A 56,009-nucleotide genomic window follows, 5' to 3' on the forward strand; every position below is an offset into this window, starting at 1 on the left:
GTGGCAGATCGACGGTGAGCCAACGGAATTGCGGATCCGAGATGGCCTCGCTCAGGCGCCAGAAGCTGGTCTGCAGGCCCTCGGCCAGGGCCACCACGGTGCCCGTCGGGTGTTGGCGAAGAAAGCGCAGGGCCTGCGTGTCGATGCCCAGCGCACGCAGGGGGATGTCCTGGCGGGTGGTGCCGAACTTCGCGAAGTCGAAGTCGATCGAATCCACCAGTCGCACCGCCATCGGATCGTTGAGGATCCGGTCGGGCCGGCGGGCCTCGTTCGCCCGCGCGTTCAAAGTCAGCAGCGCTGTTTCCGATACCCCGGTCAGGGTGACTTTCTGTGCCTCGCCCACCTGCGCGACCTTACCGGTCGGCGGAGTCGAGCACCTTGTGCACAGTGCGCAGGTTGCGGGTCGTGGTGGCCGATTGGTAGCGCTTGGCCCCCATCGTCTTACCCACGGGGCTGGTCAAGGTGTCGCCCTTGGGGACCTGCCAGTAGACCACCCCGTCCCCGAGGGTGATCTTCTCGTCGCCGTCGGTGAGCTCGGCCAGTTCGGCCAGCACCGCGTCGTCGGCGACGAAGGTGACATAGGACTGCAGGCCGGGATCCACGGCGTCGAACGGGTACGCGGCCACGATCTCGCGGACCGTGTCGACGTCGTAGACCAGCACCCAGGCCTGGTAGTCGAAGCGCTGCCGCAGCGCGGATTCGGCGGTGGCCCGCACCGCGGCGGCTTTGGCGGGCGAGTCCAGCAGTACGTTGCCGCTGGCGAGCAGGGTGCGGACCTCGTCGAATCCGGCGTCGCGCAGCGCCGCGGCGACGTCGGGCATCTTGAGCTTGATCCCGCCGACGTTCACGCCGCGCAGAAACAGCGCATACCGGCTCATGCGGCCTACTCCAATCCTCCGAAGAACACGGGCAACGGCCCGGCGCGTCGGTACGCTTCGATCATGGGGCGCCAGGTGTTCGACGACAAGTTGCTGGCCGTGATCAGCGGGAACTCGCTGGGAGTGCTGGCCACCCTCAAGCGCGACGGGCGCCCGCAGCTGTCCAACGTGCAGTACCACTTCGATCCGCGGGCCCTCACCGTGCAGGTGTCGGTCACCGAGCCGCGGGCCAAGACCCGCAACCTGCGCCGCGACTCCCGTGCGTCGCTCCTGGTCAGCTCCGATGACGGCTGGTCCTATGCCGTCGCCGAGGGGGATGCCCAGCTGACACCGCCGGCCGGCGCCCCCGACGACGACACCGTCGAGGCGCTGGTCGAGTTGTACCGCAGCATCGCCGGAGAGCATCCGGACTGGGACGACTACCGCCAGGCCATGGTGACCGACCGGCGGGTGCTGCTGACCCTGCCTATCCACCACCTCTACGGCATGCCCCCCGGCGTGCGCTGAGGCCAGGTTTGGCCGAGACAGGCTGCGCCGGTCCGGGGATCACCGCTAGGCTCCGGGTATGCCCGAGTCAGATTCCGCCGCAGACGAGAACAAGCGCAAGTTCCGCGAGGCGTTAGAGCGCAAGAACACCAAGGCGGCCGGCGGATCCGACCACAAGGACGCCGGAGCCAAGCAGTCGCGGTCGCACGGACCGGTGGAGAGCCGTCGGGAGTTCCGCCGCAAGAGCGGCTAGTTACTGCACGGGGCACGCGTACTTGCGGGCCACGTCCATCAAGCGCTGATCGGCGCCCGGGCCGACGACCCCTTGGGCCATCAGCTCCCAGCTGATGAACCCGGGAAGGCCGCCTTCGCACGCCTGGTGGGCGACGCGCCACGCGGTGTCGGGGTTCAAGTTGAACCCGTTGCGTTCCAGGCCCTGCATGTAGGTGTCGAACTCCGGGGTGCCCTGCTCCGGTATCGCACCGGCCGTGGCGGCCAGGGCCACAGCGGTGACCGCTGCTGCGAAGAGAACTGCCACTGCCCGTCTCATGGTCTTTCTCCTAAGGGGTGCGTTCGCCGGATGTGGTTACACGCTCGCACACTCCACCGACACAGACCACCGGAACGCTTTGGTCGGCCGGGGTGCTCATTGCCGCCGGTGGCCGACAGGTGTGGCCCTAGACTGAGCCGGTGCCCATGCTGCAGTTGGCCGGAGATCCGCCAGCCGATGCCCTGCTGAGCGCCGACCCGTTCGCGCTGCTGGTCGGGATGTTGCTTGACCAGCAGATCCCGATGGAGGTCGCCTTCGCCGGTCCGAAGAAGATCGCCGACCGGATGGGTGGGCTCGACCCGCACGACATCGCCGCGCGCGACCCGGAGGAGTTCGCCGCATTGTTCGCCGAAAAGCCTGCGGTGCACCGGTTCCCGGGTTCGATGGCGGCCCGGGTTCAGGCGCTGGCCAAGGCGGTGTGCGAGCAGTACGGGGGTGACACCGCCGCGCTGTGGACGGTCGGGGAACCCGACGGCGCCGAGGTGTTCAAACGCCTCAAGGCGCTGCCCGGCTACGGCGAGCAGAAGGCCCGGATCTTTCTGGCACTGCTCGGCAAGCAGTACGGCGTGACCCCGTCGGGATGGCGGGAGGCTGCCGGGGCCTACGGTGAAGCGGGCACACATCTGTCGATCGCCGACGTCGTGGATGCGTCGTCGTTGCAGCAGGTGCGGTCCACGAAGAAGGCCCAGAAATTGGCTGCGAAGACCGGCCGGGAGAACAAGGGAAAGGCGGCGAAGTGAAAACTCACCTGAACTGTCCGTGTGGCGAGGCCATCGTCGGCAAGGACGAAGACGATCTGGTCGACCTGACCCAGAAGCACCTTGCGGATGCGCATCCCGGTATGAGCTACGACCGGGACGCCATCCTCTTCATGGCCTACTGACGCTGTTAGCACGAGACCGACGTTTTGCAGAGGAAGTGCGAGAGCATTCCTGCAATACGTCGGTCTCGGCGTTGGCGGTTGGCCTACTGACGGCTCAGGGCACCACCGTCGAGCCGATGGTGGGCAGGAAGTTGCACTGGTGGTCCTTGGTGCTGACCTGACCGAAGATCGTCGACATGATGCTGCCCGAGCCGGTGTCGACGATCGCGGTCAGCGTCGTCGGCCCTTCGGCGTTGATGTCGCTGCGCGGCTGCAGCGTTGCGCTGCCGGACTTTCCGGTGGTCAGGTTCACCCACGTGACGTTCAGCGGTAGCTTCTGCGTCTCGGCCGGGCCGGGAGTGCCCACGGCGGTGAACACGTAGGCGGTCTGGCCGGCCTTGGGGCCCGGCGTGGGGATGGTGGCCGGGCCGGCCACCGACAGGGCGGTGGCGATGACGTTGCCGCCATCGGCGGAGCAGTTCTGGCCCAGCGACGGGTACATGAAGTCCTGGGTCGGCGGGGCATCCGGGCCGAATCCGGCATTGGCGGTCGGCACCGCGTCGGCGCCGGGCGCCACCGACGCGGCGCCGGGCGCCACCGCAGCGGCGTCGGGAGCTGCCGCGACGGCGTCCGGGGCGGCCGGAACGGCCTCGGAGGGCGAGGGCAGGGCTTCGGGGGCGCTGGGCGCCGCCTGGGCGACCGGACCCACCGACTTGGCCGGGTCGACGCCGCTGGGCAGGTGGGCCACCATGCCGGGAGCCGAGCCGGCGGTCGGAACGTGCAGGGGCGACAGGGCCTCGGGCGGTGACTGCACGAACTGTGCCACCGAGTCGGCCACCTGCCGGGAGTCGGCGGTGGCGGCGGGGTTTCCGGCGAATGCGGCGGCCGCGGCCATCAGCAGGGAGGTCGCCCCGGCGGGGTCGGCGGCGGCCTGCTGAATCACCGGGCTCAGCTGCTCGATGGCCGGCAGCCCGGGGAATCCCGCGGCGGGCAACGGCAACGCCGGCATGGCCGGGTCGGCCAGGGCCACCCCGCTGACGGCGCCGAAGACCAGCACGGCCGACGATCCGGCTGCGACGGTGGCCTTGGCGGCGGTGCGCTGCATGGTGAACTGCGGCGTGCGGAACAGCGTCTTCAGGCGCGACATGACTTCCCCAATCATCGGCGGTGGCGTCCTGGAAAACGAAGCTAGCCTGTTACTGGTGAGGCTCAAGTGACACGAGTGTGATTTATGGAACCGTTACGGACCCGAACCTCGACGGTGACCGATCGGCCGTTCGCTAAAGTCGTGCCGGTAGACACCACCCTGGACACCCCGGTTGCGCCCTCGCGCACGTCCCGCCTGATCGCGTGGGCCCCGCTGCTGCTGACCGCCAGCGTCGCGGCGCGCCTGGCCTTGACCTACCTGACCCCCCGCGGCGCCAACTTCGTCGACCTGCACGTCTACATCAGCGGCGCGGCCGCGCTGGCCCGGCCCGGCGGTCTCTACGACTACGTCTACGCCGACCAGACGCCCGACTTCCCGCTGCCCTTCACCTACCCGCCGTTCGCGGCGGTGGTGTTCTACCCGCTGCACTTCCTGCCGTTCGGCCTGGTCGCCTTCCTGTGGCAGATCGGGACGGTGGCCGCGCTGTACGGCGTGGTGCGGCTCTGCCAGCGCCTGCTGGGCCAGCCGGTCCCAGCTTCGCCTCTCCTTCGTCGAGCCTCGCTGAACCGCCGGACCGCGATGCTGTGGACGGCAGTGGGGATCTGGACCGAGCCGCTGCGCAGCACCTTCGACTACGGCCAGATCAACGTGATCCTGGTGCTGGCGGTGCTCGCCGCGGTCAACAGCCGACGATGGTGGGTCTCAGGGCTTTTGGTGGGCCTGGCCGCCGGAGTGAAACTCACCCCCGCGATCGCCGGGGTGTACCTGGCCGGGGCGCGGCGGTGGGCGGCGGCAGTGTGCTCGGCGGTCGTGTTCGCCGGCACCATCGCGGTCTCGGTGTGGGTCACCGGGGATCAGGCCCGCCGCTACTTCACCGAGCTGCTCGGCGACGCCCACCGGGTGGGCCCCATCGGCACGTCCTTCAACCAGTCGTGGCGGGGCGGGATCTCGCGCATCCTCGGCCACGACGCGGGCTACAGCACGCCGGTGCTGGTCGCGATCGGCGTCACCGCGGCGCTGGCGGTGCTGGCCTGGCGGGCGCTCAACAGCGGGCCGTCCGGACCCGATCCGCTCGGGTCGCTGCTGGTGGTCGAGCTGTTCGGGCTGTTGGCGTCGCCGATCTCCTGGACGCATCACTGGGTCTGGCTGGTGCCGCTGATGGTCTGGCTGCTGCACGGGCCCCGTGCCGGTCTTCCGGGCGCCCGCGCACTGGGCTGGCTGTGGCTGGCGCTGACCCTGACCGGGGTGCCCTGGCTGCTGAGCTTCTTCCAGCCGACGATCTGGCAGGACGGCCGGCCGTGGTACCTGGCGTGGGCCGGTCTGGTCTACATCGTCGGCGCGCTGGTAACCCTGGCCTGGATGGCGGCCTCACGGGTCAGGTCTGCAGAATCCGGTTGATCTCACCGGCCATCGCCACATCCTTGTCGGTGATCCCGCCGGCCGAGTGGGTCACCAGGACGAAAGTCACGGTGCGCCATCGTATGTCGATGTCGGGGTGGTGATCGGCCGCCTCGGCGCGCTCAGCGACCCGGCGCACCGCCTCGATGCCGGCGGGGAACGAGTCGAATTTCACCGTGCGGCGCAACGCGCCGTCGGTGTGCTCCCAGCCCGGCAGGCCGGGCAGTGCCTCGTTTATCTGGTCATCGGTCAACAACGCCATACCTGACCGTAGGACGGTATAGCCTCACACGCCATGCCCTCCCAGATCGTCGTCGCCGGAGCCGTCGTCGCGCCGTCGCCGGCGGGGCGCGCGGTGCTGATCGCGCAGCGTCGCCGCCCGCCGGAGCTGGCCGGTCGCTGGGAGCTGCCGGGCGGCAAAGTCATGCCCGGTGAGAGCGAACCGGCCGCCTTGGCGCGCGAGCTCGGTGAGGAGCTGGGCCTGGACCCCGACGCGATCACGGTCGGGGAGCGCCTGGGCGCGGATGTGGTGCTGAACCCGCAGATGATCCTGCGCGCCTACCTTGTACGGCTCAGCGCCGGCGAGCCGCAGGCCCATGACCATCAGGCCCTGCGCTGGGTGACGGCTGTGCAACTGCTCGACGTTGACTGGGTACCGGCGGACCGGGCTTGGCTGCCCGAGCTGGCTCGGGCACTCTGGTGAAAACGCTCTGTTAAATCTCGCCCTGCAAAAGGGTCGTTGAGCGATATATCCCGCTACGCTGGTGTTTCGGGCCTGAAATGGTGTGCGGCGGCTCCGGACTGCACATGACCCGTCGGAGCGCGGCGCTAAGGAGGCCCCGATGACACGTGCAGCGCGACCGCCCACCACGCATATCGGTGGGCCGTTCGAGCAACTGCTCGGACGCAGCAGCCGGTTCTTCACCCCCGGCCAGGTCTCGCCGGACGGGCGCACCGTCACCCGCCGGGGTGGGCGCGCGGCCGACACCTTCTACCGGGACCGCTGGAGTCACGACAAGGTGGTGCGCTCCACCCACGGGGTCAACTGCACCGGCTCGTGCTCGTGGAAGATCTTCGTCAAGGACGGCATCATCACCTGGGAGAACCAGGCCACCGACTATCCCTCGGTGGGCCCGGACCGCCCCGAATACGAGCCCCGCGGCTGCCCGCGCGGCGCCTCGTTCTCCTGGTACTCCTACTCGCCGACCCGGGTTCGCTACCCCTACGCCCGCGGCGTGCTGGTGGAGATGTTCCGCGAGGCCAAGGCGCGCCTGGGCGACCCGGTGGCGGCCTGGGCGGACATCCAGGCCGATCCCGAGCGCCGGCGCACCTACCAGCAGGCGCGCGGCATGGGCGGGCTGGTCCGGGTGAGCTGGGCCGAGGCCACCGAGATGGTCGCCGCGGCCCACGTGCACACCATCAAAACCCGTGGGCCGGACCGGATCGCGGGGTTCTCGCCCATTCCGGCGATGTCGATGGTGTCCTATGCCGCCGGGTCGCGCTTCATCCAGCTGCTCGGCGGGGTGATGACGTCGTTCTACGACTGGTACGCCGACCTGCCGGTCGCCTCGCCGCAGGTCTTCGGCGACCAGACCGACGTCCCGGAGTCCGGCGACTGGTGGGACGCGGCGTACCTGATGATGTGGGGCTCCAACGTCCCGATCACCCGCACCCCCGACGCGCACTGGATGGCCGAGGTGCGTTACCGGGGCACCAAGGTGGTCACCGTCAGCCCGGACTACGCCGACAACACCAAGTTCGCCGACGAGTGGATGCCGTGTGCGGCCGGCACCGACGGTGCACTGGCCATGGCGATGGGCCACGTGATCCTCACCGAGTGCTACGCCGAACGCGAAGTCCCGTTCTTCGCCGACTTCGTGCGCCGCTACACCGACCTGCCCTTCCTGATCAAGCTGGAGTCCCGCGACGGCCGCCTGGTTCCGGGCAAGAACCTGACCGCCGCCGACCTGGGCGGAGAGCTTGCGGCAACCGAGAACTCGGCGTTCAAGCCGGCCCTGCTCGACGAGGTCACCGACACCGTGGTGGTACCGCACGGCTCGCTGGGCTTCCGCTGGGGCGACGACGGCATCGGCAAGTGGAACCTCGACCTGGGCGAGCTGCGGCCGGCGTTGAGCCTCAAAAGCCCCACAGCGCGCAACGGTGATCAACCCACCGCGCTGGTCTGGCTGCCCAGCTTCGACACCGTGACCGGCCACGGCACCGCCGTCGAACGCGGGATCCCGGTGCGCCAGGTCGGTGAGCACTTGGTCTGCACGGTGTTCGACCTGATGCTGGCCAACTACTCGGTGCGCCGGCCCGGGCTGCCCGGCCAGTGGCCCACCGGATACGACGACGCCACACAGGTCAACACCCCGGCCTGGCAAGAGCCGATCACCGGTGTGGCGGCCGCCCAGGCGATCCGAGTCGCACGCGAATTCGCCCGCAACGCCGAAGAATCCGGCGGCCGCTCGATGATCATCATGGGCAGCGGCATCTGCCAGTGGTTCCACGGCGATGCCACCTACCGGGCGGTCCTGGCGTTGCTGATGCTCACCGGCGCGATGGGGCGCAACGGCGGCGGCTGGGCGCACTATGTCGGCCAGGAAAAGGTGCGCCCGCTGACCGGATGGCAGACCATGGCCACCGGCAATGACTGGTCGCGGCCGCCGCGCCAGGTGCCCGGCACCTCCTACTGGTACGCACACACCGATCAATGGCGCTACGACGCCTACGGGGCGGAAAAACTCGCAACGCCGCTGGGGCGCGGCCGATTCGACGGTCGGCACACCATGGACATCCTGGCCTCGGCCACGGCCATGGGCTGGAGCCCGTTCTATCCGCAGTTCGACCGCTCTGCGCTGGATGTGGCCGACGAGGCCGCTGCCGCCGGTCGCGACGCCGGTGACTACGTCGCCGAGAGACTCGCCTCCGGCGAACTCAGACTCGCGGTCACCGACCCCGACGACCCGGCGAACTGGCCGCGGGTGCTGACGGTGTGGCGGGCCAACCTGATCGGGGCGTCCGGCAAGGGCGGAGAGTACTTCCTCAAGCATCTGCTGGGCACTGACGCCAGCGTGATCGGAGCGCCGCCCGCCGGCGGGGTCAAACCGGCGGATGTGCGCTGGGACCGCGACATTCCCGAGGGCAAACTCGACCTGCTGATGTCGATCGACTTCCGGATGACCTCCACCACGTTGCTCTCCGACATCGTGCTGCCGGCGGCCACCTGGTACGAGAAGGCCGACCTGTCGTCGACGGACATGCATCCCTACGTGCACTCGTTCAGCGCCGCGATCGACCCGCCCTGGGAGACCCGCAGCGACTACGACGCCTTCGGGGCGATCGCCCGGACATTCAGCGCGCTCGCGGCCAAGCACCTGGGCGTCCGCAATGACGTGGTGCTCACCGCCATGGCGCACGACACCGCCGACGCGATGGCCTGCCCCGACGGTGCCGAGCGCGACTGGCTGCGCAGCGGCCAGACGCCGATTCCGGGCAAGACCATGCCGAACGTGACGGTGGTGCAGCGCGACTACACCGCGATCTTCGACAAGTGGCAGTCGTTGGGGCCGCTGGTGGACACCCTCGGAATGACCACCAAGGGTTACACGGTCTTCCCGCACGAAGAGGTCGAGGACCTGGCCGCCCGCTTCGGGGTGCTGACATCCGGGGCGGGGCAGGGGCGCCCGGCGCTGACCACCGCGACGCGGATGTGCGACACCGTGTTGGCGTTGTCGGGCACCACCAACGGCCGGCTGGCGACCGAGGGTTTCCGGGAGCTGGAGAAGCGCACCGGCCGGCGGCTGGCGCACCTGTCGGAGGGCAGTGCGGAGAAGCGGATCACCTACGCCGACACCCAGGCGCGCCCGGTGCCGGTGATCACCAGCCCGGAGTGGTCCGGCAGCGAGACCGGCGGGCGGCGTTACGCGCCCTTCACCATCAACATCGAGTGCCTCAAGCCGTTTCACACCCTGACCGGCCGGATGCACTTCTACACCGCCCACGACTGGATCGAGGAGCTCGGCGAACACCTGCCGGTATACCGCCCGCCGCTGGACATGGTGCGGCTGTTCGACGCCCCCGAGCTGGGTGCGGCCGCAGACGGCATCGGCATCACCGTGCGCTACCTGACGCCGCATTCGAAGTGGTCCTTCCACTCCACCTACCAGGACAACCTGTACATGCTGACGCTGTCGCGCGGTGGCCCGACCATGTGGATGAGCCCCGGCGATGCCGCGAAAATCGGTGTCAGGGACAACGACTGGATCGAAGCGGTCAACGTCAACGGGGTGTTCGTCGGACGTGCGATCGTCAGCTCGCGGATGCCCGACGGGGTGGTGTTCGTCTATCACGTGCAGGAGCGCACGGTCGACACCCCGCGGGCCGAGACCAACAACAAGCGGGGCGGCACCCATAACTCGCTGACCAGAATCCGGGTCAAGCCCAGCCATCTCGCCGGGGGCTACGGGCAGCACGCGTTCGGGTTCAACTATCTGGGCCCGACCGGAAACCAGCGCGACGAGGTGACCGTGGTGCGGCGGCGCAGTCAGGACGTGAGGTACTGACCATGAAGGTGATGGCGCAGTTGGCCATGGTGATGAACCTGGACAAATGTATTGGTTGCCATACCTGTTCGGTGACCTGCAAACAGGCCTGGACCAACCGCGAGGGCACCGAATACGTCTGGTTCAACAACGTCGAAACCCGCCCCGGCGGGGGCTATCCACGCACCTACGAAGACCAGAGTCGCTGGAAGGGCGGCTGGACCAAGGACCGCAAGGGCCGGCTGCGGTTGCTGGCCGGCGGCCGCGTGCACAAGCTGCTGAACATCTTCGCCAACCCCAACCTGCCGCAGCTGACCGACTACTACGAGCCGTGGACCTACGACTACGAGAACCTCACCGCGGCGCCGCTGGCCGACACCATGCCGGTCGCCGAGCCCAAGAGCTCGATCACCGGCGAGCCGCTGAAGATCCAATGGGGCCCCAACTGGGACGACAATCTGGCCGGCGCGCCCGAAAACCTGGTCAACGACCCGGTCCTGGCGAAGGTCAGCGACCGGATCACCAGCGAGCTCAAAGAGACCTTCATGTTCTACCTGCCGCGGATCTGCGAGCACTGCCTGAACCCGTCGTGCGTGGCGTCGTGCCCGACCGGGGCGATCTACAAGCGCGAAGAAGACGGCATTGTGCTCGTCGACCAGGACCGCTGCCGCGGCTGGCGGCTGTGCGTGTCGGGATGCCCCTACAAGAAGGTGTACTTCAACCACAAGACCGGCAAGGCCGAGAAGTGCCACTTCTGTTACCCGCGCATCGAAGTCGGGCTGCCGACCGTCTGCTCGGAAACCTGTGTCGGCCGGCTGCGCTACATCGGCCTGGTGCTCTACGACGCCGACAAGGTGCTCGAGGCGGCGTCGGTCGACAACGACGCGGATCTGTATCAAGCGCAGTGCGACGTGTTCCTCGACCCGACCGACCCGGCGGTGATCGCCGGAGCGCGGGCCGAGGGGATCTCCGACACCTGGATCGAGGCCGCCGCCCGTTCGCCGATCTACGCGCTGATCAACACCTTTCGAGTGGCGTTGCCGCTGCATCCGGAGTACCGCACCATGCCCATGGTCTGGTACATCCCGCCGCTGTCGCCGGTGGTCGACGCGGTCAGCCGGGACGGCCACGACGGCGAGGATCTGGGCAACCTGTTCGGAGCGCTCGAGGCGTTGCGCATCCCGATGGCCTACCTGGCCGAACTGTTCAGCGCCGGCGACACCGCGGTGGTCGAGAGCGTGCTGCGCCGGCTCGCCGCGATGCGCTCCTATATGCGCGACATCAGCCTGGGGCGGGACACCCGGCCGCACATCCCCGCCGCGGTCGGCATGACAGAAGAGCAGATGTACGACATGTATCGCTTGTTGGCGATCGCGAAATACGAAGAGCGCTATGTGATTCCCACTGCCTACAGTCAGCAGGCGCACGACCTGGAACACCTGGGATGCTCGATCACCGGCGGTCCCGACGTGCCGGATCCGTTCGTCGGCGCCGGTGTCGGAGAGGCCGCGAAATCCTCGTTCCACCTGGTCGAAAACGGGCACGCGCAACGTCCCCAGGGCCGGACCAACCTGCTCAACTGGGGCGGCGGCCAGCGGGCCGTGCCGGAGATGTTCCCGGAGCGGCACTGATGCGATTCCGACTCCCACCTCGGCGCCCGGCGGGCGGACCCGCCGACCGGGCGGTGTGGCAGGCAGCGTCGCTGCTGCTGTCCTACCCCGACGAGCACCTGCCGCAGCGGCTCGACACCGTCGAGGCGCTGCTGGTCCACGCCGGGCCGCCGGCGGCGTTGTTGCGGCGCACGGCCAGTGCGCTGCGCGCGGCGGACCCGATGGCCGCCGCCGCCGAATACGTCGAGACCTTCGACATGCGCCGGCGCGCCACGATGTTGCTGACCTACTGGACCGGCGGCGACACCCGCAACCGCGGGATGCAGATGCTGGCGTTCGCCCACGCCTACCGCGAAGCCGGCGTGCAGCCGCCGGCCGGGGAGGCGCCCGACTACCTGCCGGTGGTTCTGGAGTTCGCCGCGACGGTGGATCCCGTGGCCGGAGGCCGGCTGCTGCTGGGCCACCGTGCGCCCATCGACGTCGTGCACCGGGCGTTGACCCAGACGGGATCGCGGTACGCCTTCACCGTGGGCGCGGTCTGCCAGACGCTCCGGGAGGCAACCGATCAGGAGGTGCAGCAGGTGCGTCAGCTGATGGAGTCGGGGCCGCCGGCCGAAGCCGTGGGACTGCAGCCGTTCACGGCGGCCGTCTCGCTCGGAATGCCCACGGTGCCGGCGCGATGACCCTGATCAGCGACGCGGAGCTGTGGTGGGACATCGGTCCCTATTTCGTGCTGGCCGTCGCCGGGGTGGCCACCTGGTGGCGGTACCGCTACGACAAGTTCGGCTGGACCACGCGGTCGTCGCAGCTCTACGAGTCCAAACTGCTGCGAGTCGGCAGCCCGCTGTTCCACTTCGGAAGCTTTGTGGTGATCGCCGGTCACGTCATGGGCCTGCTGGTGCCGGAGTCGTGGACTCGCGCTGCGGGGATGAGCGATCGCCTTTACCATGTACAAGCGATGATTCTCGGGATTCCGGCCGGCCTTGCGACCCTGGTCGGTGTAGGCCTGCTGGTCTACCGCCGCCGCACCGAGCGTTCGGTGTTCAAGGCCACCAGCGTCAACGACAAACTCATGTACGCGGTGCTGGTCTGCGCTCTGGTGGCCGGCATGTGCTGCACCCTGATGGGCACCACCGCCTACGGCGAAGACCACGATTACCGGGAGACCATCTCGGTCTGGTTCCGGTCGATCTTCACGCTGCACCCGCGTGGCGACCTGATGCTGGCGGCGCCGCTGTACTTCCAGATCCACGTGATGATCGCGCTGGCCCTGTTCGCGCTCTGGCCGTTCACCCGGCTGGTGCACGCGTTCAGCGCGCCGGTCGGCTACCTGTTTCGGCCCTACATCGTCTACCGCAGCCGCGACGCAGCAAGGAGGAATCAACCCATGGGTTCACGACCGCAGAGGAGGGGCTGGTGAGGATCCGCACGGCGCTGATGACCGTAATCGGCGGGGTGTGTCTGGCGGCGCCGGCGTATGCCGAACCCGGGGACGCAGACACCGCACTGCTGACATCTCTGCAGGCGGCCGGGATCACCTACACCAATGCCGACCAGGTGATCGTCACCGCGAAACTGGTGTGCGAGCTGATCGCCGAAGGTAAGCCCAGCCCGCAGGTGCTCGAGGGTCTCAAGTCACGCAATCCCGGCCTGACAACCGAGCACGGAGCCCAGTTCGTGGGGATCGCCGCGCAGGTGTACTGCCCGGATCAGCTGGTGCGCAACGGCGTGGCGGGCACGACGTAGCGAATCCGAATAAGGTGACGGCGTGCCCCTGCCTGACGAGGTCTACTCCCGGTTGCTTGCCTTCCGCACGCGGCTGCGCCGATTCGAGCGGTGGAGTGCCGACCAGGCCCAGGCCGCTGGGCTCACCCCGGCGCAGCACCAATTGCTGCTGGCGGTGCGGGGCCACAGCGACCCGCGGGGACCGACGGTGGGCGACATCGCCGAGTACCTGTTGCTGCGGCATCACAGTGCCGGCGAGCTGATTCAGCGGGCCGAAAGCGCTGGTCTGGTCACCCGGGTACGCGACAGCGAAGATCAGCGGGTGATCCGGCTGCAGCTCACCGAAACGGCCGCCCAGTGCCTGCAGGCGCTCACCGAACTGCACCTCAAAGAGCTCGAGAGGTTTTCCGCGGAGTCCCCCCTGGGACTGTGACGTCGGTTTCACCTTTTCGCGATTGACAGGGTGCGCTGGCAGAATCGCCCGGTGAACTTTCGTAACGTCGCCATCGTCGCGCACGTAGACCACGGCAAGACGACTCTGGTCGACGCCATGCTCCGCCAGTCCGGTGCACTCGCCGCCGAGCGCGGTGAGGCCCAAGAGCGGGTGATGGACTCCGGTGACCTGGAGCGGGAAAAGGGCATCACGATCCTGGCCAAGAACACGGCCGTGCATCGTCACCATGCCGACGGGTCGGTCACCGTCATCAACGTGATCGACACCCCCGGCCACGCCGACTTCGGCGGCGAGGTGGAGCGCGGGCTGTCGATGGTCGACGGTGTGGTTCTGCTGGTCGACGCATCCGAGGGGCCGCTCCCGCAGACCCGGTTCGTGCTGCGCAAGGCCTTGGCCGCGCACCTGCCGGTCATCCTGGTGGTCAACAAGACCGACCGGCCCGACGCCCGCATCGCCGAGGTGGTCGAGGCCAGCCACGACCTGCTGCTGGATGTGGCCAGCGACCTCGACGACGAGGCGCAGGCCGCTGCCGAGCACGCCCTGGGGTTGCCGACGCTGTACGCATCCGGTCGTGCCGGGGTGGCCAGTACCACCGCGCCCGCCGACGGCTCGATCCCCGACGGCGAGAACCTCGACCCCCTGTTCGACGTGCTGCTCGAGCACGTGCCGCCACCGTCGGGCGACCCGGAGGCGCCGCTGCAGGCGCTGGTCACCAACCTCGACGCCTCGGCCTTCCTGGGCCGGCTGGCCCTGATCCGGGTGTACAACGGCCGCATCCGCAAGGGCCAGCAGGTCGCCTGGATGCGCGAAGTCGACGGCGAAGAGGTGACCACCACGGCCAAGATCACCGAGCTGCTGGTCACCGTGGGCGTCGAGCGGACCCCCACCGACGAGGCGTCCGCCGGCGACATCGTCGCCATCGCCGGGATCGGCGACATCATGATCGGCGACACCCTCGCCGACCTCGCCGCGCCCCGCGCCCTGCCGCGTATCACCGTCGACGAGCCGGCGATCTCGGTGACCATCGGCACCAACACCTCGCCGCTGGCGGGCAAGGTCTCCGGCCACAAGCTGACCGCGCGCATGGTGAAGTCCCGGCTGGACACCGAACTGATCGGCAACGTCTCGATCCGGGTCGTCGACGTGGGCCGCCCGGACGCCTGGGAGGTGCAGGGCCGTGGCGAACTGGCGCTGGCCATCCTCGTCGAGCAGATGCGCCGGGAGGGCTTCGAGCTGACCGTCGGCAAGCCGCAGGTGGTGACCCGCAAGATCGACGGCAAAGTGCACGAACCCTTCGAGCACCTGACCGTCGACTGCCCGGAGGAATACGTGGGCGCCATCACCCAGCTGGCGGCTGCCCGCAAGGGGCGGATGACCGAGATGGCCAACCACACCACCGGGTGGGTGCGGATGGAGTTCATCATCCCCAGCCGTGGCCTGATCGGCTGGCGCACCGACTTCCTCACCGAGACCCGCGGCACCGGCATCGCCAACGCGGTGTTCGAGGGCTACCAGCCGTGGGCCGGCGAAATCCGCGCCCGCCACACCGGATCCCTGGTCTCCGACCGGGCCGGGGCCATCACACCGTTCGCGCTGATCCAACTGGCCGACCGCGGGCAGTTCTTCGTCGAGCCGGGCCAGGCCACCTACCAGGGCATGGTGGTGGGCATCAACCCGCGGGCCGAAGACCTCGACATCAACGTCACCAAAGAGAAGAAGCTGACCAACATGCGCTCCTCGACGGCCGACGTGATGGAGACGCTGGCCCGGCCGATCGAACTCGACCTGGAGCAGGCGATGGAGTTCTGCGCCGCCGACGAGTGCGTGGAGGTCACCCCGGAGGTCATCCGCGTCCGCAAGGTCGAACTGGACTCGACGCTGCGGGCTCGCAGTCGCGCCCGGGCCAAGAATCTCTAGGGCCGCCGCGCCGGGCGGGCGCGCTGCCCGACGGTCTTCGCGCCGTCATCGCCGCCCGGATACCCTGATGTCCGTGCCGAGACCAGCCCGCCGCAGCCGTGTCACGGCGGGCGCCCTGGCTCTGGCGACGACGCTGGTGCTCACCCAGGCCACCTCGGCGTGCACGGTCAATCCGCCGCCCGCACCGCAGAGCACGGAGACGACGAAGAGCACGGCGCCCCCACCGCCGCGGATCAGCCAGATCATCATGGGCATCGACTCCATCGGTGCCGGCTTCAACCCCCACCTGCGTTCGGACCTGTCGGCGGTCACCGCCGCGGTCAGCGCCCTGGTGTTGCCCAGTACGTTCCGGCCGGTCCCGGACCCCGCCACGCCCACCGGGTCGCGCTGGGAGATGGACCAGAACCTGTTGGTGTCGGCCCAGGTGACCGCCGAAGCGCCGTTCACGGTGACCTACCGGATCCGCCCGGAGGCCTCCTGGACCGACAACGCGCCGATCGCCGCCGACGACTTCTGGTACCTGTGGCAGCAGATGGTCAGCCAGCCCGGCGTCGTCGACCCGGCGGGCTATGACCTGATCACCGGGGTGCACTCCGTCGAGGGCGGCAAGCAGGTGGTGGTCACCTTCTCCAAGCCCTATCCCGCCTGGCGGGAGCTGTTCAACAACATCCTGCCGGCCCACATCGTCAAAGACGTGCCCGGCGGCTTCCCGGCGGGCCTGGCCCGGGCACTGCCGGTCACCGGCGGACAGTTCCGGGTGGAGAACATCGACCCGCAGCGCGACGCGATACTGCTGGCCCGCAATGACCGCTACTGGGGCCCGCCGGCCAAGCCGGACCTGGTCCTGTTCCGCCGCGCCGGGTCGGCCGCGGCGCTGGCCGACTCCATCCGCAACGGCGACACCCAGGTCGCGCAGGTGCACGGCGGCGCGGCGGTGTTCGCGCAGCTGTCGGTGATTCCCGGCGTACAGACCACCCGACTGGTCGCCCCCCGGGTGATGCAGCTGGCGCTGCGGGCGGGGGAACCCAAGCTGGCCGACGTCCGGGTTCGCCGGGCCATTCTGGGGCTGCTCGATGTCGGCCTGCTGGCCACGGTGGGGGCCGGCAGCGACAACACCGTGACGTTGGACCAGGCCCAGATCCGGACGCCCAGCGATCCCGGCTACGTGCCCACCGCGCCACCGGCCATGTCGGAGTCGGCGGCGCTGGCGCTGCTGCAGGCCGCCGGCTACCGGGTCGAGAAGGACGCGCCGCCGTCGGCGCTGGTTCCCCCCGCCGGGGCGGCCAGCACCCTGCCGCAGGCGCCGGAGATCACCCGGGGACGCATCAGCAGGGGCGGCGAACAGCTGTCGCTGGTCATCGGGGTGGCGGCCAACGACCCGACCTCACTGGCGGTGGCGAACACCGCCGCCGACCAGTTGCGCAATGTCGGCATCGCCGCCACCGTGCTGGCGCTGGACCCGGTGAAGCTCTATCGCGAGGCGCTGGTCACCCACCAGGTGGACGCGATCGTGGGCTGGCAGCAGGCCGGTGGCGATCTGGCGACGCTGCTGGCGTCGCGTTACGGCTGCGGCGCGCTGGCCCCCACCGCGGTGCCCACCTCGGGCAGCCCGGTGCCGGCTCCGTCGGGGACGGCGGCACCGCGTTCCCCGGCGCCGGCCGCCGGACCGGCCGCGCCCAGCTCAACAACCCCGCCGCCGCGCACGCCGGCGCCGGGCGCGCTGGTGCAGGCTCCGTCCAACATCACCGGGGTGTGCGATCACGCCATCCAGGATGAGATCGACGCGGCCCTCGACGGAGGCAAACCCATCGGCGAGGTGATCGCCTCGGTCGAACCACGGCTGTGGAACATGGCGACGGTGTTGCCGATCCTGCAGGACACCACGATCGTCGCCGTCGGTCCCAGCGTGACCAACGTCAGCCTGACCGGCGCCGTACCCGTGGGAATCGTCGGCGAAGCCGGCAACTGGGTAAAACTGCCCTGAATTCCCCCGGCAGGTCCGGCGTGAGCCGTCATGCCTGCTCAGACCGGTCGTCGCCGCGCCAGCGGCATGTTTCGGCCCCGGAGAACAGGTTTTTCCAATGACTTGTGCACAGCCAATTCTTGGGTAAGATTAAGCAACCTGCGCGGGAAACGTCGGAGGGGTTTGGGTATGGAACAACTCGCTCACCGCTGCCTCTCAGTGGCGGCTGCGGCTCTGTGTGTCGGCGGCCTGGTGGGGGTGCTCACCTCCATAGCGCCGGCCCTGCCCGATCAGCAGATCCGCGACATCGACCTGGCGGCAGCGAATGTCGACGTCGGCCCGGGACTCGAGATCATCGACAACCACGTCCGCCCCGACATCGTCGGCAGCGGCGGTGGCGACGACGGCCAGTTCGTCGACCTCGGCTCGATGCTCTACGGAAGCGGCGACGACGCGTGGGGTGTCGGCACGGCGATGAGCACCGCCGACCTGGACGAAACGCTGCTGACCGAGCTGGCCGGCGGTAACTTCGACCCGCAGACTCTGCTGCTCGGGTCGCCGTTCGCCGCATACATCGGGGGTGTCGAAGTCCCGGGTACCGGAACGTTCAACGGTGTGGCCGAGCAGGACGCCACCAGCGTCGCCGCCAACATGATGGCCGGGTTCAGCATGTTCCTCAACGTCGTCCCGGAGACGCAGCAGGCGCTGAACAACCTCATCACCACGACGCAGCTGGAATTCAACCTCGCCCTTGTCGCCGCGCAGCAGGCCGCCGCCGACCGGCTGTTCGGCGACAGCCCCGAGCTCTACGAAGCCGTCAACTGGATTTTCAGCATCAACAACTCGGTGCTGGCGCAGAACCAGGAGACGTTCAACTCCATGATGGGCATCAGCTACGACACCCGCCCGATCCTGCTGGGCAACTTCGACCTGACCGAGCCGGACTGGGACGCGCTGTTTGCGATGGGTTCGGCGGAGTTCAACGAGATCATCGAGGCCCTGCAGGCCGACAACCTGGCGCTGCTGCTGGGCAGCATCGACTGGGAGGGCCTGTTCGCCGGCATGTTCTGAGCGGCCACCGGGGCCGGCGGTTCATTCGCTCGTGCGGCGGTAGGGTTTCGGCGTGTCCGATCGGATTCCCCGGCTTGTGTTCGTGCATGCCCACCCCGATGACGAAACGCTGACGACCGGCGCCACCATCGCCCACTACGCCGCCCGCGGCGCCCAGGTTCATGTGGTGACCTGCACGCTCGGGGAGGAAGGGGAGGTCATCGGGGACCGTTGGGCGCACCTGACGGTGGACCGGGCCGACCAGTTGGGCGGCTACCGCATCGGTGAGCTGACCGCGGCGCTGCGGGCGCTGGGAGTCGGTCCGCCGCAATTTCTCGGCGGCGCCGGGCGCTGGCGCGACTCGGGGATGACGGGCACCCCCGCCCGGCGTCACCAGCGGTTCATCGACGCCGACGACACCGAGACCGTCGGGGCGCTGGCGGCCCTGATCCGGAAGGTCCGCCCGCACGTGGTGGTCGGCTACGACCCGCACGGCGGCTACGGCCACCCCGACCACATCCAGGCCCATCGCGTCACCACCGCGGCGCTGAACGCAGCGCAGGCCGACGCCGGCGATCCGGGCTGGGCCACGCCGAAGTTCTATTGGACGGTGACGGCCGGCAGCGCCAGAAGGGCCGCGTTGCGCCGGCTGCAGGACGACGACCGCCTGCCGCACTGGACGCTGGGGGCCGACGATTTCTCCGACGCCGTCGGGGACTACGCCGACGACCGGATCGACGCGGTGATCGAGGCTCCCGAGTCGCGCGCCGCCAAAGTGGCGGCCATGGCCGCCCACGCCACCCAGATCACCGTCGGTCCGACTGGTCGCGCGTTCGCCCTGTCGAACAACGTGATCCAGCCGGTCCTGGACAGCGAACACTACGTGCTGGCCGCCGGCGCGGCCGGTCCGCGCGACGCCAGGGGATGGGAGACCGATCTGCTGGCGGGACTTGGGTTCGGCGGCCATCCGCACCGGGTAAGCTCCTGCTGAGCAAGTCACCCGACGCAGAGGCAGGCGTAGGCATGGATCCCGATCTGGACCCCAACTTGGAGCACTGGCAGTGGTGGCTGGACAGCTTCCAGTGGATGGTCGGTTCAATGGTCAGCCAGCTGGACAGCATCCCGACTTGAGCCGAGGCGCGTCGCTCACCGAGCCCGCGACGCCTACCGACAGCCCGGCGTTCACCTTCGTCGTGCTGGCCCTGCTGGCCCTTGACGGAGCGCTCTGCGCCGTGGCCACCGCACTGCTGCTGCCCGCCCACATCGGTTCCGTTCCCTTTCCGCTCAGCGCCGTGATCGGGGGACTGGTCAACGCCGGTCTGGTGTGGGTGGCGCTGCGGCGCACGCCCTCGCTGCGCCTGGCCGTGCTGCCGCTGTGGGCATGGTTGCTCACGATCGCGCTGATGACCCTGGGCGGACCCGGGGGTGACCTGATCTTCGCCGACCGGGGTGTGATGGCCTACGGCGTGCTGTTGATGATCGTGCTGGGCAGCGCACCGGCGGGATGGCTGCTGTGGCGTCGCCGCCAGCCCGCACCGTCGACGGCCAGGTGATCCCGGCGGACCGTCGGGCCCGGTGTGCGCTCGCCGGGACGCCGATGGCGGCGGCTACTGTGGCGGTTATGGCATGCGCGAGATTCCGGATGCGGGTGACGCGCGGATGACGAGCCCGTCGGCACTGCGCCGCGTCCTGCGACGAGCCCGCGACGGCGTGCTGCTCAACGTCGAGGAAACCGCGATAGCCCTGACCGCTCGCGGCAGCGATCTGGCGGACCTGTGCGCCAGTGCAGCCCGGGTCCGCGACGCCGGCCTGGTGTCGGGAGGCCGGCGCGGGCCGGGTGGACGGCTTCCGGTCAGCTACTCGCGCAAGGTTTTCATCCCGGTCACCCACCTGTGCCGCGACACCTGCCACTACTGCACCTTCGTCACGGTTCCCGGCGTGCTGCGGGCCCAGGGCAAGCAGATGTACCTGGGACCCGACGAGATTCTCGACATCGCCCGCCGCGGTGCCGAGTTGGGCTGCAAGGAGGCGCTGTTCACCCTGGGAGACCGGCCCGAGGACCGCTGGCCCGAAGCGCGACAGTGGCTCGACGAGCGCGGCTATGACAGCACGCTGGCCTATCTGCGGGCGATGGCCATCCTGGTGCTGGAGGAGACCGGACTGCTGCCGCACCTCAACCCCGGCGTGATGAGCTGGTCGGAGATGTCGCGGCTCAAGCCGGTGGCTCCGTCGATGGGCATGATGCTCGAGACCACCTCCCAGCGGCTGTTCGAGACCAAAGGCCTGGCGCACTACGGCAGTCCGGACAAGGATCCGGTGGTGCGCCTGCGCGCGCTGGCCGACGCGGGACGGCTCTCCATCCCGTTCACCACCGGCCTGTTGGTCGGCATCGGCGAGACGCTCGCCGAGCGGGCCGACACCCTGCACGCGATCCGCAAGGTGCACAAGGAATTCGGGCACATTCAAGAAGTCATCGTGCAGAACTTCCGGGCCAAGGAGCACACCGCGATGGCGGCGACGCCCGACGCGGGTTTCGAAGACTTCCTGGCCACCGTGGCGGCGACCCGACTGGTGCTGGGCCCCAAGATGCGGGTGCAGGCGCCACCGAACCTGGTGTCGGCCGACGAATGCCTGGCGCTGATCGGCGCCGGTGTCGACGACTGGGGCGGGGTGTCGCCCCTGACCCCCGACCACGTCAATCCGGAGCGGCCCTGGCCGGCCCTGGACGACCTGGCGCAGATCACGCAGCAGGCCGGCTATGACCTGGTGCAGCGGCTCACCGCCCAGCCCGACTACGTCCTGGCCGGTGCGGCGTGGATCGACCCGCGGGTGCGCCCGCACGTCGCTGCGCTGGCCGACCCGGACACCGGCTGGGCACGCGACGTCAACCCGGTGGGACTGGCCTGGCAGGAACCCGACGACGTGCAGTCCGCCGGCCGGGTGGATCTGCACACCGCGATCGACATCGACGGCCGGGCCACCGAGACGCGCAGTGATCTGGGCAGCGCGTTCGGGGACTGGGAGTCGATCCGCGAGCAGATCCACCAGCTGGCGGCCCGGGCGCCCGAGCGCGTCGACACCGATGTGCTGGCGGCGCTGCGGTCAGCCGAACGCGACCCCGCCGGCTGCACCGACGCCGAGTATCTGGCGCTGGCCACCGCCGACGGTCCCGCCCTGGATGCGGTTGCCGCCTTGGCCGACGCCCTGCGGCGCGACACCGTCGGCGATGACGTGACCTACGTGGTCAACCGCAACATCAACTTCACCAACATCTGCTACGTCGGCTGCCGATTCTGCGCATTCGCCCAGCGCAAAGGGGACGCCGACGCCTTTTCGCTGTCCAATGCCGAGGTCGGCGAACGCGCCTACGAGGCCTACCTGGCCGGCGCGACCGAGGTCTGTATGCAGGGCGGGATCGACCCGGAGCTGCCGGTCACCGGTTACGCCGACCTGGTCCGCGCGGTCAAAGCGCGGGTGCCGTCGATGCACGTGCACGCGTTCTCGCCGATGGAGATCACCAACGGGGTCTCCAAGAGCGGCTTGAGCGTCCGGGAATGGTTGACCAGCCTGCGCGAGGCGGGGCTGGGCAGCATTCCGGGCACCGCCGCGGAGATCCTCGACGACGAGATCCGCTGGGTGCTGACCAAGGGCAAGCTGCCGACCTCGACGTGGGTCGAGGTGGTCAGCACCGCCCACGAAGTGGGACTGCGGTCCAGCTCGACCATGATGTACGGCCACATCGATTCCCCTCGGCACTGGATCGGGCACCTGCGGGTGCTGCGCGGCATCCAGGACCGCACCGGGGGTTTCACCGAGTTCGTGCCGCTGCCGTTCGTGCATCAGAGTTCGCCGCTGTATCTGGCGGGCGGGTCGCGGCCCGGTCCCAGTCACCGCGACAACCGCGCCGTGCACGCCCTGGCGCGCATCATGCTGCACGGTCGCATCGCCAACATCCAGACCAGCTGGGTCAAGCTGGGCGTGGAGCGCACGCAGGTGATGCTCAACGGGGGAGCCAACGACCTGGGCGGCACCCTGATGGAGGAGACCATCTCCCGGATGGCCGGCTCCGAGCACGGGTCGGCCAAGACCATCGCGGAGCTGACGACCATCGCCGAGGGCATCGGTCGCCCGGCGCGGCAGCGCACCACCGATTACGCGCCGGTGCCGTCGCGGGCCGAGACCGCCTAGAGGCGCGCGGCGACTTCGGTGCCCTGCTTGATGGCCCGCTTGGCATCGAGCTCGGCGGCCAGCTTCGCCCCGCCGATCAGGTGCGGCGTCACGCCGCGCTCCCGCAAGCCGTCCTCGAGGTCGCGCACCGATTCCTGCCCGGCGCAGATCACCACGTTGTCGACGGCCAGGACCTGCGGGCGGGCCTTCTTCGGGCCGAAGCTGATGTGCAGCCCGTCATCGTCGATGCGGTGGTAGTTCACCCCGGAGAGCTGGCGGACGTTCTTGGCCTTCAGCGAGGCGCGGTGCACCCAGCCGCTGGTCTTGCCCAAGGTGCGGCCCTGGGGGCCGGCGGTGCGGGCCAGCAGGTAGACCTCGCGGGCCGGCGGGACCGGGTCCGGCGCGATCAGCGCGCCCCGGGCCTCCCAGGGGTCGGCCGCACCCCATTCGGCCTTCCACTCTTTGAGGTGCAGGCTCGCAGTGGACTCCGGTGAGTCCAGGACCAGGAATTCACTGACGTCGAAACCGATCCCGCCGGCACCCACCACCGCCACCGAACGGCCCACCGGCCTGCCCGCGATCGCCTGGGCGTAGGTCATCACCATCGGGTGCTCGATGCCCGGGATCGCCGGAACCCGCGGGGTGACCCCGGTGGCCAGCACCACCTCGTCGAAGCCGGTCAACTCCTGGGCCTGGGCGCGGCGGCCCAGGTGCACCGTCACCGCGTACTTGTCCAGCATGGTGGTGTAGTAGCGGATGGTCTCGGCGAACTCCTCTTTGCCCGGAATCCGCCTGGCCAAGTCGAATTGGCCGCCGAGGAAGGCGTTCGCCTCGAACAGCGTCACCTCGTGGCCGCGCTCGGCGGCCGACACCGCCGTCGCCAACCCGGCCGGCCCGGCGCCCACCACCGCGATGCGCCGGCGCCGCCGCGCGGGGCCGAGCACCAGCGTGGTCTCGTGACCGGCGCGGGGGTTGACCAGACAGGAGACCTTCTTGTGCACGAAGGCGTGGTCCAGGCAGGCCTGGTTGCAGGCGATGCAGGTATTGATCTCGCCGGCCCGGCCGGTGGCGGCCTTGGACACCCAATCCGGGTCGGCCAGCATCGGGCGGGCCATCGAGATCAAGCGCACCGAGGTCTGCGCGAGGATCTGTTCGGCCGCCTGCGGCATGTTGATCCGGTTGGAAGCCACCACCGGGATCGTCACGTGGTCGGCGACCGCGCTGCTGATGTCGACGAAGGCGTTGTTGGGCACCGACGTCACGATGGTCGGCACCCGCGCCTCGTGCCAGCCGAAGCCGGAGTTGATCATGGTGGCTCCGGCTGTCTCGACTTCGGTTGCCAGCGCGAGGATCTCTTCCCAGCTCTGGCCGTCCTCGACGAAGTCGGCCATCGACATCCGGTAGCAGATGATGAAGTCGTCGCCGACGGCCGCGCGGGTGCGGCGCACGATCTGCACCGGCAGGCGGCGCCGGTTGGCGGGGGTGCCGCCGTAGCCGTCGGTGCGCCGGTTGGTGCGCGGGGCCAGGAACTGGTTCAGCAGATAGCCTTCGCTGCCCATGATCTCCACACCGTCGTAGCCGGCCTCGCGGGCCAGTTCGGCGGCGCGGGCGAAGTCGGCGATGGTCGACGCGACTCCGCGGGTGGACAACGCCCGTGGCCGGAAGGGGTTGATCGGTGCCTTGATGCTCGAGGCGCTGACCGAAAACGGGTGGTAGGCATAGCGGCCCGCGTGCAGGATCTGCAGCGCGATCTTCCCGCCGGCGTCGTGCACGGCCTCGGTGATGCGGCGATGGCGCCGTGCGTCGGCCCGGGTGGTCATCGCCGAGGCGAACGGCAGCAGCCAGCCCGACCGGTTCGGGGCGTAGCCGCCGGTGATGATCAGTCCCACCCCGCCGCGGGCCCGCGCAGCGAAGTACTCGGCCAGCTTGCCGGTGTCGGCGGCGCGGTCTTCCAAGCCGGTGTGCATCGAGCCCATGACCACCCGGTTGGACAGGGTGGTGAAGCCCAGGTCCAGCGGGGTCATCAAGATCGGGTACGGATTGGTGGATTCTGTTGTCACGCTGCCCCCTTCACCTCAGTGCCTGTCTGCCCGCAGTGCCGCGCCGACTTCGTCGAGCCAGTCGATCGCGCTTTCCTCGGCCCGGATACCGCCGCGCAGAACCAGGTACTGATGCAGTGCGGTGCCGGTCAGCGAACCGGGATCCGGGAACTGCTTCTTCTCCAGCGCGCGGTAGACGTCCAAGCGCTGCGCACGTTCGGCGCGCAGGTCCGCGGCCTGCTCGCGCACCGCGGCGAGGTCACCGGCACCGGCTCCGCGGAGCTTGACCGCCAGTTCGCGCAGCCGGTTGTCGACCACCGAGCTTCCGCGCCCGGCCAGCGGCGCCGCGATCCAGCGGGCCAGTTCGGCGCGGCCGGCCTCGGCGACGGTGTAGACCTTCTTGTCCGGGCGGCCCCGTTGGGCGACCTCGGTGACCTGCACCCAGCCGTCGGCCTCCATGGCGCGCAGCGTCCGGTAGATCTGCTGGTGGGTGGCGCTCCAGAAGTAGCCGATCGAGCGGTCGAAGCGGTGCGCGAGTTCATAGCCCGAGCCCGACTGCTCGCTCAGCGACACCAGGATCGCGTGGGGAAGTGCCACGCGACCGAGCTTAGGCAGCCCGAGACCCTATATGCAACTAGTTGCAGTGCAACGGTGTGCATAGCGGCCTGCGGCGGGCCGGGGACCTGCTGGTGGCTGCCGCCCGCCGGGGGCCTCTACTATCAGAAACCGATGAATCCACCGTGCGTCGCCGCAGCCTCGTGAGCCCCGTAACCGGCGGCAGGTCGGCCGCATTGCCCACCTTCCCGTGGGACACCCTGGCCGAGGCGACCGCGCTGGCCAGATCCCACCCCGACGGCATCGTCGACCTGTCCGTCGGCACCCCGGTCGACCCGGTGGCCGACGTCATCCGCGACGCCCTGGCGGCCGCCTCGTCGGCGCCGGGCTATCCCACCACCGCCGGCACCGCGGCCCTGCGCACGGCGGCGGCCGGTGCCCTGCACCGTCGCTACGGCATCACCGGGCTCACCGAATCGGCGGTGCTGCCGGTGATCGGCACCAAAGAGCTGATCGCCTGGCTGCCGACCCTGCTCGGCCTCGGCGAGCAACAGGTGGTGGTGGTCCCCGAGCTGGCCTACCCGACCTATGAAGTGGGTGCCCGGCTGGCCGGTGCGCGGTGGGTGCGCAGCGATGCCCCCCAGCTGCGCGACGGCCCGCCGCCGGCCCTGGTGTACCTGAATTCGCCGAGCAACCCGACCGGGGCGATCCTGGGCGAAGAAGAGTTGCGAGCCGTGGTCGACTGGGCCCGCGAGCACGACGTGCTGGTGGTCTCCGACGAGTGCTACCTGGGCCTGGGGTGGGACGCCGAACCGCGGTCGGTGCTGCACCCGGCGGTCTGCGACGGCGACCACCGCGGCCTGCTGGCGGTGCATTCGCTGTCGAAGACCTCCTCGCTGGCGGGGTACCGGGCCGGATTCGTCGCCGGGGACGCCGCGGTGGTGGCCGAATTGCTGGCGGTGCGCAAACACGCCGGGATGATGGTGCCCACCCCGATCCAGGCGGCCATGGTCGCTGCGCTCGATGACGACGCACACGAACACGAGCAGCGCGAGCGCTACGCGCGCCGCCGTGCGACGCTGCTGCCGGCGATCCAGGCGGCCGGGTTCACCGTCGAGTTGTCCCAGGGCGGACTCTACTTGTGGGCGACCCGCGGCGAGCCCTGCCGCACCAGCGTCGAGTGGCTCGCCCAGCGCGGCATTCTGGTGGCGCCCGGCGAGTTCTACGGGCCGGCCGGCGCGCAGCACGTGCGGGTGGCGCTCACCGCCACCGACGAGCGGATCGCCGCCGCGGCCGCACGGCTGAGCTAGCCGGTCCCGCCGGCGCAGTCGGTGGCGAGGATCCGCTCGATGGCATCGTGTTCGGCCTGGGTGACCCACAGGCCGTAGCCGGACTTGACCGCGACGATCCGCGAGACGTACACGCACCGGTAGGACCTGTTGGGCGGCAACCAGGTCGCCGCGTCGCCGTCGCCCTTCTGTTCGTTGACCGGCCCGCTGGTGGCCTGCAGGTTCAGCGGATCATTGGCGAAGTTGCGCCGGGTGACCTCGTCCCACTGCTGGGCCCCCTTCTGCCAGGCGTCCGACAGGGCCACGACGTGGTCGACCTGCACCGCCCGGGAGGTCTCCCTGCCCCGCTGGAAGGCGACCACCGCACCGCTGTAGGGATCGGTCAAAACGCCCGCGAGCACCACACACCCGTTGGTGCCCGGCTTGATCTCGGTGTCGGTCAGATCCCGGCGCAGGATGTCGTTGCGGGTATCGCAACCGTTGTGGCCGTAGGGAACCGTCACGTCGTCGCTCCAGGCCGGCCCGAACTGTGCGCGGTGATAACCGGTCTTGGGAGCCCGCCCCTTGATCGGCAGGGCCCCGAGCAGGGTCAGCGCGGCAGGACCATCCGCGGTGTCGGCGACCGGCTCGGCGGAGGCGGCGGCCGGCCCGAGGAGCAGCACCACCCCCGCGGCTGCCAGGGCAGCCGCCCACCCCGGTCGCCGGTGTTGCCGATCGCCCACGCCACCTCCCTGGCTCTGCCGGTTGGCGGGCAGGCTACCAGCGCGCTGCGACAGGCTTGGGCGCCGAACCCCGGCGCGCAATAGGGTGGGGCAGTGCTCATCGATCCCGAAGTCGCCGAGGCGCTGGCCGCCGGGCGCGCGGTCGTGGCGCTGGAGAGCACCATCATCACCCACGGACTGCCGCGCCCGGACAACCTGCGCGTCGCCCGCGAGATCGAGAACGCGGTGCGGTCCGGCGGAGCGGTGCCGGCAACCATTGCGATGGTGGGCGGAGAGCCCCACATCGGTCTCGACGACGAAGCGCTGTACCGCATCGCCACATCCGGTACCGCGGTCAAGGTCAGCGTCCGCGAGCTGGCCATGCTTGCCGCCGCGGGCGGCGACGGGGCGACCACGGTCGCCGCGACCGCCCACCTGGCCGCCGCGGCCGGCATCACCGTGTTCGCCACCGGCGGGCTCGGCGGCGTTCATCGCGGGGCGCGGGAGAACTGGGACGAATCGGCGGACCTGACGGCGTTGTCGCGCACCCCGGTGCTGGTGGTGTGCTCGGGGGTGAAGTCGATACTGGACATCGGCGCCACCCTGGAGCGGCTGGAGACGCTGGGTGTGGGCGTGATCGGCTACCGGACCGACCGGTTTCCGGCCTTCTACCTGGCCGACTCCGGCCACCGGATCGACTGGCAGGTAGGCGATCCCGAGCAGGTGGCCGCTGTGCTGCACGCCCGCAGCCGGCTGGGCACCGAAGGCTACGGCCTGGTGCTGGCGAACCCGATCGCCCGCGAGGCCGAACTCGACTGCGCGCTACACGATCGGGTGCTGGCCGAGGGCCTGGCCGCCGCCGAGGCGCAGGGCGTCCGCGGCAAAGACGTCACGCCGTTTCTGCTCGAGCACTTTCACCAGGCAACTCAGGGCGCATCGGTGGACGCCAATGTCGCTCTGGTACTGGCCAATGCGCGCCTGGCGGGGCAGGTGGCCGTCGCCTACGCGGGCCGCTGAGCCCCGCGGCGCTCAGCGGCTCCGCACCCTGGCGATACACATCTCGGGCTCGACGAACGGCTCCAACTGCGCGCTGCCGCCGGGAGCTCCCTCGGCGTTGAGCAACCCCCGCAGCAGGCCCAGGTGCATGGCGCAGCTGACCTCGGGGTGCGACTGGGCCAAGTCGCGAACCGGGCATCCGGAGAGCAGGATCGTGCGCCGGCCCGGGTCGCCGTCAGCGCCCGGCGCCGGCGCCGCGAGTTCCGCACCGAAACCCATGCGCGCAAAGATTCCGGTGATCCGCTCGGCGCAGTCGCCGATGCCCGAGGCCGGACCCGACCCGTTCGACGTGGGGTCGTGTGAGTCCAGAATGCGGTCCGCCCAGCGGCGACCCGCCCGCTCGGCGCGTACCCGGCGCTCCTCAACGGTCTCGCCCAGCTCCATCGCGAGGATCTCGGCGAGGCTGCGGTAGTCCAGCCGGTCCCGCACCGCCACGTAACCGGTGCGGGGGCGCCCGACGCCGTCCCGTTTGATCCGGGTCCGTGCGACCGCCCCGTCGTCGCACAACGCGTCTAAGTGGAACCGAACGGTGGTGACGTGCAGATGCATGCGTTCGGCGAGCTCTGCGGCGTCGACGGCGCCGCTGGCCGCTCCCACCAACCGCAGCACTCGTTCCCGCTGCTGGTTCCGGGGTAACCGCTGACTGCGATGGGTTCCGCGCCGCTGGCCGGACTCGTCGTGCATGAATTCCCTCTCGTTGAGGAGTCGTCCACGAATTGCAGGAGCTGATTCGTTGATACCACTTGCGGCGGTCGGCCGCCTTTCGGTCCGTCGGCCGGCCCCGCGACGAGGGCGGGGGTAACGTCCCCCGAATGCTGCTGACCTCGCTGGCCGACGACGGCTCGAACGCCTCGGACATCGCCGATGCGGTGCGTATCGGCAACACCCTAGTGAGCCGCGCGGAGCTCAGCGGTGCCGGAGCCGCGGTGCTCGCAGACCTTGCCGGGGTGTCGCGGGTCGCGGTGTCGGCCACCCCGACGGCGCAGACGGTGCTGGCGGTCGCCGGATGCCTGCTCGCCGGGGTGCAGGTGGTGCCGGTTCCCGCCGACGTCGGCGCCGCCGAGCGCCAGCACATGCTGCGCGACTCGGGGGCGCAGGCCTGGCTGGGGGAGCGGCCGGAGGACCTCGCCGGTCTGCCGCACTTCGCGGCCCGTGCCGGATCGCCGCAGCGGCCGGTCGAACCGCCGGAAGACGACACCGCGCTGATCATCTACACCTCCGGCACCACGGGCCCGCCCAAAGGCGTCCAGTTGAGCCGGCGCGCGCTCGCGGCGGACCTCGACGCGCTGGCGCAGGCGTGGCAGTGGAGCCCGGATGACGTCCTGGTGCACGGCCTGCCGATGTACCACGTGCACGGACTGGTGCTGGGCCTGCTGGGATCCCTGCGGGTGGGCAACCGCTTCGTGCACACCGGCAAACCGTCGCCGCAGGCCTACGCGGCCGCGGGCGGCACACTGTATTTCGGGGTGCCCACCGTGTGGTCGCGGGTGGTGGCCGACGCCGGCGCCGCTGCGGCGCTGCGGCCGGCCCGGCTGCTGGTCTCGGGCAGTGCGGCGCTGCCGGTCCCGGTGTTCGACGCGCTGGTCGCCCGGACCGGCCACGCGCCGATCGAGCGTTACGGCGCCACCGAGTCGCTGATCACCGTGAGCACCCGGGTCGACGGTGAGCGCCGGCCCGGATGGGTCGGTCTGCCGTTGCACGGGGTGCAGACCAAGCTCGTCGCCGACGACGGCGGCCCGGTGCCGCACGACGGTGCGACGATCGGGCGGCTGTCGGTGCGCGGACCGACGCTGTTCGAGGGATACCTCAACCGGCCCGACGCGACGGCAGCGGCCTTCGACGCCGACGGGTGGTACCGCACCGGGGATGTGGCGGTGATCGACGCCGACGGCATGCACCGGATCGTGGGCCGCGAATCGGTCGACCTGATCAAGACCGGCGGCTTCCGGGTCGGGGCCGGGGAGATCGAGACCGCGTTGCTCGGTCATCCCGCGGTGTCCGAAGTGGCCGTCGTCGGCCTGCCCGACGAAGATCTGGGGCAGCGGATCGTCGCGTTCGTGGTGCCCTCGCCGGACGGTGCCGCCCCGCCCGATGAACTGATCGACTATGTGGCTCAACAACTGTCGGTGCACAAGCGGCCGCGGGAGGTGCGGATCGTCGATGCCCTGCCCCGCAATGCGATGGGGAAGGTACTCAAGAAGGCGCTGCTGACGTAGGCTGGCGCGAATCGAAACCAGAAGGGCGGTCCCGTGAACCCTTGGAAGCGCTTCAATCTCGCCGCGGTGGCCGTCCTTGCCTGCGCGACGGTCCTGCTCGGTGGCTGTTCGGCCGTGGAGAAGGCCATCAACAAAGGTGGTGACACCACCTGCGGAGAGTTCAACAGCCACAACGACGAGAAGCAGCGCTCGGCGGTGGCCAAGATGCTCGAGGACAAAAAGGGCGGCGAGCCCTCGAACCTGGAGCTTTCGGGAACGCAGGTGGCCGTCAGCGCCTACTGCAAGACCATCGGCAGAGACAGCGACAAGATCAGCAGGGCGGTGCTGTAGCCGGCGCGCCTAGTTGGCGTGCAGGTCGGCGTTGAGCGCGATGCCCTGACCGTCGCGGGCCACCACCTCGACCGCGCCGGTCTGAGAGTTGCGGCGGAACAGCAGGTTGTTCCCCCCGGCCAGCTCACGGGCCTTGGTGATGGTGCCGTCGGGCAGCGTGACCTTGGTTCCCGCGGTCACATACAGGCCGGCCTCGACCACACAGTCGTCGCCCAGCGGGATCCCCAGCCCGGCGTTGGCTCCCAGCAGGCAGCGCTTGCCGATCGAGATGACCTGCGTGCCACCGCCGGACAGCGTTCCCATGATCGAAGCGCCGCCGCCGACGTCGGAGCCGTCGCCGACCACCACGCCCGCCGAGATGCGGCCCTCCACCATCGAGGCGCCCAGCGTGCCGGCGTTGAAGTTGACGAAACCTTCGTGCATGACCGTGGTCCCCGACGCCAGGTGCGCACCCAGGCGCACCCGGTCGGCGTCGGCGATCCGCACGCCCGACGGCAGCACGTAGTCGACCATGCGGGGGAACTTGTCCACCCCGTAGACGGTCACCGGGCCGCGCCGGCGCAACCGGGCGCGGGTGGACTCGAAGCCCTCCACGGCGCACGGGCCGTAGTTGGTCCACGCCACGTTGGTCAGCACCCCGAACAGGCCGGCGGCGTTGAGCCCGTGCGGCACCACCAGTCGGTGCGACAGCAGATGCAGGCGCAGGTAGGCGTCGTAGGCGTCGACGGCGGTGTCGTCCAAGGACGCGATCACGGTGCGCACCGCGACCGTCTCGGTACCGCGGTCCTCGTCACGGCCGACCAGCCCGGCCAGGTCGGCGGGCACCTCGCCGGCGCCGAGCCGGATGGTTCCGGGCGCGCCCGAGCCGCCCAACTCCGGTGCGGGGAACCAGGTGTCGAGCACCGATCCGTCTGCGGCCAGCGTTGCGATTCCGACACCCGAAGCTCCAGTCACGCCGGTCAGGCTACCTTTTCCGCGAGCAGACGCAGAATCGCACGTTGAGGCGATTGCCCGTGCGATTCTGTGTCTGCTCGCGGGGGAAGCGCGCCCGTTAGTCTGAGTGCGTGCTGGACCTGCACTCCGACCCGATTTCCCTGACCGCGGCACTGGTGGACATTCCCAGCGAGTCGCGGCACGAAGCGCGAATCGCCGACGAGGTCGAGGTCGCCCTGCGCGAGCAGACCCCCCGCTCGGCGGGCTTCGAGATCATCCGGGACGGCAACGCGGTGCTGGCCCGTACCCAGCTGGGGCGGCCGACACGCGTGCTGCTGGCCGGGCATCTGGACACCGTCCCAGTGGCCGGCAACCTGCCCAGCCGGCGGACCACCACCGACGACGAGGGGGACGTGCTGCACGGTTGCGGCACTGTCGACATGAAGGGCGGTGTCGCCGTCTTCCTGCACCTGGCCGCCACCATCACCGCACCCGCGCATGATCTGACCTGCGTGTTCTACGACTGCGAGGAGATCGAGGCGGCCGCCAACGGGCTGGGCCGAATCGAACGCAACCTGCCGGACTGGCTGACCGGCGATGTCGCGATCCTCGGCGAGCCGACCGGCGGCTACATCGAAGCCGGCTGCCAGGGCACGCTGCGGGTGGTGGTCAGCGCCACGGGCACCCGGGCGCATTCGGCGCGCTCCTGGCTGGGCGACAACGCCATCCACAAACTCGGGGCGGTGCTGGACCGTCTCGCCGCCTACCAGCCGCGCAGCGTGGACATCGACGGCTGCGTCTACCGCGAGGGGCTGTCCGCGGTGCGCATCGACGGCGGGGTGGCCGGCAACGTCATTCCCGACGCGGCGGCCGTCACGGTGAACTTCCGCTTCGCGCCGGACCGCACCCCCGAACAGGCGCTGACCCATGTCCGCGAGGTGTTCGACGGCCTCGATGTCGGCGTCGAGCAGACCGATTCGGCGGCCGGCGCCCTGCCCGGGCTGACCGCGCCCGCTGCCGCGGCGCTGGTGGCCGCAGCCGGCGGGCGGGTGCGGGCCAAATACGGCTGGACCGACGTGTCCCGCTTCGCCGCCCGCGGCATTCCCGCGGTCAACTACGGTCCGGGCGACCCGAACCTGGCGCACCGGGTCGACGAGCGCGTGCCGGTGGACCAGATCAGCACCGTGGCCGCGATGCTGCGCGGCTACCTCAGCGCCTGACCCGCTCCAGCGCCCCGCGGCCGAACGCGCAGTCGACTTCGCCGCACAGCCGGGCCAGCGGATCGCCGGCCTGGGCATCGCCGAGCCGGGCGGCGACATCCCAGGCCTGCAGCGCAACCGCGGACTGCCCGGAGCGTTGCGCCATCCGGGCGCCCTCCCGCGCGGCCGCGATCGCGCCGTGCTGATCGCGCATGCCGGCCCGCTGCCAGGCGCGCGCCATGCCCAACTCCGGGGCGAACAGCGCCGATTTGGTGCCGTGCCGGGACTCTGCCCGCCGCAACGCCTTTGCGGCGCCGGCGATGTCGGACTGCCGGGCCAGCGCGGTGGCCAGCAACGTCAGCGACAGCGGTCCCCACGAATACCCGGTGCGGTCCAGGGTGGCCGCGGCCGGCGCCAGTAGCGCCGCCGCGTCCGCGAACTCCTCGGCCGCGATCAGCACGACCGCCACCAGGACCTCGCCGACGGCCCGGCCGGGCTGGGTCAGCTCGGCGAAATCGGTGAACTGCCAGGCCAGCTCACGGGCCTCGGCAAGGCGCTCGGCCATCAGCAGCGTGGTGATCTCGGCCAGTCCCACGGTGAACCGCAGCACGCCGGGATGCTCGGCGCCCAGCGCACGGGCCGCCAGCGGTCCGACGTCGTCGAATCGGCCGGCCCGCGCCGCGCACAGCGCGGCGGCGCTACCCGCCCAGGCCACCGCCATGTCGTCGGCGGCGGGATCGGCCAGGACCGTCGTGGCCAACTCGACGGCGCGGCCGATGTTTCCGGCGTTCATCGCGAAGGTGGCGCCGAGCGCATCGAGGGTGTCGCGTGGGCGCGGGCCGCTGACCCGGCCCCGCGTGGCAGCCAGAAACGCGGTCGCGCGTTCCGGTTCGCCCAGCATGAAGAACTGATTGGCGGCCCGCGGCAGCGCCCAGGCCATCAGGTCCGGTTCGTTCAGCGTGGCCGGGTCGACCGCCGCCAGCACCTCGTCGGCGTCGCGGCCGCGGCCCTGCCAGCCCAGCGCATGCGCCAGGGCCAACCGTGCCGGCAGCCCGCCCGAGTGCTCCAGTGCCACACGGGCCAATTTCTCGCCCAGCCGGGGATCGCCCAGCCGCATCGCCTGTTCGGCCGCATCCACCATCTGCGCGGCGGTCTGCGGGGTGTCACTGTCGGCGGCCAGCGCCGCCAGCCGCAGCTGCTCGCCGACGAGGCGGCAGGGCGACGTGGTCAGCACACCGACCACCTGCGTGCGCCGCGCGCGGGCGCCGGCATCGCCCAGCGCGGCGAGCGCCCGCCGGGCGAACAGCGGGTGCGCGGTGTAGACGACGGGGTCGCATCCGTGGCCCCCGCGGACGCGGGTCTCCACGGCGCCGAGTTCCTCGGCTTGGCGGACCGCGTCGGCGCTGGTGAGGTTCTCCAGGTCGACCAAGGCCAGCGGCTCGCAGACCGCCAGGTAGTCCAGCACCGCACGCGCACCGGCGGGCAGCCCCGCCACGAAGGCGTCGATATCCTGGCCGGCCGTGTCCGCATCGCCGGCCGGGATGTCGATCCGGGGCAACAGGTTGTCGCTCCACAGCGCGGTGATCGGGGCCGCGGGAGAGCCGTCGGCGCGGCCGGTGACGATCATCCGGGCCGAGCCGGTCAACGCCAGTTGGTAGACCAGCGTGGCCGACAACAGGTCGAGCTGGTGAGCGTCGTCGATCACCAGCACCAGCTCGCCTTTGCCGTCGGCCAGTGATGCACGCGCCGCGCGCAGCAGTGCGGCGGGCTTGCCGATCTCGGACACCTCGACCAGATGGCTGAACGCGCCCAGCGGTACGCCGCGCTCGGTGGGGGTGCCGATCACCCAGCGCACCCGGGTGCCGGGGTGGCGCTGCGCGTAGTCTTCGGCGGCCAATCGGGCCAGGGTCGACTTGCCGCACCCGTCCGGACCGAGCACCACCGCACCGGCCCGGGCCCCGTCGTCGTCCAGCGCGGCGATGATCTGCTGCAAGGCAGCCGAATGCTCGGGGACGTTCCAGCGGATCGGCATCGCCGGAGAGTTTACGGTCTGAGCCCAGTGCCCGATAGCCTTTCGGTTGTGCGGTCGAGGCAATGGGCGGTGTGCGTTTACTGCGCGTCCGGCCCGCGCGATCCGGCGCTGCTGGCGCTGGCCGCCGAGGTCGGTGCGGCGGTCGCCCGACGCGGCTGGACGTTGGTGTGGGGAGGCGGCAACGTCTCGGCGATGGGTGCGCTCGCCGTGGCCGCCCGCGAGCACGGGGGACGGACGGTCGGGGTGATCCCCAAGGCGCTGCTGCACCGCGAGGTGGCCGATGTCGACGCCGACGAGTTGATCGTCACCGAGACCATGCGTGAGCGCAAACAGGTGATGGACGACCGGGCGGACGTGTTCCTGACCCTGCCGGGCGGCATCGGCACGCTCGAAGAACTCTTCGAGACCTGGACCGCAGGGCAACTGGGGATGCACGACAAGGCGGTGGTGGTGCTGGATCCCGACGGGCACTACGCCGGGCTCTGGACGTGGCTGGCCGGTCTGGTCGACGCGGGGTTCGTCAACCCGCAGGCGATGCGCCGGCTGCTGGTGTTCGATGACGTAGAGGCGGCGCTCGATGCCTGTTCACCCGGTACCGCCGGTACCGATTAGGCTGCTGCTTCGTCAGTCGACCCCACCGACCGCGAATTGAGGCGATAACGTGTCCGACCACGACTCCGGCACCGTCACCCGGGTGGGGCTGTTCGACGTGGTGGCCCGCACACCGCATCTGCTGGCCGACGCGCCGACCATCCTTCGCGGGCTGTGGACCGGACTGCGGGCCCGGCCCACCTCCAAGGCGTCGATCGGCAAGGTCTTCCAGGACCGCGCGGCCCAGTGGGGCGACCGCGTGTTCATCCGATTCGGCGACCAGCGACTGACCTACCGCGAAGCCAACAAGACAGTCAACCGCTACGCCGCGGTACTGGCCGCACGCGGCGTCGGCCACGGCGATGTCGTGGGGATCATGCTGCGCAACGGCCCCGACGCGGTGCTGATGATGCTGGCCGTCGCCAAATGCGGCGGGGTCGCCGGCATGCTCAACTACCACCAGCGCGGCGATGTGCTCGCCCACAGTCTGGGGGTGCTGAAGTCCACCCTGCTGGTCGCGGAGGCCGACCTGGTCGACGCCGTCAAGGACAGCGGCGTCCCCGACGAGCCGGTGACCATCGAGGAATTCCGGCGGCTGGCCGCCACCGCACCGGACGGCAACCCCGCCTCGGTCAACGCGGTACTGGCCAAGGACACCGCGTTCTACATCTTCACCTCCGGCACCACCGGCTACCCCAAGGCCAGCGTGATGACGCACTACCGCTGGTTGCGCGCCCTGGCGACATTCGGCGCCATCGGGCTGCGGCTGCGCGGCAGCGACACCCTGTACTGCTGCCTGCCGCTCTACCACAACAACGCGCTGACCGTCGCGGTGTCCTCGGTGCTCAACGCCGGTGCCACCCTAGCCCTGGGCCGCTCGTTCTCGGCCTCGCGGTTCTGGGACGAGGTGATCGCCGTAGACGCCACCGCCTTCGTCTACATCGGCGAGCTGTGCCGGTACCTGCTCAATCAGCCCCCGAAGCCGACCGACCGTGCCCACAAGGTGCGGGTGATCGCCGGCAACGGACTGCGGCCGGAGATCTGGGACGAATTCACCCAACGTTTCGGCATCAAGCGGGTCTGCGAGTTCTACGCCGCCAGCGAGAGCAACAGCGCGTTCCTCAACGTGTTCAACGTGCCCCGCAGCACGGGCGTGTACCCACTGCGCCTGGCCTACGTGCACTATGACGCCGACACCGGGCTGCCGCTGCGCGGCGACGACGGCCGCGTGCAGCGGGTGCCGGCGGGGCAGCCCGGGCTGTTGCTGAGCCCGGTGAACCGATTCTCACCCTTCGACGGCTACACCGACCCGGAGGCCAACGAGAAGAAGCTGGTACGCGACGCCTTCCGCGACGGCGACTGCTGGTTCAACACCGGCGACCTGATGCGCCCCCAGGGGATGGGGCACGCCGCTTTCGTCGACCGGCTCGGCGACACCTTCCGGTGGAAAGGCGAGAACGTCGCCACCACCCAGGTCGAGGCGGCGCTGGGCGCCGACGAGGCGATCGAGGAGTGCGCCGTCTACGGCGTGGAGGTGCCCGGCACCGGTGGCCGCGCCGGGATGGCAGCGGTCAAACTTCGCGACGGCGCGCAGTTCGACGGACCGGGGCTGGCCGCGTCGCTCTATGACCAGCTGCCCTCCTATGCGGTGCCGCTGTTCGTGCGGGTGGTCCCGTCGCTGGCCCACACCACCACGTTCAAGAGCCGCAAGGTCGAACTGCGCGAGCAGGGCTACGGCGGCGGAGACATCGAGGACCCGCTGTACGTGCTCGCCGGGCGCAACGAGGGCTACGTCCCCTACTACGCCGACTACCCCGGCGAAGTAGCCGCCGGCAAGCGACCGCAGGGCTGACCGAGGAGGGGCCAAGCCCCACCGGGCACCATAGACAGGTGCACACCTATTTCTGCGGACGCCCGGTGGCGGCCGATCGTGCGCTCATCATGGCGATCATCAACCGCACCCCGGACTCCTTCTACGACGCGGGCGCCACGTTCACCGACGAGGCGGCCAAAGACGCGGTGCACCGCGCCGTCGCCGAGGGCGCCGATGTCATCGATGTCGGCGGAGTCAAAGCCGGACCGGGCCAGCCCGTGGACGCCGACGCCGAGACCGCCCGGGTGGTCCCGTTCATCGAGTGGCTGCGCGGCGCCTACCCCGACCAACTGATCAGCGTGGACACCTGGCGGGCGGAGGTGGCCAAACGCGCCTGTGCGGCCGGTGCCGACCTGATCAACGACACCTGGGGCGGGATCGACCCCGGCCTGCCTGCGGTGGCCGCCGAATTCGGGGCGGGGCTGGTCTGCTCCCACACCGGCGGGGCCCAACCGCGTACCCGCCCCTTCCGGGTCAGCTACGGCACGCAGGTCGACGGGGTGGTGACAGCGGTGATCGACGAGGTCACCGCGGCCGCCGAGGCAGCGGTGGCGGCCGGGGTGGCCCGCGAGCGGATTGTGATCGATCCCACCCACGATTTCGGCAAGAACACCTTTCACGGGCTAGCGTTGCTGCGACACACGGAGGACTTGGTCGGCACCGGGTGGCCGGTGCTGATGGCGCTCTCCAACAAAGATTTCATCGGGGAGACTCTTGGTGTGGGTCTCACCGAGCGTCTCGACGGAACATTGGCGGCCACCGCATGGGCGGCGGCCGCCGGAGCCCGGATGTTTCGGGTTCACGAGGTCGGGCCTACCCGGCGCGTCCTGGAGATGGTGGCATCGATCCAGGGTCTCCGGGCACCGACCCGCACAGTAAGGGGATTGGCATGACCGCCGGCGGCGACGCAGCGCGAAGCGATGCTCAGGAGTGGCGCAAATGACCGAGCTGGTCTCAGCGCCGGGCGACACCCGGATGTCCGGGCGTACCTGGACGCGGCCGCAGTGGACGGTGGCTGAGCTGCTGGCGGCCAAGGCCGAGACGGGTCGCAGCATCTCGGTGGTGCTGCCGGCCCTGAACGAGCAGGCGACCATCGAGTCGGTCATCGACAGCATCACGCCTCTGGTCGACAACCTGGTCGACGAACTGATCGTGCTGGACTCCGGTTCCACCGACGACACCGAGATCCGGTCCATCGCCGCCGGCGCTCGCGTCGTCAGCCGCGAACAGGCCGTTCCCGAAGTGCCCCCGCAGCCCGGCAAGGGGGAGGCCCTCTGGCGGTCGCTGGCCGCCACCAGCGGCGACATCGTGGTGTTCGTGGACTCCGACCTGATCGATCCCGACCCGATGTTCGTGCCGCACCTGGTCGGGCCGCTGCTCACCGCTGACGGGGTCCACCTGGTCAAGGGCTTCTACCGGCGGCCGCTGAAGGTCAACGGCACCGAGGACGCCACCGGCGGGGGCCGGGTCACCGAGCTGGTGGCCCGACCGCTGCTGACCGCGCTGCGGCCCGACCTGGGCGCGGTGCTGCAACCGTTGGGCGGGGAGTACGCGGGCACTCGCGAGCTGCTGGCATCGGTTCCGTTCGCCCCCGGCTACGGGGTGGAGATCGGCCTTTTGATCGACACCTACGATCGGCTGGGCTTGGAGGCGATCGCCCAGGTCAACCTGGGTGTGCGGGCCCATCGCAACCGCCCGTTGGCGGAATTGGCCGTGATGAGCCGCCAAGTCGTCGCCACCTTGCTGTCGCGCTGCGGCGTCCCGGACTCCGGGGTGGGACTGACCCAGTTCTTCGCCGACGGCCCGGACGGTATGGACTACCTGCCGCAGACCACGCCGCTGTCGCTGGTGGACCGGCCGCCGATGAACACCCTGCGTCAGCGTTGACCTTGACCTGAGGGGAATCGCCGGCAACGCCGGTCGCCGATGAGGCACTATCGATGCCGTGACACTGGTGTTGCTCTACCTCGTTGTGCTCGTGCTGATCGCGCTGTTGCTGTTCGGCGTCGCCAGCACGCTGTTCGGCCGGGGTGAACCGCTGCCCCCGCTGCCGCGGGCGACGACGGCCACCATGCTGCCGGCATCGGGCGTCACCGGCGCCGATGTCGAGGCGGTGAAGTTCTCCCAGGTGCTGCGGGGTTACAACACTGCCGAAGTCGACTGGGTGCTGGAACGCCTCGGCGCCGAGCTCGACCAACTGCGCGGTCAGCTTGCCGCGGCCCAGGCGGCCGCTGCGGACGCGCCGGAGCCACGTTGAGCCCGGTGCCCCACGACGACCGGGTCCGGTGCGGCTGGGTCGACATCGCGTCGCAGCTCTACCGCGACTACCACGATCAGGAGTGGGGCCGCCCGGTGCGCGAGCCGACGGCGCTGTTCGAGCGGATCAGCCTGGAAGCCTTCCAGAGCGGACTGTCGTGGCTGGTGATTCTGCGCAAGCGGGAGAACTTCCGGCGCGCGTTCGCCGATTTCGACGTGGAGACCATCGCGCGGTTCACCGACGCCGACGTGGCCCGGCTGATGGACGACGCCGGCATCGTGCGCAACCGGGCCAAGATCGAGGCGACGATCGCCAACGCGCGGGCGACCATTGCCCTGGGATCGACCGATCTGGTGGACCTGCTGTGGTCGTTCGCGCCGCCGGCACGGCCACGGCCGGCCGACTTGTCGGCAATTCCGGCGGTCACGCCGGAATCGACGGCGATGGCACGCGAATTGAAGCGGCGCGGCTTCCGATTCGTGGGACCCACTACCGCGTATGCGTTGATGCAGGCCACCGGCATGGTGGACGACCACGTCCGGGCATGTTGGGTGCCACCGGTAAGCGTTTAGATCCACTAAAATGCACTTCGGAATCGGGTCTTGTGCACGCGCCATCTTCGATAGGGGAGAATGGCAGAGTGAATTTGCAGTTCGACGCCGGATGCTGCGGCTGCCGTGCACACCCGGCGCAGAACATGGGCACGGCCTGCGGGCTGGTACCTGGAGGGAGCACTCGATGGCGGCGATGAAGCCCCGGACCGGTGACGGTCCGTTGGAAGCGACCAAAGAGGGGCGCGGCATCGTGATGCGAGTACCGCTTGAGGGCGGTGGACGACTGGTCGTCGAGTTGACTCCCGATGAGGCCGCCGCGCTCGGCGACGAGCTCAAAGCGGTCACCAGCTAACAGATCAAGCGAGGCGGTTCGCCGTGTGGGCGAACCGGCTTCGGCTTGGCACGGTGGTGCTAGCAGTCCGCCGCTCGGTAGACGGCCAGTGTCTGCTCGGCTACGCGCGCCCAGGAGAAGACCTCCTCGCAGCGGCGCCGGCCGGCGTCGCCGTAACGCTGGGCGCGTTCGGGGTCGGTCACCAGCGCGTTGACGGCGGCGGCCAGGTCGGCGTGATAGCTGTCGGGGTCGGCGCCGTCGTAGTGCACCAGGGTGCCGGTCACGCCGTCGGAGACCACCTCCGGGATACCCCCCACATCCGAGGCGACCACCGCTGTGCCGCAGGCCATCGCCTCCAGATTGACGATGCCCAACGGTTCGTAGACAGACGGGCACACAAAAACGGTTGCCGCGCAGAGCAGTTCGCGAATCTTTCGGGCAGGCAGCGTTTCCTGCACCCAGAACACCCCGCTGCGGGTGGCGGCCAGCTCGGCCACGGCGGCGCTGACCTCCGCGGCGATCTCGGGCGTGTCAGGGGCGCCCGCACACAGCACCAGCTGCGCCTCCGGGTCGAACCGGTGGGCGGCGGCCACGAGGTGGGCCACGCCCTTCTGCCGGGTGATCCGCCCGACGAAAGCCACCATCGGCCGGTCCGGGTCCACACCGAGTTCGGCCGGCAGCGAATCGGGCCCGACCGGCTGCGGGCGCCACACGTCGGTGTCGATGCCGCTGTAGATCACGTGCACGCGGTCCGGCCGCAGCGTCGGGTAGACCCGCAGCAGATCCTCACGCATGGCCGAGCTGACCGCGATGACCGCGTCCGCGGCCGTCGTCGCCTCCTTCTCCACCCAGGTCGACACCCGGTAGCCGCCGCCCAGCTGCTCGGCCTTCCACGGGCGCAGCGGTTCCAGGGAATGCGCGGTGAGCACATGCGGGATGTCGTGCAGCAGCGTGGCCAGCCGGCCCGCCAGGGCGGTGTACCAGGTATGGGAGTGCGCGACATCGGCGGTGCTGACGGCGTCGACCATCGTCAGGTCGGCCGACAGCGTGCCCAGCGCCGGATTGGCATCGCGCAGTGCGGGATCGGGCTGATGGGCGTGCGCACCGGGCCGCGGCGCCCCGATGCAGTGCACGTCGACATGGCACAGCCGCCGCAGCGCTTCGACCAGGTTGGTGACGTGGACGCCCGCACCGCCGTAGATCTCTGGCGGGTATTCCCGCGTCAGCATCGCCACCCGCATAACCCGCACGGTAGCGGGCGCCGGTCGGCGGCTGCGCGGCGGATCGACCCGTGAGCGGCGACCCGCCCTTTGTAAAGAACCGTCGTCAATCGTGCGGTCAACCTGGCAGGGCTTCGAAGGGGCCGATAGGTTTGTGGCCATGAGGGAAGTGCCGCACGTCCTGGGCATCGTCCTGGCCGGTGGTGAGGGTAAGCGGCTGCACCCCTTGACCGCGGACCGGGCGAAGCCGGCGGTCCCTTTCGGGGGCGCCTATCGGTTGATCGACTTTGTGCTGTCCAATCTGGTCAATGCGCGCTACTTGCGGATCTGTGTTCTGACGCAGTACAAGTCGCATTCACTGGACCGTCACATCTCGCAGAATTGGCGATTGAGCGGCCTGGCGGGGGAGTACATCACCCCGGTGCCGGCCCAGCAGCGGCTGGGGCCGCGCTGGTACACCGGGTCTGCCGACGCCATCTACCAGTCGCTCAATCTGATCTTCGACGAGGATCCGGACTACATCGTGGTTCTCGGAGCCGACCACGTCTACCGGATGGACCCCGAGCAGATGGTGCGCTTCCACATCGACAGTGGGGCCGGGGCGACCGTCGCAGGAGTACGGGTTCCGCGCGCCGAGGCGACGTCGTTCGGCTGCATCGACGCCGACGAATCCGGCCGGGTCCGCGGTTTCCTGGAGAAGCCCGCGAACCCGCCCGGCACACCCGGGGACCCCGACAGCACGTTTGTCTCGATGGGTAACTACGTCTTCACCACCAAGGTGCTCATCGATGCGATCCGCGCCGACGCCGACGACGACCACTCAGACCACGACATGGGTGGCGACATCATGCCGCGCCTGGTGGCCGACGGGATGGCCGCGGTCTACGACTTCTCCGACAACGAGGTGCCCGGCGCCACCGAGCGCGACCGGGGCTACTGGCGTGATGTGGGAACCCTGGACGCGTTCTACGACGCACACATGGACCTGGTCTCGGCGCATCCGGTCTTCAACCTGTACAACACCCGCTGGCCGATTCACGGCGCCACCGAGAACCTGGCGCCGGCGAAGTTCGTCAACGGCGGCTCCGCTCAGGAGTCGGTGGTGGGTGCGGGCAGCGTCATCTCCGCGGGATCGGTGCGCAATTCGGTGGTGTCGTCGAACGTGCTGATCGACGACGGAGCGATCGTCGAGGACAGCGTGCTGATGCCCGGCGTGCGGGTGGGCCGCGGCGCGGTGGTGCGCCACGCCATCCTCGACAAGAACGTCGTGGTGGGGCCCGGCGAGATGATCGGTGTCGACCTGCAGAAGGACCGGGAACGCTTCTCCATCAGCGCCGGCGGCGTGGTGGCCGTCGGTAAGGGCATCTGGATCTAGCGGCCGCCCCCGGGACCTAGAACGGCTCCTCAGCGCCGCCGGGGTTGCAGCCGTTGGCGAGCAGGTCCAGCGTGCTCACGTCCGGGCGCCACGGCTCCAGATTCCAGCTGGTCTTGCCGGGCTGGATGAACTCCACGAACTGCCAGTGGCACAGGAACTGGGCGCGCATCCCGGCGGTGTTGGCCTCCGGGTTGCGTTTGACCACCTCCGACCAGGCCTGCTCGCCCTGGCGCAGGGTGCCGAGCTCGCCGGCCTCGGTGCGGCCGGTGCCGGTGGGATAGACCCGCAGGCTGTTGCCGCCGTCGTAGGTCACCCACTGGGTGTGCTGGACGTACGGGGCCGCGCTGATACCCGCAGCCCCCAGGAAGCCACCCGCACCGCCCAGGCCGCCGGCGCCGCCCTGCCCGCCGAGGCCGCCGTCGCCGCCGCGGCCGAACAACACGCCGCCCGCGCCGCCTGCGCCGCCGTCGCCGCCGCTCTCCGCTTCGCCGCCGCCCTGCCCGCCGAGGCCGCCGTCGCCGCCGCGGCCCAGCCACCAGGCCCCGGCGCCGCCCACGCCGCCGTCGCCGCCGATGTCGCCGTCGCCGCCGTCGCCGCCGGTGCCGCCGGTGCCGCCGGTGCCGAGCAGGATGCCGATGCCCACGCCGCCGGTGCCGCCGGTCTCGCCCGCGCCACCGGTGCCGCCGGTGCCGCCCACCCCCATGAACCAGCCACCGGCCCCGCCGTCGCCGCCGGCCGCCCCTTCGCCGCCCGTTCCGCCGGCTCCACCGTTGCCGAAGAAGCCCGCATCGCCGCCGGCCCCGCCGACGCCGTCGATACCCGCGATCCCGGCGCCGCCGTCGCCGAAGAGGAATCCGCCGTCGCCGGCGTCGCCGAACCAGCCCCACTGGCCCAGCAGGCTGGTGTTGACGCCGTCGAACCCGTCGATGCCGTCGCCGATCAGATCGCGACCGAACAGCGCGACGAACGGGGCGTTGATCAGGCCCAGGCTGAGCTCGCCGAACGGGCTGGCAAGCCACTGCTGCAGGCCTTCGTGCAACGGGGCGTAGATGAACTGGTTCAGCCACTCGGCGGTGTCGAACTGGTTGGCGCCGGGCACGGCCAGCACCGCGTCGATGACGTCGGAGAACAACTGGTTGGTGGCCGGATCGAGCTGCTCGGTGAAGGACTGCACCAGCGCCATCAGGCTGCCCAGATCGAACCCGTCGGCCGCACTTCCGGCCACCGCGGCCGGTTCGGCGACGTCGAACAGCCAATCCCAGTCCGCCTGGGCGGGAGCGGCGGTCAGCAGCGGGTTGAGGCCCACCACTACGGCGCCCGCCGCGGCGGCGGCCATCCGGGCCGGGATGAGGGTGCGGCCCGCAGCGCCGCTGCCGGTGCCCCGCCTGAGTACGCGCATGGGTTCGCCAATCTCCCCGAGTAGGAATTAACAGTTTCTGCTTAGGGAACTGTAAGCCACCAGCGTCTCTGCGGCATCCGGAGCGGCGGCGCTGGCGCCGCGCCGTCTCACCAGAGGTGCGGCACCAGGCGGTACCGCACCCGGTCGGTGTACTCGCGGTAGCCGGGGAGTTCCTCGGTCAGCATGCGCTCCTCGTCGAGGAGGCGCACGGCCAACAGGGCAACGCCCGGCAGGAGAAAGGCCAGCCCCCAGTAGGAGCCCAGGGCCAGCGGTGTTCCGGCCATCAGCAGCACGTTGCCCACATACATCGGGTGGCGCACCACCGCGTACAGGCCCGTGGAGACCAGCGGTTGCCCCGCCTCGACGGCGACGTTGGCCGCCGCGTAGCCGTTCTGGACGATCACCACCATGGCCAGCCCCAGCCCGGCCGCCACCAGGGCGTCGCCGAGCAGACAGACCGCCGTCGGGACCGTCGACCACCCGAGGCGGTGATCCAGTGCGCTCACGAAGAACAGGGCCGGAAAGCAGATGAAGATCGCGGTGATGACGAGCCGTTGCCGCGGCCGGGGCTCGGCCCGCGGGCCGAACCGCATCCGCCGATCCAGGGCCGCCGGATTGGTGCGCAGCAGGTACAGGCTGGGAATCCAGGTAGCGGCCACGAACACGGCCAGAAACACCCAGGCCTGCCAGTAGTGCAGTGTCCCGGCCGGTACGAACAGCAGCAACCCGAAGGCCAACATGCCCAGCGACGCCGAAAGCAGGCCCTTGCCGACGGCGTTCATGGCTGTCCTCCTAGGGGGTCAGGTCACGGCGGCGCAATCCCCACAGGCCCACCGCGATCAGGCCGATGTCGAGCGCCAGCAGAACGACCAGCGGCACCGCGCTGAAGGTGCCTTCGGTGCGGGCGCCGACCAGCGGAATGTGGGCAAACGGCTCGAGGTCGAGTACCCACTGCGGCAGCCCCGAGATGGTGCCCAGCAGATACAGCGCGATGAAGCCGATCAGAACCGCCCATGCGGCGGGCGCCAGGCGCGGGGCGATCCCGTACGCCGCGACCGCCACCGCCGCGGGCAACCAGACCGCCGGCAGCTGAACCGCGGCGCTGCCCACCGCGAGGGGCAACTGCCCGCCGGAGTCACCGGCCGCCGTCGCGTAGACGATTCCGGCCACCAGTCCGGCGGCCAACAGTGCGATCCCCGAACCCGCCAGGGCCACCACCAGATGGCTTGCCAGCCACCGTCCCCGCGACAATGATCCGGCCAGCAGGGTCTCGGCTCGGCCGGTGGTCTCCTCTTGGCGCGGCCGCAGCGCCAGCGACACCGCGAAAGCGGCGGCGACCATGCCCAGCATGGTGAACGCCACCGCCACGAACGCGTGCTCGAGCACCGCGGTGCCGCCCAGGCGCACCACGATGTCGCGGGCGCGGTCGTTGCCCACCTCGTCGCCGATCCCGTGCACCACGCTGCCGACGAGCAGCCCGTAGAGTGCCAGGCCGGTGGTCCACAGCAGCAGCGCGCCGCGATTCAGCCGCCACGCCAGCCCGAACGCCCCACGCAGGGCCGGTGCTGCAGTGCGTGGACCGGGGCGTTCGGCCAGCAGACCGGCGCCGACATCACGGCGGGCGGCCAGCCGGTAGGCCAGCGCGGTCAGTGCGGCTGCCGTCGCCAGGGGCAGCACCAACACCCACCAGCGGTCACCGGCGTAGGGCCGTACCTGCAGCGACCAACCCAGTGGCGACAGCCAGGACAGCGCACCCGATCCGGCATCGCCCAGGGCCCGCAGCGTGAACGCCCCGGCGAGCACGCCGAACGCGGCGCCGCGGGCGAACCGGGCGCTGGGCGACAGTTGGGCGGCGACCGCGGCCACCGCGGTGAACACCAGCCCGGAGCAGGCCAGCGCCGCCCCGAACGCCCACGATCCCGCGGCGGGCACGTCGGTGGTCAGCAGGCCCGCGGCACCGATGGCGCCGGTGGTCAGCGATGCGCCCGCCGCCAGCAGCAGTGCGCTGGTCAGGCCGGCATGACGGCCCACGGCGGTGGAGTCGATCAGCTCCGTGCGGCCGGCCTCCTCGTCGGCGCGGGTGTGCCGGATCACGGTGAGGATCACCGCGATCCCGATGAGCAGATGGAAGATCCCGGCCTTCCAGACGCCCACCGCGCCCAGGGAGTCGTTGTAGACCTGCCCGTACATGGCACGCTGGGCCGGGCTGGCCATGATGGTCGCGGCCAGGCCGGCGCGTTCGGCCGCGGTGGGATAGATCGCCTGGACGCTCGCGATGTAGACACCCGCCAGCGGCAGCGACAGCAGCAGCACCCACAAGGGCAACACGATGCGGTCGCGGCGCAGGGACAGGCGCAGCGACCCGAGCGTGCCGGCCAGCGCGAGACGGTCCCGGCGGGGCGCCGGTATTGCCGGCGGCACGGCCAGGGCAGTCATGCTCGCACCGTGTCGTAGTGGCGCAAGAACAGTTCCTCGAGGGTGGGGGGCCGGCTGGTGAGGCTGCGCACTCCGGCGGTGCCGAGCACCGCGATCAGTTCCCCGAGGCTGGCACTGTCGACCTGGGCGTGCAGCACGGTGCCGGTGTAGTGCACGTCTGCTACACCCGGGATGCGCGTCAGGTCGCCGGGGTCGCGCATCAGATCGGCCGCGATGGAGGTGCGGCGCAAGTGCCGCAGAGCATCCAGTGAACCGCTCTCGACCGCGCGTCCGGCCCGGATGATCGTGACCCGGTGGCACAGCGCCTCGGTCTCGGCCAGGATGTGGCTGGACAGCAGCACGGTGGCGCCGCGGCGGTTCGCCTCGGTAACGCACTGCTGGAACACGTTTTCCATCAACGGGTCCAGGCCGCTGCTGGGTTCGTCGAGCACCAGCAGCTGGGCATGCGAGGCGAACGCGGAGATCAGGGAGACCTTCTGGCGGTTGCCCTTGGAGTAGGTGCGGGCTTTCTTGCTCGGATCCAGGTCGAAGCGTTCGATCAGCTCGTCGCGGCGGCGTTCGTCGATGCCGCCGCGCATCCGGGCCAGCAGATCGATGATCTCGCCGCCGGTCAACCCCGGCCACAGGGTGACATCGCCTGGGACGTAGGCGATCTGGCGGTGCAGCTCGACCGCGTCGGACCAGGGGTCGCCACCGAGCAGTCGCACGGTGCCGCCATCGGCCCTGGCCAGGCCCAGCAGGATGCGGATCGTGGTGGATTTGCCGGAGCCGTTCGGGCCGAGGAAACCGTGCACCTCCCCGGCCTGCACGCTCAGATCCAGTCCGTCGAGCGCGGTGACCCGCCCGAATCTCTTCTCCAGTCCCCGGACTTCGATTGCCGTCCAGCGGTTCTCATTGCGCATCGGTGGTTCCCCCTTGTTCGGCTTCTAGGAAGGCGTCATACATGGTGCGGTCGGCCAGCAGCCCGTCGGTGTAGAGCTCAAGGGCGGGCAGCACCATCTCGCGGGCGTAATCGCGCAGCACCGCACGCAGATCGGCCGGGTTCTCGTGCATCTGCAGATAGAGCAGGAATCCGCCTCCGCCGCTGACCGCCAGGTAGCGGGCCCGGGCCTTCGGGTCGCGACTGGGTTTGAGGGTCCCGGCCCGGACACCCTCGGCCAGGTAGCTCTCGGTGTTGTCGATCATCCGGCGCCACAACGTGTTTGCCAGCTCGCCGCCGGACTGCATACTGCGGGCCAGGTAGGCCATCAGGGGCGCATAGGACTCGATTTCGGCCATCTGGGCGAACCACGTCGCGGAGTCTGCGGAGCGCATCGCCTCGGACTTTCCGGTGCGGATCACTTCGGCGACGTAGGCGTCGCAGGCTTGGCGCAGGCCGTGTTTGGACCGGAAATGGTGGATGACGAGCGGGGCGCTCACCCCGGCAGCCTCAGCGATAGCCCGGATGCTCACGCCGAAGCCGTGCCGTCCGAACTGTTCGATGGCCGCGTCGCGGATTCTCGCCGCGGCCGTCAGGTCCGCTGAACGCATGTTCAATACGCTAAACGCGCGTTCAGTCGCGCGTCAAGCATCGGATGGCGATAGTTGTCTCGGAGAATGCGGGTGCACCCCGCAGCAGGCGGGCGCCGGTCAGTCGCGGACGGCGGCCAGCAGTCCGTCGCCCAGCGGTATCAGCGCCGGGGTCAGCCGCTCGTCGACGGCGATCAGCCGGGCTGCTTCGCGTACCGCGGTCACCTCGGCGTCGTTGGCGCTGGGGTCTCCGGCCCGGCCGCCCAGGGCCGCCCGGTGCAGCACGACGACGCCGCCGGACCGCAGCAACCGCACGGCTTCCAGCACGTAGCCGGGCTGGTCAATCGGCTCGGCGTCGACGAACACCAGGTCGTAGGACTCGTCGGCCAGCCGGGTCAACACCTCTTGGGCGCGGCCGCTGATGAAGCGGGTCCGGCCCGGCCCGATGCCGGCTTCGGTGAACGCCTGCTTGGCGATGCGCTGATGCTCGGGCTCGATGTCGATGGTGGTCAGCACCCCGTCTTCGCCCATGCCCGACAACAGCCACAGGCCGCTCACTCCGGCGCCGGTGCCGACTTCGACCACCGCCCGGCCGGCGCTGAGTTTGGTCAGCAGACTCAGCAGCGCGCCCACAGCGGCACTGATCGACCCGACACCGAGCTCCGCGGCCCGATCCCGGGCAGCTGCCAGCACCGCATCCTCGGTCATCGATTCCTCGGCGTGGGACAGGAGTGCCTCGGCGCGACTGCGCGGCGGCTCCGCGGGAGTGTCGTCGGTGCTGGCCATATCCGCAGCGTAGGACAAAGCGCGGCGGGGGCACGCACCGGCGCCTACCCGACACGCCCGGGGTTTGGCCCGTGTCCGAACTGTTATCTGGGCGTATTTCCGCACGGCGTGACGCATTCGAACACAGGTTCACAGTCGGCGTTCAGATACAGCACAGAGCTGGCATACCGCGATAGGCAACGGTATCGGCATGGAACGAGGTATGAACCGGCCTCGAGACGCTGGGAATACGAGGGGCCCGTTGCACGTTGACCGCGACAGTGCGCTGTCGTCGCCTGACGGCGGCCCTGATCTGGAGGACGTCGCCATAACCACATTGCTGCCCCCGGTCGCCATGTCGCACCCGACCACCCACGCGGACCGCTACGCCGGCACCGACTGGGTCCCGGGGGCGCCGGCCCCGCAGGGAACCGCGGTGTTCGACGCAACCGGCGATGTAGCGGCGATGCCGTCCTGGGACGAACTGGTGCGCCAGCACGCCGACCGGGTCTACCGGCTGGCCTACCGGCTGTCCGGAAACCAGCACGACGCCGAGGATCTCACCCAGGAGACCTTCATCCGGGTGTTCCGTTCGGTGCACAACTACCAGCCCGGGACCTTCGAAGGCTGGCTGCACCGCATCACCACCAACCTGTTCCTGGACATGGTGCGGCGACGGGGACGTGTCCGGATGGAGGCGTTGCCCGAGGATTACGACCGGGTGCCGGCCGACCAGCCCGACCCCGAGCAGATCTACCACGACGCGCGGCTCGATCCCGACCTGCAGGCAGCGCTGGACTCGTTGGCGCCGGAATTCCGCGCCGCGGTGGTGCTGTGCGACATCGAAGGCCTGTCCTACGAAGAGGTCGGCGCCACCCTCGGGGTGAAGCTGGGCACCGTGCGCAGTCGCATCCACCGGGGCCGCCAGGCTCTGCGCGACTATCTGGCCGCGCGCGCCGGTCAGCGTGACGCCGAGGCGTTCGGCGGCACCGCGGCCCGCTGAGTCCGGCCTGCACCGGCGGGTTTCGGCGTCTGCCGGCGGTATCGCGCTACATTCTTAACGGGCCTTTATTCAAGCCCGACCGAGTGATGGTGGCGATCGGAGAGGAGTCCGGTGTGACGGACCGCGGAGGTCTCTTCCGTCGCGCGTTCTCCTGGCTACCCGCGCAACTCGCCTCGCAGAGCGACGCGCCGGTCGGCGCCCCGCGGCAGTTCAGCTCCACCGAACACCTGTGCAGCGAAGCGATCGCCGCCTACGTCGACGGCGAGCTGCGGATGAACGCCCACCTGCGTGCGGCTCACCACCTGTCGCTGTGCCCCGACTGCGCGGCGGAGGTGGAGTACCAGGGCCGGGCGCGTTCCGCCCTGCGCGATTCACACCCGATCCGGATCCCCTCGGCGCTGTTGGGCCTGTTGGCCCAGATCCCCGAGGCCCCGGCCGACTGCCCTCCGGACGAGCCGGCGAGGCCGCTGCCCGCCCGGTTCGACGACGGCAAACCCCGAGAACGCCGTAAACGCCGGTAAGGTGGGTCCGGAGCGGCGCCAGCGCCAGGTGACGCTGTGCTCGCGGAGCCTGGAAGCGACCCAGGGGTGGAACCGGAAGAGGATTAGGTGAGCTCCAACAACGAGAACGCCGGCGGCAACCGCTTGGCGCCGCGCCCCGTCTACCGTCCCCCGGTGGACACTGCGTCCAAGAAGGCCTTCGGGCGGCCCGACGGCGTGCGCGGCTCCTTCACGCCCGCGGAGGTACGGCCCAAGAAGTACCGCGAGCAGGGCGAGTACGTCCCGCGAGACCTACCGCCGGACCCCGTGCTCAAAGAGGCCTTCGGCCGGCCCTACGGCACCGGCCCGTCATTGCAGCGCCATCCCGCCGACGCCGGGGCGCTGGGCCGAAACGGCAAGCCGGGCGGCTCCGAGGCGACCGAAGACCCCTGGCGCGACCCCGCCGCCGGTGCGGCGCTGGGCGGGCCCGCCGTGGTCCCGCCCGCACCCCGGGCGCCCGGCGACTCCGGGGACCGCCTCGGCGTTCGCGACGTGCTGTTCGGTGAGCGGGTCTCCTACCGCGCGCTGGCCGTCCTGGCCGCGATCGCGCTGGCCATCGGCATAGTCGGGGGCTGGGTCGGACGCACGACCGCGCAGGTGGTCGAGGCCTTCACCACGTCCAAGGTGACGCTGTCGACCAAGGGCAACGTCGAAGAGCCGGCCGGACGGTTCGCCAAGGTCGCCGAAGCCATCGCGAACTCGGTGGTGACCATCGAGTCGGTCAGCGACGACCAGGGCATGCAGGGATCCGGCGTGGTCATCGACGGCAAGGGCTACATCGTCACCAACAACCATGTCATCTCCGAAGCCGCCAACAACCCCAGCAAGTTCAAGACCACCGTGGTGTTCAACGACGGCAAAGAGGTCCTGGCCAACCTGGTCGGCCGCGACCCCAAGACCGACCTGGCCGTGCTCAAGGTCGACAACGTCGACAACCTGTCGGTGGCCCGGCTCGGCGACTCCGACAAGGTGCGGGTGGGCGACGAGGTGATCGCGGCCGGCGCCCCGCTGGGCCTGCGCAGCACCGTCACCCACGGCATCATCAGCGCCCTGCACCGGCCGGTACCGCTGACCGGTGACGACTCCGACACCGACACCGTCATCGATGCGGTCCAGACCGACGCCTCGATCAACCACGGCAACTCCGGCGGTGCGCTGATCGACATGGACGCCCAGCTGGTCGGCATCAACACTGCCGGAAAGTCGTTGTCCGACAGCGCCAGCGGGCTGGGATTCGCGATCCCGGTCAACGAGATGAAGATCGTGGCCGAGGCGCTGATCAGGGACGGCAAGATCGTGCACCCCACGCTGGGGGTGAGCGCTCGCTCGGTCAGCAACGCGATCGCCTCCGGTGCACAGATCGCCAACGTCAAGGTGGGCAGCGCCGCGGAGAAGGGCGGCATGCTGGAGAACGACGTGGTGGTCAAGATCGGCGACCGCACCGTCGCCGACGCCAACGAATTCGTGGTGGCGGTCCGCAACCTGACCATCGGCAAGGAATCGCCCGTCGAGGTGGTTCGCGACGGGCGCCATGTGACGCTGATGGTGACCCCCACCCCCGACGGTTAGCGGCCCGGCGTCATGTTCGCCAATGTCGGCTGGGGCGAGATGCTGGTCCTGGTGGTGCTCGGGCTGGTGATCCTGGGACCCGAGCGGCTCCCCGGAGCCATCCGCTGGACCGCCGGCGCACTGCGCCAGGCCCGTGATTACGTCACCAACGCCACTGAGCAGCTGCGCGAAGAGATCGGGCCGGAGTTCGACGACCTGAGGGCACCGCTGAGCGAGCTGCAGAAACTGCGCGGCATGACACCGCGCACCGCACTGACCCGGCATCTGCTCGACGGGGACGATTCGCTGTTCACCGCCGTCGGTGCGCTGGCCGCCGAGCCACGCCCGGCGCCGCCGGCACCGGCGATGGTGGTTCCCGAGCCGGGTGCACCGGCGCCCTTCGACACCGACGCCACCTAGGGCCTTAGCAGCCCAGCGGCGATCGGATCAGCGGCGGGGGGCCCCGGTGTCCAGGCCCAGCGACATTCCGACCAGCCCGCGCCGGCGCGTGGCCAGCTGATCGGCGATCCGGCGCAGCTCCCGGCCCGCCGGCGAGTCCGGCGACAGCACCACCGGGGAGCCGGAGTCGCCGCCGGTCACCATCTCGGTGTCGATCGGCACCTGGCCCAGCAGGGGAACCTCGCGGCCCATGGCCCGGGTCAGCCGCTCGGCGACCCGCTCGCCGCCGCCCTCGCCGAACAGGTGCATGGTGGACCCGTCCGGCATGGCCAGCCCGGCCATGTTCTCCACCACCCCGACCACTTGCTGGCGGGTCTGCAGGGCGATCGCCCCGGCCCGCTCGGCGACCTCCGCGGCCGCCTGCTGCGGGGTGGTCACCACCAGGATCTCGGCGGAGGGCACCAGCTGCGCCACCGAGATCGCGATGTCGCCGGTGCCCGGCGGCAGATCCAGCAGCAGCACGTCCAGGTCGCCCCAGTAGACGTCGGCGAGGAACTGCTGCAGGGCCCGGTGCAGCATCGGGCCACGCCACACCACCGGCGTGTTGCCCTGGGTGAACATCGCGATCGAGATCACCTTCACGCCGTAGCCGATCGGCGGCATGATCATCGAGTCGACCTGCGTCGGCAGGGCGGTGACGCCCATCATCCGGGGCACCGAGTGGCCGTAGATGTCGGCGTCGACCACCCCGACCGCCAGACCGCGTTCGGCCAGCGCAACCGCGAGGTTGACGGTGACACTGGACTTGCCCACCCCGCCCTTCCCCGAGGCGATCGCGTAGACCTTGGTCAGCGAACCCGGTTGGGCGAAGGGAATGACCGGCTCGCGGGCGTCGCCGCGCAACTGCTTGCGCAACTCGGCGCGCTGCTCGTCGCTGAAGACGTCCAGGCTGACCGTCACCGGGCCGGTGCCGGGCACGTCGTTGACCGCCGCGGTCACCATGTTGGTGATCTCGGACTTCATCGGACAGCCGGCGATGGTCAGGTAGATCGTGACGTGGACGCTGTGGTCTGCCGCGATCTCGATGCTCTTGACCATGCCCAGATCGGTGATCGGACGCCGGATGTCGGGGTCGAGCACGGTGCCCAACGCTGCGTAGATCGCGTCGTGCAGGGCTGCGGTGTCATCCTGGTTCTCGGGCATCGCAACCGAGTCTAAGGCAGTGCGGCGAGGTGCCGGCCTGCGCTGTCGGTCAGGCCGGCGGCAATGCCTGGGGCCCGCCCGGCGGGATGCCGGGGAACACCGGAGCCGGCTGTGCCGGGGCCGGCTGATCCGGGGAATCCGGCGGCAGCGGTGCGACCGCATAGGGCGGCATCGGCGCGGGCGCGGCCGGTGGGGCTTCCGGGGGCGCGAACGGGAACGGGGGCAGCCCGTTGGGCGGGGCCGGCGCGGCCGCCGGGGCCGGGGCTGCTTGCGGCTCCAGACAGATCATCCGGCAGGCCGCCGAGGGACGCGGCAGCTGCTGCTCGGGGGAGGTCATCCACGGCTGGAGCCAGGGCAGGTTGGCCAGCTGCGTCTCCATGCTCGGCTGACCCAGGTCGATCAGCGCGGAGCCCGCGGTGCGGTCGACGTGCGACATGCCGTGCAAGGCCAGCGATTCCGGCCCGAGTCCCTCGGGGTGTTCCAGGTGCTCGAGGTGCAGGTCGGCGATCGGCGGGGCCGGGCCGACGATCGGCGGCAGGTCGACCGGGGCCACCCCGGTGGCGTAGGCCGCCGCCCAGCCCATCACGTTCTCCGCGTAGGCCATCGAATTGTTGTAGCGCAGGATGGCGGTCAGAACCTGCGACTGCTCGCGCAGGTTCAGCCCACCACTGCACAGATACCGGGCTGCCGCCAGCGTCGCGTCATAGACGTTCTGGGGGTCCGCACGTCCGTCGCCGTCGCCGTCGGCGGCATAGCGCGACCAGGTGCCGGGCAGGAACTGCATCGGTCCCAGGGCGCGGGCATAGACCACCCGGCCGGGCGCGCTGCTGGCCACGATGATTTCGTTGCCGGGCAGGGTGCCGTCCAGCGCAGGCCCGTAGATCGGCTGCAGCACATTGCCCCGGGCATCGGTGGCCCCGCCGTTGGCGTGGCCGGACTCGATGCGCCCGATCCCGGCGAGCAGGTTCCAGCTGACCCCGCACTCGGGTGCGGCGACCGACATCTGGTGCTCGGCGTTGCGGTAGGCGGCCAAGGCGGTCTGGGGGATCCCGAGGGTGCCCGGTGCGTAGACGACGGCCGCCGGCGGCGCCGACGGGGCTCCGGCGGCCACGCGCAGGGCGGCCGGCGGGCGGTGCACCGCGACGACGGCGGGCCCCGACGAGCGCCCGGCCGACGAGGTGTTCACCGACGCTGCCAGTGGGGTAACCGCGGTGTTGCGCAGCGGTAGCGAGGTCGAGGGGGAGCGGGGTGTGGCGCCCACGGCGCCGGCGAACACCAGCGGGGTGATGAACATCAGGCCGAACGCCGGCCGCAGGGCCGCACGCGCGGCTCGGCGCACTTTGGCGCCACGGGACACGCGTTCCCCTGCGCCGCCCCCTTTTAGCACTCGACCGTCCCTAAATTCGCTGTGGTGATACCGCTCGCGCTTCGTGAACTAGGTCACCATACCCAACGTCGGTCCTGCTGGTGACCGTTATATGGTCCGCGTCCCCAGGCGGACCATCCCGGGCACCGGCTACGGCGCGCCTGGGTCGGGCGCCGGCCGCAGCGCTTCGAGCAGTTCCCGGAGCCGCTCGAGTTCGTGGTGCAGGTAGTCGCGGGTGGCCACCTCGCCGACCGCCAACCGCAGCGACGCCAGTTCCCGGGCCAGGTACTCGGTGTCGGCTTTGGTCTGGGCGGCGCGCCGGCGGTCCTCGTCCAGGCTGACCCGGTCGCGGTTCTCCTGCCGGTTCTGGGCCAGCAGGATCAGCGGCGCGGCGTAGGCGGCCTGCGTGGAAAATGCCAGGTTGAGCAGGATGAACGGGTAGGGGTCCCACTCCAGGCGGACCGCGTAGACGTTCAGCAGGATCCAGGCCACCACGATCAGGGTCTGGATGGCCAGGTAGCGCCCGGTGCCGAAGAACCG

At 70.2% G+C, this 56,009-nt stretch carries 55 protein-coding genes and 1 pseudogene (2 of these 56 running past the window's edge); 35 read left to right on the top strand and 21 right to left on the bottom strand.

What is annotated here, in order from left to right:
• Both G6N14_RS03270 and G6N14_RS03275 read right to left on the bottom strand, forming a co-directional pair.
• Window positions 1-343, bottom strand: the start of a protein-coding gene (locus G6N14_RS03270; protein WP_085137054.1) for a class I SAM-dependent methyltransferase. Its footprint begins 479 nt before the window's first position; only the first 343 of its 822 coding nucleotides appear in the window; its start codon is at window positions 341-343; its stop codon lies off the left edge, out of view.
• A 10-nt stretch (window positions 344-353) separates the two neighbouring features.
• Entirely contained in the window at window positions 354-878 is a 525-nt protein-coding gene (locus G6N14_RS03275; protein ID WP_085137056.1) for a DUF1697 domain-containing protein, read from the bottom strand.
• Window positions 879-941: 63 nt separating this feature from the next.
• Between G6N14_RS03275 and G6N14_RS03280 the strand changes: the two genes are divergently transcribed.
• Together G6N14_RS03280 and G6N14_RS03285 are read left to right on the top strand one after the other, a co-directional pair.
• Entirely contained in the window at window positions 942-1,385 is a 444-nt protein-coding gene (locus tag G6N14_RS03280; protein WP_085137058.1) for a PPOX class F420-dependent oxidoreductase, read from the top strand.
• 58 nt (window positions 1,386-1,443) lie between these two features.
• The gene (locus tag G6N14_RS03285; RefSeq protein ID WP_109559909.1) at window positions 1,444-1,617 is read left to right on the top strand and encodes a DUF5302 domain-containing protein; all 174 of its coding nucleotides are present in this window, start codon (window positions 1,444-1,446) and stop codon (window positions 1,615-1,617) included.
• Here the strand turns inward: G6N14_RS03285 and G6N14_RS03290 are convergent, their stop codons facing one another.
• Entirely contained in the window at window positions 1,618-1,914 is a 297-nt protein-coding gene (locus G6N14_RS03290; RefSeq protein WP_085137060.1) for a DUF732 domain-containing protein, read from the bottom strand.
• 140 nt (window positions 1,915-2,054) lie between these two features.
• On the opposite strand from G6N14_RS03290, the gene G6N14_RS03295 reads away from it, so the two are divergent.
• Window positions 2,055-2,654 carry an HhH-GPD-type base excision DNA repair protein gene (locus G6N14_RS03295; RefSeq protein ID WP_085137062.1) on the top strand — a complete coding sequence of 200 codons (600 nt, stop codon included), beginning with the start codon at window positions 2,055-2,057 and terminating at the stop codon, window positions 2,652-2,654.
• Window positions 2,651-2,797: a hypothetical protein gene (locus tag G6N14_RS03300; protein WP_019737787.1), complete on the top strand. Its 147-nt coding sequence runs from the start codon at window positions 2,651-2,653 to the stop codon at window positions 2,795-2,797. Before G6N14_RS03295 ends, G6N14_RS03300 begins: the two co-directional genes overlap by 4 nt.
• Window positions 2,798-2,891: 94 nt before the next feature.
• On the opposite strand, the gene G6N14_RS03305 is transcribed toward G6N14_RS03300, so the two are convergent.
• Complete coding sequence (locus G6N14_RS03305; protein WP_085137064.1) at window positions 2,892-3,923, bottom strand: Rv1157c family protein; 1,032 nt, start codon at window positions 3,921-3,923, stop codon at window positions 2,892-2,894.
• Between the two features lie 84 nt (window positions 3,924-4,007).
• Between G6N14_RS03305 and G6N14_RS03310 the strand changes: the two genes are divergently transcribed.
• The gene (locus G6N14_RS03310; protein ID WP_085137066.1) at window positions 4,008-5,321 is read left to right on the top strand and encodes a mannosyltransferase; all 1,314 of its coding nucleotides are present in this window, start codon (window positions 4,008-4,010) and stop codon (window positions 5,319-5,321) included.
• Here G6N14_RS03310 and G6N14_RS03315 read toward each other — a convergent pair.
• The gene (locus G6N14_RS03315; RefSeq protein ID WP_085137068.1) at window positions 5,299-5,583 is read right to left on the bottom strand and encodes a 4a-hydroxytetrahydrobiopterin dehydratase; all 285 of its coding nucleotides are present in this window, start codon (window positions 5,581-5,583) and stop codon (window positions 5,299-5,301) included. The genes G6N14_RS03310 and G6N14_RS03315 overlap by 23 nt on opposite strands.
• Before the next feature lie 33 nt (window positions 5,584-5,616).
• Here G6N14_RS03315 and G6N14_RS03320 point away from each other — a divergent pair, with 33 nt between their 5' ends.
• From G6N14_RS03320 to G6N14_RS03380, 13 genes are all read left to right on the top strand, one after another.
• Window positions 5,617-6,024, top strand: coding sequence for a (deoxy)nucleoside triphosphate pyrophosphohydrolase (locus G6N14_RS03320; RefSeq protein WP_085137070.1), 408 nt, complete (start codon window positions 5,617-5,619; stop codon window positions 6,022-6,024).
• Window positions 6,025-6,163: 139 nt separating this feature from the next.
• Window positions 6,164-9,886 carry a nitrate reductase subunit alpha gene (locus G6N14_RS03325; protein ID WP_085137072.1) on the top strand — a complete coding sequence of 1,241 codons (3,723 nt, stop codon included), beginning with the start codon at window positions 6,164-6,166 and terminating at the stop codon, window positions 9,884-9,886.
• Between the two features lie 2 nt (window positions 9,887-9,888).
• On the top strand, window positions 9,889-11,496 hold the full coding sequence (narH, locus tag G6N14_RS03330) for a nitrate reductase subunit beta (protein WP_085137074.1): 1,608 nt from the start codon (window positions 9,889-9,891) through the stop codon (window positions 11,494-11,496).
• Window positions 11,496-12,158, top strand: a complete 663-nt coding sequence (gene narJ / locus G6N14_RS03335) for a nitrate reductase molybdenum cofactor assembly chaperone (RefSeq protein ID WP_085137076.1) — start codon at window positions 11,496-11,498, stop codon at window positions 12,156-12,158. The genes narH and narJ overlap by 1 nt, the downstream gene beginning before the upstream one ends.
• Window positions 12,155-12,895 (top strand): respiratory nitrate reductase subunit gamma, encoded by a 741-nt coding sequence (gene narI / locus G6N14_RS03340; RefSeq protein ID WP_234809015.1) that lies wholly within the window; start codon window positions 12,155-12,157, stop codon window positions 12,893-12,895. Before narJ ends, narI begins: the two co-directional genes overlap by 4 nt.
• A complete protein-coding gene (locus G6N14_RS03345) occupies window positions 12,892-13,221 on the top strand; it encodes a DUF732 domain-containing protein (RefSeq protein ID WP_234809016.1) in 330 nt (109 codons plus the stop codon). The genes narI and G6N14_RS03345 overlap by 4 nt, the downstream gene beginning before the upstream one ends.
• Window positions 13,222-13,243: 22 nt before the next feature.
• Window positions 13,244-13,633 carry a MarR family winged helix-turn-helix transcriptional regulator gene (locus tag G6N14_RS03350; protein WP_085137078.1) on the top strand — a complete coding sequence of 130 codons (390 nt, stop codon included), beginning with the start codon at window positions 13,244-13,246 and terminating at the stop codon, window positions 13,631-13,633.
• Window positions 13,634-13,684: 51 nt separating this feature from the next.
• Window positions 13,685-15,571, top strand: coding sequence for a translational GTPase TypA (gene typA / locus G6N14_RS03355; protein ID WP_085137080.1), 1,887 nt, complete (start codon window positions 13,685-13,687; stop codon window positions 15,569-15,571).
• 67 nt (window positions 15,572-15,638) lie between these two features.
• On the top strand, window positions 15,639-17,555 hold the full coding sequence (locus G6N14_RS03360) for an ABC transporter family substrate-binding protein (protein WP_085137082.1): 1,917 nt from the start codon (window positions 15,639-15,641) through the stop codon (window positions 17,553-17,555).
• A gap of 168 nt (window positions 17,556-17,723) precedes the next feature.
• On the top strand, window positions 17,724-18,605 hold the full coding sequence (locus tag G6N14_RS03365) for a hypothetical protein (RefSeq protein ID WP_133054952.1): 882 nt from the start codon (window positions 17,724-17,726) through the stop codon (window positions 18,603-18,605).
• A gap of 52 nt (window positions 18,606-18,657) precedes the next feature.
• A complete protein-coding gene (gene mshB, locus G6N14_RS03370; protein WP_085137086.1) occupies window positions 18,658-19,575 on the top strand; it encodes an N-acetyl-1-D-myo-inositol-2-amino-2-deoxy-alpha-D-glucopyranoside deacetylase in 918 nt (305 codons plus the stop codon).
• Between the two features lie 136 nt (window positions 19,576-19,711).
• Window positions 19,712-20,137, top strand: a complete 426-nt coding sequence (locus G6N14_RS03375) for a hypothetical protein (protein ID WP_085137088.1) — start codon at window positions 19,712-19,714, stop codon at window positions 20,135-20,137.
• Window positions 20,138-20,210: 73 nt separating this feature from the next.
• The gene (locus G6N14_RS03380) at window positions 20,211-22,772 is read left to right on the top strand and encodes a bifunctional FO biosynthesis protein CofGH (protein ID WP_179960802.1); all 2,562 of its coding nucleotides are present in this window, start codon (window positions 20,211-20,213) and stop codon (window positions 22,770-22,772) included.
• Here the strand turns inward: G6N14_RS03380 and G6N14_RS03385 are convergent.
• The gene (locus tag G6N14_RS03385; RefSeq protein ID WP_085137090.1) at window positions 22,769-24,775 is read right to left on the bottom strand and encodes an FAD-dependent oxidoreductase; all 2,007 of its coding nucleotides are present in this window, start codon (window positions 24,773-24,775) and stop codon (window positions 22,769-22,771) included. The genes G6N14_RS03380 and G6N14_RS03385 overlap by 4 nt on opposite strands.
• A 51-nt stretch (window positions 24,776-24,826) precedes the next feature.
• Window positions 24,827-25,387 (bottom strand): PadR family transcriptional regulator, encoded by a 561-nt coding sequence (locus G6N14_RS03390; RefSeq protein ID WP_085137092.1) that lies wholly within the window; start codon window positions 25,385-25,387, stop codon window positions 24,827-24,829.
• Window positions 25,388-25,548: 161 nt separating this feature from the next.
• Between G6N14_RS03390 and dapC the strand changes: the two genes are divergently transcribed.
• Window positions 25,549-26,655 carry a succinyldiaminopimelate transaminase gene (gene dapC, locus G6N14_RS03395; protein ID WP_085137094.1) on the top strand — a complete coding sequence of 369 codons (1,107 nt, stop codon included), beginning with the start codon at window positions 25,549-25,551 and terminating at the stop codon, window positions 26,653-26,655.
• Window positions 26,656-26,669: 14 nt separating this feature from the next.
• Here dapC and G6N14_RS03400 read toward each other — a convergent pair.
• Window positions 26,670-27,314, bottom strand: a pseudogene (locus tag G6N14_RS03400) (HNH endonuclease family protein); the annotation flags it as partial.
• A 135-nt stretch (window positions 27,315-27,449) separates the two neighbouring features.
• On the opposite strand from G6N14_RS03400, the gene G6N14_RS03405 reads away from it, so the two are divergent.
• Window positions 27,450-28,352: a pseudouridine-5'-phosphate glycosidase gene (locus tag G6N14_RS03405; protein WP_085137096.1), complete on the top strand. Its 903-nt coding sequence runs from the start codon at window positions 27,450-27,452 to the stop codon at window positions 28,350-28,352.
• Between the two features lie 12 nt (window positions 28,353-28,364).
• On the opposite strand, the gene G6N14_RS03410 is transcribed toward G6N14_RS03405, so the two are convergent.
• Window positions 28,365-29,075 (bottom strand): helix-turn-helix transcriptional regulator, encoded by a 711-nt coding sequence (locus G6N14_RS03410; RefSeq protein WP_085137097.1) that lies wholly within the window; start codon window positions 29,073-29,075, stop codon window positions 28,365-28,367.
• A gap of 128 nt (window positions 29,076-29,203) precedes the next feature.
• Here G6N14_RS03410 and G6N14_RS03415 point away from each other — a divergent pair, with 128 nt between their 5' ends.
• Entirely contained in the window at window positions 29,204-30,607 is a 1,404-nt protein-coding gene (locus G6N14_RS03415) for an acyl-CoA synthetase (RefSeq protein WP_085137099.1), read from the top strand.
• A gap of 33 nt (window positions 30,608-30,640) precedes the next feature.
• The gene (locus G6N14_RS03420) at window positions 30,641-30,937 is read left to right on the top strand and encodes a hypothetical protein (RefSeq protein ID WP_085137101.1); all 297 of its coding nucleotides are present in this window, start codon (window positions 30,641-30,643) and stop codon (window positions 30,935-30,937) included.
• Window positions 30,938-30,946: 9 nt separating this feature from the next.
• On the opposite strand, the gene dapD is transcribed toward G6N14_RS03420, so the two are convergent.
• On the bottom strand, window positions 30,947-31,900 hold the full coding sequence (dapD, locus tag G6N14_RS03425) for a 2,3,4,5-tetrahydropyridine-2,6-dicarboxylate N-succinyltransferase (RefSeq protein ID WP_109559917.1): 954 nt from the start codon (window positions 31,898-31,900) through the stop codon (window positions 30,947-30,949).
• Between the two features lie 101 nt (window positions 31,901-32,001).
• On the opposite strand from dapD, the gene dapE reads away from it, so the two are divergent.
• Window positions 32,002-33,090 (top strand): succinyl-diaminopimelate desuccinylase, encoded by a 1,089-nt coding sequence (gene dapE, locus G6N14_RS03430; RefSeq protein ID WP_085137105.1) that lies wholly within the window; start codon window positions 32,002-32,004, stop codon window positions 33,088-33,090.
• On the opposite strand, the gene G6N14_RS03435 is transcribed toward dapE, so the two are convergent.
• Window positions 33,080-35,101 carry an AAA family ATPase gene (locus G6N14_RS03435; protein ID WP_085137107.1) on the bottom strand — a complete coding sequence of 674 codons (2,022 nt, stop codon included), beginning with the start codon at window positions 35,099-35,101 and terminating at the stop codon, window positions 33,080-33,082. The genes dapE and G6N14_RS03435 overlap by 11 nt on opposite strands.
• A gap of 48 nt (window positions 35,102-35,149) precedes the next feature.
• On the opposite strand from G6N14_RS03435, the gene G6N14_RS03440 reads away from it, so the two are divergent.
• The 7 genes from G6N14_RS03440 (at window position 35,150) to G6N14_RS03470 (ending at window position 40,728) form a co-directional block, all read left to right on the top strand.
• The gene (locus G6N14_RS03440) at window positions 35,150-35,713 is read left to right on the top strand and encodes a cytokinin riboside 5'-monophosphate phosphoribohydrolase (protein ID WP_234809017.1); all 564 of its coding nucleotides are present in this window, start codon (window positions 35,150-35,152) and stop codon (window positions 35,711-35,713) included.
• A 49-nt stretch (window positions 35,714-35,762) separates the two neighbouring features.
• Window positions 35,763-37,544: a long-chain-acyl-CoA synthetase FadD6 gene (fadD6, locus tag G6N14_RS03445; RefSeq protein ID WP_085137109.1), complete on the top strand. Its 1,782-nt coding sequence runs from the start codon at window positions 35,763-35,765 to the stop codon at window positions 37,542-37,544.
• A gap of 89 nt (window positions 37,545-37,633) precedes the next feature.
• Complete coding sequence (folP, locus tag G6N14_RS03450) at window positions 37,634-38,458, top strand: dihydropteroate synthase (RefSeq protein WP_234809019.1); 825 nt, start codon at window positions 37,634-37,636, stop codon at window positions 38,456-38,458.
• Between the two features lie 46 nt (window positions 38,459-38,504).
• Window positions 38,505-39,452 carry a glucosyl-3-phosphoglycerate synthase gene (locus G6N14_RS03455; RefSeq protein ID WP_046320373.1) on the top strand — a complete coding sequence of 316 codons (948 nt, stop codon included), beginning with the start codon at window positions 38,505-38,507 and terminating at the stop codon, window positions 39,450-39,452.
• Between the two features lie 58 nt (window positions 39,453-39,510).
• Entirely contained in the window at window positions 39,511-39,822 is a 312-nt protein-coding gene (locus G6N14_RS03460; protein WP_085137113.1) for a DivIVA domain-containing protein, read from the top strand.
• Window positions 39,819-40,394 (top strand): DNA-3-methyladenine glycosylase I, encoded by a 576-nt coding sequence (locus tag G6N14_RS03465; protein WP_085137115.1) that lies wholly within the window; start codon window positions 39,819-39,821, stop codon window positions 40,392-40,394. Before G6N14_RS03460 ends, G6N14_RS03465 begins: the two co-directional genes overlap by 4 nt.
• A 166-nt stretch (window positions 40,395-40,560) precedes the next feature.
• The gene (locus G6N14_RS03470; RefSeq protein WP_003885506.1) at window positions 40,561-40,728 is read left to right on the top strand and encodes a DUF3117 domain-containing protein; all 168 of its coding nucleotides are present in this window, start codon (window positions 40,561-40,563) and stop codon (window positions 40,726-40,728) included.
• A gap of 59 nt (window positions 40,729-40,787) precedes the next feature.
• Here G6N14_RS03470 and glgA read toward each other — a convergent pair whose 3' ends face one another.
• On the bottom strand, window positions 40,788-41,948 hold the full coding sequence (glgA, locus tag G6N14_RS03475; protein WP_085137117.1) for a glycogen synthase: 1,161 nt from the start codon (window positions 41,946-41,948) through the stop codon (window positions 40,788-40,790).
• Window positions 41,949-42,087: 139 nt separating this feature from the next.
• On the opposite strand from glgA, the gene glgC reads away from it, so the two are divergent.
• The gene (glgC, locus tag G6N14_RS03480) at window positions 42,088-43,302 is read left to right on the top strand and encodes a glucose-1-phosphate adenylyltransferase (protein ID WP_085137119.1); all 1,215 of its coding nucleotides are present in this window, start codon (window positions 42,088-42,090) and stop codon (window positions 43,300-43,302) included.
• A gap of 16 nt (window positions 43,303-43,318) precedes the next feature.
• On the opposite strand, the gene G6N14_RS21425 is transcribed toward glgC, so the two are convergent.
• From G6N14_RS21425 to G6N14_RS03510, 6 genes are all read right to left on the bottom strand, one after another.
• Window positions 43,319-44,701, bottom strand: a complete 1,383-nt coding sequence (locus tag G6N14_RS21425) for a DUF2599 domain-containing protein (RefSeq protein ID WP_109559913.1) — start codon at window positions 44,699-44,701, stop codon at window positions 43,319-43,321.
• A 107-nt stretch (window positions 44,702-44,808) separates the two neighbouring features.
• A complete protein-coding gene (locus tag G6N14_RS03490) occupies window positions 44,809-45,483 on the bottom strand; it encodes a methyltransferase family protein (protein WP_085137121.1) in 675 nt (224 codons plus the stop codon).
• A gap of 10 nt (window positions 45,484-45,493) precedes the next feature.
• On the bottom strand, window positions 45,494-47,137 hold the full coding sequence (locus tag G6N14_RS03495) for an ABC transporter permease (protein WP_109559914.1): 1,644 nt from the start codon (window positions 47,135-47,137) through the stop codon (window positions 45,494-45,496).
• On the bottom strand, window positions 47,134-48,039 hold the full coding sequence (locus G6N14_RS03500) for an ABC transporter ATP-binding protein (RefSeq protein ID WP_085137123.1): 906 nt from the start codon (window positions 48,037-48,039) through the stop codon (window positions 47,134-47,136). The genes G6N14_RS03495 and G6N14_RS03500 overlap by 4 nt, the downstream gene beginning before the upstream one ends.
• On the bottom strand, window positions 48,029-48,667 hold the full coding sequence (locus tag G6N14_RS03505) for a TetR/AcrR family transcriptional regulator (RefSeq protein ID WP_085137125.1): 639 nt from the start codon (window positions 48,665-48,667) through the stop codon (window positions 48,029-48,031). Before G6N14_RS03505 ends, G6N14_RS03500 begins: the two co-directional genes overlap by 11 nt.
• Before the next feature lie 99 nt (window positions 48,668-48,766).
• On the bottom strand, window positions 48,767-49,432 hold the full coding sequence (locus G6N14_RS03510) for an O-methyltransferase (RefSeq protein ID WP_085137127.1): 666 nt from the start codon (window positions 49,430-49,432) through the stop codon (window positions 48,767-48,769).
• A 190-nt stretch (window positions 49,433-49,622) separates the two neighbouring features.
• Between G6N14_RS03510 and sigE the strand changes: the two genes are divergently transcribed.
• From sigE to tatB, 4 genes are all read left to right on the top strand, one after another.
• Window positions 49,623-50,414 (top strand): RNA polymerase sigma factor SigE, encoded by a 792-nt coding sequence (gene sigE / locus G6N14_RS03515; protein ID WP_085137129.1) that lies wholly within the window; start codon window positions 49,623-49,625, stop codon window positions 50,412-50,414.
• 113 nt (window positions 50,415-50,527) lie between these two features.
• On the top strand, window positions 50,528-50,935 hold the full coding sequence (gene rseA / locus G6N14_RS03520) for an anti-sigma E factor RseA (RefSeq protein ID WP_085137173.1): 408 nt from the start codon (window positions 50,528-50,530) through the stop codon (window positions 50,933-50,935).
• An 87-nt stretch (window positions 50,936-51,022) separates the two neighbouring features.
• Window positions 51,023-52,522: a serine protease HtrA gene (gene htrA, locus G6N14_RS03525; protein WP_085137131.1), complete on the top strand. Its 1,500-nt coding sequence runs from the start codon at window positions 51,023-51,025 to the stop codon at window positions 52,520-52,522.
• Window positions 52,523-52,534: 12 nt separating this feature from the next.
• On the top strand, window positions 52,535-52,921 hold the full coding sequence (tatB, locus tag G6N14_RS03530; protein ID WP_085137133.1) for a Sec-independent protein translocase protein TatB: 387 nt from the start codon (window positions 52,535-52,537) through the stop codon (window positions 52,919-52,921).
• 27 nt (window positions 52,922-52,948) lie between these two features.
• On the opposite strand, the gene G6N14_RS03535 is transcribed toward tatB, so the two are convergent.
• The 3 genes from G6N14_RS03535 to G6N14_RS03545 form a co-directional block, all read right to left on the bottom strand.
• Window positions 52,949-54,103, bottom strand: a complete 1,155-nt coding sequence (locus tag G6N14_RS03535) for an Mrp/NBP35 family ATP-binding protein (RefSeq protein WP_085137135.1) — start codon at window positions 54,101-54,103, stop codon at window positions 52,949-52,951.
• Window positions 54,104-54,152: 49 nt separating this feature from the next.
• Window positions 54,153-55,397 (bottom strand): lytic transglycosylase domain-containing protein, encoded by a 1,245-nt coding sequence (locus G6N14_RS03540; RefSeq protein WP_085137175.1) that lies wholly within the window; start codon window positions 55,395-55,397, stop codon window positions 54,153-54,155.
• Window positions 55,398-55,619: 222 nt separating this feature from the next.
• Window positions 55,620-56,009, bottom strand: partial view of a DUF1003 domain-containing protein gene (locus G6N14_RS03545; protein WP_085137137.1) — the 3' portion only. Its footprint extends 108 nt past the window's final position; only the last 390 of its 498 coding nucleotides appear in the window; its start codon lies beyond the right edge, outside the window — the gene reads right to left on this strand; it ends in the stop codon at window positions 55,620-55,622.

It is taken from the genome of Mycolicibacter hiberniae (genome assembly GCF_010729485.1).
GTDB classification, from domain to species: Bacteria; Actinomycetota; Actinomycetes; order Mycobacteriales; family Mycobacteriaceae; genus Mycobacterium; species Mycobacterium hiberniae.

What these genes read in the sequence shown, in the direction of transcription:
- G6N14_RS03290 (WP_085137060.1), bottom strand. Translation starts at nt 1,914, where the DNA reads ATGAGACGGGCAGTGGCAGTTCTCTTCGCAGCAGCGGTCACCGCTGTG.
- G6N14_RS03325 (WP_085137072.1), top strand. Translation starts at nt 6,164, where the DNA reads ATGACACGTGCAGCGCGACCGCCCACCACGCATATCGGTGGGCCGTTC.
- G6N14_RS03315 (WP_085137068.1), bottom strand. Translation starts at nt 5,583, where the DNA reads ATGGCGTTGTTGACCGATGACCAGATAAACGAGGCACTGCCCGGCCTG.
- G6N14_RS03500 (WP_085137123.1), bottom strand. Translation starts at nt 48,039, where the DNA reads ATGCGCAATGAGAACCGCTGGACGGCAATCGAAGTCCGGGGACTGGAG.
- narJ (WP_085137076.1), top strand. Translation starts at nt 11,496, where the DNA reads ATGCGATTCCGACTCCCACCTCGGCGCCCGGCGGGCGGACCCGCCGAC.
- G6N14_RS03435 (WP_085137107.1), bottom strand. Translation starts at nt 35,101, where the DNA reads ATGCCGATCCGCTGGAACGTCCCCGAGCATTCGGCTGCCTTGCAGCAG.
- G6N14_RS03380 (WP_179960802.1), top strand. Translation starts at nt 20,211, where the DNA reads ATGCGCGAGATTCCGGATGCGGGTGACGCGCGGATGACGAGCCCGTCG.
- G6N14_RS03275 (WP_085137056.1), bottom strand. Translation starts at nt 878, where the DNA reads ATGAGCCGGTATGCGCTGTTTCTGCGCGGCGTGAACGTCGGCGGGATC.
- narH (WP_085137074.1), top strand. Translation starts at nt 9,889, where the DNA reads ATGAAGGTGATGGCGCAGTTGGCCATGGTGATGAACCTGGACAAATGT.
- glgA (WP_085137117.1), bottom strand. Translation starts at nt 41,948, where the DNA reads ATGCGGGTGGCGATGCTGACGCGGGAATACCCGCCAGAGATCTACGGC.
- G6N14_RS03285 (WP_109559909.1), top strand. Translation starts at nt 1,444, where the DNA reads ATGCCCGAGTCAGATTCCGCCGCAGACGAGAACAAGCGCAAGTTCCGC.
- G6N14_RS03455 (WP_046320373.1), top strand. Translation starts at nt 38,505, where the DNA reads ATGACCGAGCTGGTCTCAGCGCCGGGCGACACCCGGATGTCCGGGCGT.
- G6N14_RS03510 (WP_085137127.1), bottom strand. Translation starts at nt 49,432, where the DNA reads ATGGCCAGCACCGACGACACTCCCGCGGAGCCGCCGCGCAGTCGCGCC.
- G6N14_RS03360 (WP_085137082.1), top strand. Translation starts at nt 15,639, where the DNA reads ATGTCCGTGCCGAGACCAGCCCGCCGCAGCCGTGTCACGGCGGGCGCC.
- G6N14_RS03535 (WP_085137135.1), bottom strand. Translation starts at nt 54,103, where the DNA reads ATGCCCGAGAACCAGGATGACACCGCAGCCCTGCACGACGCGATCTAC.
- G6N14_RS03310 (WP_085137066.1), top strand. Translation starts at nt 4,008, where the DNA reads ATGGAACCGTTACGGACCCGAACCTCGACGGTGACCGATCGGCCGTTC.
- sigE (WP_085137129.1), top strand. Translation starts at nt 49,623, where the DNA reads ATGGAACGAGGTATGAACCGGCCTCGAGACGCTGGGAATACGAGGGGC.
- narI (WP_234809015.1), top strand. Translation starts at nt 12,155, where the DNA reads ATGACCCTGATCAGCGACGCGGAGCTGTGGTGGGACATCGGTCCCTAT.
- G6N14_RS03415 (WP_085137099.1), top strand. Translation starts at nt 29,204, where the DNA reads ATGCTGCTGACCTCGCTGGCCGACGACGGCTCGAACGCCTCGGACATC.
- G6N14_RS21425 (WP_109559913.1), bottom strand. Translation starts at nt 44,701, where the DNA reads ATGCGCGTACTCAGGCGGGGCACCGGCAGCGGCGCTGCGGGCCGCACC.
- G6N14_RS03490 (WP_085137121.1), bottom strand. Translation starts at nt 45,483, where the DNA reads ATGAACGCCGTCGGCAAGGGCCTGCTTTCGGCGTCGCTGGGCATGTTG.
- folP (WP_234809019.1), top strand. Translation starts at nt 37,634, where the DNA reads ATGGCGATCATCAACCGCACCCCGGACTCCTTCTACGACGCGGGCGCC.
- G6N14_RS03495 (WP_109559914.1), bottom strand. Translation starts at nt 47,137, where the DNA reads ATGACTGCCCTGGCCGTGCCGCCGGCAATACCGGCGCCCCGCCGGGAC.
- G6N14_RS03280 (WP_085137058.1), top strand. Translation starts at nt 942, where the DNA reads ATGGGGCGCCAGGTGTTCGACGACAAGTTGCTGGCCGTGATCAGCGGG.
- G6N14_RS03540 (WP_085137175.1), bottom strand. Translation starts at nt 55,397, where the DNA reads ATGTTCATCACCCCGCTGGTGTTCGCCGGCGCCGTGGGCGCCACACCC.
- G6N14_RS03305 (WP_085137064.1), bottom strand. Translation starts at nt 3,923, where the DNA reads ATGTCGCGCCTGAAGACGCTGTTCCGCACGCCGCAGTTCACCATGCAG.
- G6N14_RS03365 (WP_133054952.1), top strand. Translation starts at nt 17,724, where the DNA reads ATGGAACAACTCGCTCACCGCTGCCTCTCAGTGGCGGCTGCGGCTCTG.
- G6N14_RS03385 (WP_085137090.1), bottom strand. Translation starts at nt 24,775, where the DNA reads ATGACCCCGCTGGACCTGGGCTTCACCACCCTGTCCAACCGGGTGGTC.
- glgC (WP_085137119.1), top strand. Translation starts at nt 42,088, where the DNA reads ATGAGGGAAGTGCCGCACGTCCTGGGCATCGTCCTGGCCGGTGGTGAG.
- G6N14_RS03410 (WP_085137097.1), bottom strand. Translation starts at nt 29,075, where the DNA reads ATGCACGACGAGTCCGGCCAGCGGCGCGGAACCCATCGCAGTCAGCGG.
- G6N14_RS03320 (WP_085137070.1), top strand. Translation starts at nt 5,617, where the DNA reads ATGCCCTCCCAGATCGTCGTCGCCGGAGCCGTCGTCGCGCCGTCGCCG.
- G6N14_RS03505 (WP_085137125.1), bottom strand. Translation starts at nt 48,667, where the DNA reads ATGCGTTCAGCGGACCTGACGGCCGCGGCGAGAATCCGCGACGCGGCC.
- tatB (WP_085137133.1), top strand. Translation starts at nt 52,535, where the DNA reads ATGTTCGCCAATGTCGGCTGGGGCGAGATGCTGGTCCTGGTGGTGCTC.
- G6N14_RS03470 (WP_003885506.1), top strand. Translation starts at nt 40,561, where the DNA reads ATGGCGGCGATGAAGCCCCGGACCGGTGACGGTCCGTTGGAAGCGACC.